The 57,030-nt window shown below is 52.2% G+C and carries 58 protein-coding genes (2 of these 58 running past the window's edge); 42 read left to right on the top strand and 16 right to left on the bottom strand.

All coding sequences use genetic code 11. The features are described from left to right. Both ACT53G_RS13730 and miaB read right to left on the bottom strand, forming a co-directional pair. Positions 1-358, bottom strand: the 5' end (the start) of a protein-coding gene (locus tag ACT53G_RS13730; protein WP_476169678.1) for a PhoH family protein. Its footprint begins 593 nt before the window's first position; the window shows 358 of its 951 coding nt (coding positions 1-358); the start codon lies at positions 356-358; its stop codon lies off the left edge, out of view. A gap of 2 nt (positions 359-360) precedes the next feature. Continuing rightward, positions 361-1,698 carry a tRNA (N6-isopentenyl adenosine(37)-C2)-methylthiotransferase MiaB gene (gene miaB / locus ACT53G_RS13735; protein WP_275356745.1) on the bottom strand — a complete coding sequence of 446 codons (1,338 nt, stop codon included), beginning with the start codon at positions 1,696-1,698 and terminating at the stop codon, positions 361-363. Positions 1,699-1,809: 111 nt separating this feature from the next. Between miaB and cysG the strand changes: the two genes are divergently transcribed. Beyond that, positions 1,810-3,201, top strand: coding sequence for a siroheme synthase CysG (cysG, locus tag ACT53G_RS13740; RefSeq protein ID WP_476169679.1), 1,392 nt, complete (start codon positions 1,810-1,812; stop codon positions 3,199-3,201). Between the two features lie 53 nt (positions 3,202-3,254). Here cysG and ACT53G_RS13745 read toward each other — a convergent pair whose 3' ends face one another. Both ACT53G_RS13745 and ompR read right to left on the bottom strand, forming a co-directional pair. After that, the gene (locus tag ACT53G_RS13745; protein WP_313987167.1) at positions 3,255-4,568 is read right to left on the bottom strand and encodes a sensor histidine kinase; all 1,314 of its coding nucleotides are present in this window, start codon (positions 4,566-4,568) and stop codon (positions 3,255-3,257) included. Between the two features lie 21 nt (positions 4,569-4,589). Then, positions 4,590-5,315, bottom strand: coding sequence for an osmolarity response regulator transcription factor OmpR (gene ompR, locus ACT53G_RS13750; RefSeq protein WP_313987169.1), 726 nt, complete (start codon positions 5,313-5,315; stop codon positions 4,590-4,592). 429 nt (positions 5,316-5,744) lie between these two features. Here ompR and ACT53G_RS13755 point away from each other — a divergent pair, with 429 nt between their 5' ends. Continuing rightward, on the top strand, positions 5,745-6,353 hold the full coding sequence (locus ACT53G_RS13755; protein WP_228518928.1) for an EF-hand domain-containing protein: 609 nt from the start codon (positions 5,745-5,747) through the stop codon (positions 6,351-6,353). Between the two features lie 114 nt (positions 6,354-6,467). Further along, complete coding sequence (locus tag ACT53G_RS13760; protein WP_476169680.1) at positions 6,468-7,661, top strand: GNAT family N-acetyltransferase; 1,194 nt, start codon at positions 6,468-6,470, stop codon at positions 7,659-7,661. A 5-nt stretch (positions 7,662-7,666) separates the two neighbouring features. Here the strand turns inward: ACT53G_RS13760 and ACT53G_RS13765 are convergent, their stop codons facing one another. After that, a complete protein-coding gene (locus ACT53G_RS13765) occupies positions 7,667-8,359 on the bottom strand; it encodes an SDR family oxidoreductase (protein ID WP_379073693.1) in 693 nt (230 codons plus the stop codon). Positions 8,360-8,466: 107 nt separating this feature from the next. Between ACT53G_RS13765 and ACT53G_RS13770 the strand changes: the two genes are divergently transcribed. From ACT53G_RS13770 to ACT53G_RS13790, 5 genes are all read left to right on the top strand, one after another. Next, a complete protein-coding gene (locus tag ACT53G_RS13770) occupies positions 8,467-9,558 on the top strand; it encodes a TIGR03790 family protein (protein ID WP_476169681.1) in 1,092 nt (363 codons plus the stop codon). A gap of 98 nt (positions 9,559-9,656) precedes the next feature. After that, positions 9,657-10,955 carry a phosphate regulon sensor histidine kinase PhoR gene (gene phoR, locus ACT53G_RS13775; protein WP_194749463.1) on the top strand — a complete coding sequence of 433 codons (1,299 nt, stop codon included), beginning with the start codon at positions 9,657-9,659 and terminating at the stop codon, positions 10,953-10,955. After that, complete coding sequence (locus ACT53G_RS13780; RefSeq protein ID WP_228518929.1) at positions 10,952-11,695, top strand: hypothetical protein; 744 nt, start codon at positions 10,952-10,954, stop codon at positions 11,693-11,695. The genes phoR and ACT53G_RS13780 overlap by 4 nt, the downstream gene beginning before the upstream one ends. A gap of 11 nt (positions 11,696-11,706) precedes the next feature. Then, positions 11,707-12,861 (top strand): cupin domain-containing protein, encoded by a 1,155-nt coding sequence (locus ACT53G_RS13785; protein ID WP_476169682.1) that lies wholly within the window; start codon positions 11,707-11,709, stop codon positions 12,859-12,861. Between the two features lie 270 nt (positions 12,862-13,131). After that, a complete protein-coding gene (locus tag ACT53G_RS13790) occupies positions 13,132-13,422 on the top strand; it encodes a hypothetical protein (protein ID WP_476169683.1) in 291 nt (96 codons plus the stop codon). Here the strand turns inward: ACT53G_RS13790 and tpiA (ACT53G_RS13795) are convergent. Next, positions 13,411-14,193 (bottom strand): triose-phosphate isomerase, encoded by a 783-nt coding sequence (gene tpiA, locus ACT53G_RS13795; protein WP_476169684.1) that lies wholly within the window; start codon positions 14,191-14,193, stop codon positions 13,411-13,413. The genes ACT53G_RS13790 and tpiA (ACT53G_RS13795) overlap by 12 nt on opposite strands. 64 nt (positions 14,194-14,257) lie before the next feature. Here tpiA (ACT53G_RS13795) and ybeY point away from each other — a divergent pair, with 64 nt between their 5' ends. From ybeY to ACT53G_RS13815, 4 genes are read left to right on the top strand one after another with little or no spacing between them, the layout of a single operon-like run. Next, positions 14,258-14,692 carry an rRNA maturation RNase YbeY gene (ybeY, locus tag ACT53G_RS13800; protein WP_476169685.1) on the top strand — a complete coding sequence of 145 codons (435 nt, stop codon included), beginning with the start codon at positions 14,258-14,260 and terminating at the stop codon, positions 14,690-14,692. 37 nt (positions 14,693-14,729) lie between these two features. Continuing rightward, positions 14,730-15,527, top strand: coding sequence for a segregation and condensation protein A (locus tag ACT53G_RS13805; protein WP_476169686.1), 798 nt, complete (start codon positions 14,730-14,732; stop codon positions 15,525-15,527). Positions 15,528-15,555: 28 nt separating this feature from the next. Continuing rightward, on the top strand, positions 15,556-16,077 hold the full coding sequence (gene scpB, locus ACT53G_RS13810; RefSeq protein ID WP_228518940.1) for an SMC-Scp complex subunit ScpB: 522 nt from the start codon (positions 15,556-15,558) through the stop codon (positions 16,075-16,077). A gap of 7 nt (positions 16,078-16,084) precedes the next feature. Continuing rightward, positions 16,085-16,432 carry a winged helix-turn-helix domain-containing protein gene (locus tag ACT53G_RS13815; protein WP_476169687.1) on the top strand — a complete coding sequence of 116 codons (348 nt, stop codon included), beginning with the start codon at positions 16,085-16,087 and terminating at the stop codon, positions 16,430-16,432. Positions 16,433-16,959: 527 nt separating this feature from the next. On the opposite strand, the gene ACT53G_RS13820 is transcribed toward ACT53G_RS13815, so the two are convergent. Genes ACT53G_RS13820 through nadB form a run of 3 tightly spaced genes read right to left on the bottom strand, consistent with a single transcriptional unit; the run spans position 16,960 to position 19,611 of the window. Further along, the gene (locus ACT53G_RS13820) at positions 16,960-17,439 is read right to left on the bottom strand and encodes an FKBP-type peptidyl-prolyl cis-trans isomerase (RefSeq protein WP_194749471.1); all 480 of its coding nucleotides are present in this window, start codon (positions 17,437-17,439) and stop codon (positions 16,960-16,962) included. A 60-nt stretch (positions 17,440-17,499) separates the two neighbouring features. Continuing rightward, positions 17,500-17,997, bottom strand: coding sequence for a thermonuclease family protein (locus tag ACT53G_RS13825; protein WP_476169688.1), 498 nt, complete (start codon positions 17,995-17,997; stop codon positions 17,500-17,502). Positions 17,998-18,000: 3 nt separating this feature from the next. Further along, positions 18,001-19,611 (bottom strand): L-aspartate oxidase, encoded by a 1,611-nt coding sequence (gene nadB, locus ACT53G_RS13830; RefSeq protein WP_476169689.1) that lies wholly within the window; start codon positions 19,609-19,611, stop codon positions 18,001-18,003. 209 nt (positions 19,612-19,820) lie between these two features. Between nadB and rpoE the strand changes: the two genes are divergently transcribed. From rpoE to ACT53G_RS13850, 4 genes are all read left to right on the top strand, one after another. Further along, positions 19,821-20,450, top strand: a complete 630-nt coding sequence (gene rpoE, locus ACT53G_RS13835; RefSeq protein ID WP_194749473.1) for an RNA polymerase sigma factor RpoE — start codon at positions 19,821-19,823, stop codon at positions 20,448-20,450. Between the two features lie 99 nt (positions 20,451-20,549). After that, positions 20,550-21,014 carry a sigma-E factor negative regulatory protein gene (locus tag ACT53G_RS13840; protein WP_476169690.1) on the top strand — a complete coding sequence of 155 codons (465 nt, stop codon included), beginning with the start codon at positions 20,550-20,552 and terminating at the stop codon, positions 21,012-21,014. Between the two features lie 37 nt (positions 21,015-21,051). Further along, a complete protein-coding gene (locus ACT53G_RS13845; RefSeq protein ID WP_476169691.1) occupies positions 21,052-22,005 on the top strand; it encodes a MucB/RseB C-terminal domain-containing protein in 954 nt (317 codons plus the stop codon). A 239-nt stretch (positions 22,006-22,244) separates the two neighbouring features. Next, complete coding sequence (locus ACT53G_RS13850; protein ID WP_476169692.1) at positions 22,245-23,666, top strand: DegQ family serine endoprotease; 1,422 nt, start codon at positions 22,245-22,247, stop codon at positions 23,664-23,666. 70 nt (positions 23,667-23,736) lie between these two features. Here ACT53G_RS13850 and ACT53G_RS13855 read toward each other — a convergent pair whose 3' ends face one another. Next, positions 23,737-24,294 (bottom strand): hypothetical protein, encoded by a 558-nt coding sequence (locus tag ACT53G_RS13855; RefSeq protein WP_476169693.1) that lies wholly within the window; start codon positions 24,292-24,294, stop codon positions 23,737-23,739. 279 nt (positions 24,295-24,573) lie between these two features. On the opposite strand from ACT53G_RS13855, the gene lepA reads away from it, so the two are divergent. The 6 genes from lepA to recO are packed head-to-tail and all read left to right on the top strand — an operon-like array spanning position 24,574 to position 30,015. After that, entirely contained in the window at positions 24,574-26,373 is a 1,800-nt protein-coding gene (gene lepA / locus ACT53G_RS13860) for a translation elongation factor 4 (protein WP_194749477.1), read from the top strand. A 49-nt stretch (positions 26,374-26,422) separates the two neighbouring features. After that, on the top strand, positions 26,423-27,238 hold the full coding sequence (lepB, locus tag ACT53G_RS13865) for a signal peptidase I (RefSeq protein ID WP_194749478.1): 816 nt from the start codon (positions 26,423-26,425) through the stop codon (positions 27,236-27,238). A 47-nt stretch (positions 27,239-27,285) separates the two neighbouring features. Then, positions 27,286-27,639, top strand: coding sequence for a DUF4845 domain-containing protein (locus ACT53G_RS13870; protein WP_194749479.1), 354 nt, complete (start codon positions 27,286-27,288; stop codon positions 27,637-27,639). Positions 27,640-27,661: 22 nt separating this feature from the next. Continuing rightward, positions 27,662-28,333 carry a ribonuclease III gene (gene rnc / locus ACT53G_RS13875; protein ID WP_275356765.1) on the top strand — a complete coding sequence of 224 codons (672 nt, stop codon included), beginning with the start codon at positions 27,662-27,664 and terminating at the stop codon, positions 28,331-28,333. Continuing rightward, entirely contained in the window at positions 28,330-29,232 is a 903-nt protein-coding gene (gene era / locus ACT53G_RS13880) for a GTPase Era (protein ID WP_379073718.1), read from the top strand. Before rnc ends, era begins: the two co-directional genes overlap by 4 nt. A gap of 30 nt (positions 29,233-29,262) precedes the next feature. Further along, positions 29,263-30,015 carry a DNA repair protein RecO gene (gene recO, locus ACT53G_RS13885; RefSeq protein WP_379073720.1) on the top strand — a complete coding sequence of 251 codons (753 nt, stop codon included), beginning with the start codon at positions 29,263-29,265 and terminating at the stop codon, positions 30,013-30,015. Positions 30,016-30,178: 163 nt separating this feature from the next. Here the strand turns inward: recO and ACT53G_RS13890 are convergent, their stop codons facing one another. After that, entirely contained in the window at positions 30,179-30,667 is a 489-nt protein-coding gene (locus ACT53G_RS13890) for a PEP-CTERM sorting domain-containing protein (protein ID WP_476169694.1), read from the bottom strand. Positions 30,668-30,748: 81 nt separating this feature from the next. Beyond that, the gene (locus ACT53G_RS13895) at positions 30,749-32,398 is read right to left on the bottom strand and encodes a CehA/McbA family metallohydrolase domain-containing protein (protein ID WP_228518932.1); all 1,650 of its coding nucleotides are present in this window, start codon (positions 32,396-32,398) and stop codon (positions 30,749-30,751) included. Positions 32,399-32,668: 270 nt separating this feature from the next. Here ACT53G_RS13895 and pdxJ point away from each other — a divergent pair, with 270 nt between their 5' ends. The 10 genes from pdxJ to ACT53G_RS13945 all read left to right on the top strand — a co-directional run bounded on the left by pdxJ (position 32,669) and on the right by ACT53G_RS13945 (position 42,137). After that, on the top strand, positions 32,669-33,397 hold the full coding sequence (pdxJ, locus tag ACT53G_RS13900; RefSeq protein WP_275356766.1) for a pyridoxine 5'-phosphate synthase: 729 nt from the start codon (positions 32,669-32,671) through the stop codon (positions 33,395-33,397). A gap of 30 nt (positions 33,398-33,427) precedes the next feature. Next, positions 33,428-33,808: a holo-ACP synthase gene (acpS, locus tag ACT53G_RS13905; RefSeq protein ID WP_275356767.1), complete on the top strand. Its 381-nt coding sequence runs from the start codon at positions 33,428-33,430 to the stop codon at positions 33,806-33,808. A gap of 5 nt (positions 33,809-33,813) precedes the next feature. Next, positions 33,814-34,626 (top strand): tRNA threonylcarbamoyladenosine dehydratase, encoded by an 813-nt coding sequence (locus tag ACT53G_RS13910; RefSeq protein WP_476169695.1) that lies wholly within the window; start codon positions 33,814-33,816, stop codon positions 34,624-34,626. Positions 34,627-34,844: 218 nt separating this feature from the next. Beyond that, positions 34,845-35,840, top strand: coding sequence for a class 1 fructose-bisphosphatase (locus ACT53G_RS13915; protein ID WP_476169696.1), 996 nt, complete (start codon positions 34,845-34,847; stop codon positions 35,838-35,840). 14 nt (positions 35,841-35,854) lie between these two features. Next, on the top strand, positions 35,855-36,889 hold the full coding sequence (gene fba, locus ACT53G_RS13920) for a class II fructose-bisphosphate aldolase (protein WP_194749496.1): 1,035 nt from the start codon (positions 35,855-35,857) through the stop codon (positions 36,887-36,889). Positions 36,890-37,013: 124 nt separating this feature from the next. Beyond that, a complete protein-coding gene (gene tpiA, locus ACT53G_RS13925) occupies positions 37,014-37,844 on the top strand; it encodes a triose-phosphate isomerase (RefSeq protein WP_194749497.1) in 831 nt (276 codons plus the stop codon). Then, a complete protein-coding gene (locus ACT53G_RS13930; protein WP_194749498.1) occupies positions 37,841-38,002 on the top strand; it encodes a DUF2256 domain-containing protein in 162 nt (53 codons plus the stop codon). The genes tpiA (ACT53G_RS13925) and ACT53G_RS13930 overlap by 4 nt, the downstream gene beginning before the upstream one ends. Further along, positions 37,999-39,543 carry a cryptochrome/photolyase family protein gene (locus tag ACT53G_RS13935; RefSeq protein WP_476169697.1) on the top strand — a complete coding sequence of 515 codons (1,545 nt, stop codon included), beginning with the start codon at positions 37,999-38,001 and terminating at the stop codon, positions 39,541-39,543. Before ACT53G_RS13930 ends, ACT53G_RS13935 begins: the two co-directional genes overlap by 4 nt. A gap of 80 nt (positions 39,544-39,623) precedes the next feature. Then, the gene (gene ppk1, locus ACT53G_RS13940) at positions 39,624-41,663 is read left to right on the top strand and encodes a polyphosphate kinase 1 (RefSeq protein ID WP_379073736.1); all 2,040 of its coding nucleotides are present in this window, start codon (positions 39,624-39,626) and stop codon (positions 41,661-41,663) included. A gap of 9 nt (positions 41,664-41,672) precedes the next feature. Further along, entirely contained in the window at positions 41,673-42,137 is a 465-nt protein-coding gene (locus ACT53G_RS13945) for a SixA phosphatase family protein (protein WP_194749501.1), read from the top strand. A 46-nt stretch (positions 42,138-42,183) separates the two neighbouring features. Here ACT53G_RS13945 and ACT53G_RS13950 read toward each other — a convergent pair whose 3' ends face one another. Then, positions 42,184-42,669 (bottom strand): hypothetical protein, encoded by a 486-nt coding sequence (locus tag ACT53G_RS13950; RefSeq protein WP_275356775.1) that lies wholly within the window; start codon positions 42,667-42,669, stop codon positions 42,184-42,186. Positions 42,670-42,812: 143 nt separating this feature from the next. Here ACT53G_RS13950 and ACT53G_RS13955 point away from each other — a divergent pair, with 143 nt between their 5' ends. Beyond that, positions 42,813-43,433, top strand: a complete 621-nt coding sequence (locus tag ACT53G_RS13955; RefSeq protein WP_194749503.1) for a ParA family protein — start codon at positions 42,813-42,815, stop codon at positions 43,431-43,433. Positions 43,434-43,481: 48 nt separating this feature from the next. Then, positions 43,482-43,727, top strand: coding sequence for a hypothetical protein (locus ACT53G_RS13960; RefSeq protein ID WP_194749504.1), 246 nt, complete (start codon positions 43,482-43,484; stop codon positions 43,725-43,727). A 37-nt stretch (positions 43,728-43,764) separates the two neighbouring features. Here ACT53G_RS13960 and ppx read toward each other — a convergent pair whose 3' ends face one another. The 3 genes from ppx to ACT53G_RS13975 all read right to left on the bottom strand — a co-directional run bounded on the left by ppx (position 43,765) and on the right by ACT53G_RS13975 (position 46,536). Then, positions 43,765-45,243: an exopolyphosphatase gene (gene ppx / locus ACT53G_RS13965; RefSeq protein WP_194749505.1), complete on the bottom strand. Its 1,479-nt coding sequence runs from the start codon at positions 45,241-45,243 to the stop codon at positions 43,765-43,767. Positions 45,244-45,261: 18 nt separating this feature from the next. Then, positions 45,262-45,537, bottom strand: a complete 276-nt coding sequence (locus ACT53G_RS13970) for a hypothetical protein (RefSeq protein WP_228518934.1) — start codon at positions 45,535-45,537, stop codon at positions 45,262-45,264. A gap of 366 nt (positions 45,538-45,903) precedes the next feature. Further along, positions 45,904-46,536 carry a diguanylate cyclase gene (locus ACT53G_RS13975; protein WP_194749506.1) on the bottom strand — a complete coding sequence of 211 codons (633 nt, stop codon included), beginning with the start codon at positions 46,534-46,536 and terminating at the stop codon, positions 45,904-45,906. 268 nt (positions 46,537-46,804) lie between these two features. Here ACT53G_RS13975 and htpG point away from each other — a divergent pair, with 268 nt between their 5' ends. The 8 genes from htpG to ACT53G_RS14015 all read left to right on the top strand — a co-directional run. Then, positions 46,805-48,700 carry a molecular chaperone HtpG gene (htpG, locus tag ACT53G_RS13980; RefSeq protein WP_476169698.1) on the top strand — a complete coding sequence of 632 codons (1,896 nt, stop codon included), beginning with the start codon at positions 46,805-46,807 and terminating at the stop codon, positions 48,698-48,700. Between the two features lie 283 nt (positions 48,701-48,983). Further along, a complete protein-coding gene (locus tag ACT53G_RS13985) occupies positions 48,984-49,607 on the top strand; it encodes a hypothetical protein (RefSeq protein ID WP_476169699.1) in 624 nt (207 codons plus the stop codon). Positions 49,608-49,710: 103 nt separating this feature from the next. Further along, the gene (locus ACT53G_RS13990; RefSeq protein ID WP_476169700.1) at positions 49,711-50,715 is read left to right on the top strand and encodes a competence protein CoiA; all 1,005 of its coding nucleotides are present in this window, start codon (positions 49,711-49,713) and stop codon (positions 50,713-50,715) included. A gap of 234 nt (positions 50,716-50,949) precedes the next feature. Further along, positions 50,950-52,197: an OmpP1/FadL family transporter gene (locus ACT53G_RS13995; protein ID WP_476169701.1), complete on the top strand. Its 1,248-nt coding sequence runs from the start codon at positions 50,950-50,952 to the stop codon at positions 52,195-52,197. A gap of 157 nt (positions 52,198-52,354) precedes the next feature. Continuing rightward, on the top strand, positions 52,355-54,856 hold the full coding sequence (locus ACT53G_RS14000; RefSeq protein ID WP_476169702.1) for a glycogen/starch/alpha-glucan phosphorylase: 2,502 nt from the start codon (positions 52,355-52,357) through the stop codon (positions 54,854-54,856). 99 nt (positions 54,857-54,955) lie between these two features. Beyond that, on the top strand, positions 54,956-55,726 hold the full coding sequence (locus ACT53G_RS14005; RefSeq protein ID WP_476169703.1) for a DUF4197 domain-containing protein: 771 nt from the start codon (positions 54,956-54,958) through the stop codon (positions 55,724-55,726). 116 nt (positions 55,727-55,842) lie between these two features. Continuing rightward, entirely contained in the window at positions 55,843-56,808 is a 966-nt protein-coding gene (locus tag ACT53G_RS14010) for a mitochondrial fission ELM1 family protein (protein ID WP_313987284.1), read from the top strand. Between the two features lie 16 nt (positions 56,809-56,824). Beyond that, positions 56,825-57,030 carry the 5' end (the start) of a glycosyltransferase family 4 protein gene (locus tag ACT53G_RS14015; protein WP_338656758.1) on the top strand. 922 nt of this gene lie beyond the right edge of the window, so 206 of the gene's 1,128 nt are visible here — the first part of the coding sequence; it begins with the start codon at positions 56,825-56,827; the stop codon falls past the right edge of the window.

Raw genomic sequence — 57,030 nt, forward strand, 5'->3', positions numbered from 1 at the left:
CTTGTATCTGTTGCAAGTAGCTGACCTGACGCGGGGTGCGACCATGCAGGTCGCCGCGTCGCGTCATCAGTACAGGCATGGCACTGCTGGCGACTTCTTCGGGTTTGAGTTTGTCGATTTCTACCAGGCCGAGTTGAATATCTTCGAGCTCAATTGGCTTTTTTGAGCGGGCATAGAAGTTTTCCAGCATTTGCGCGCCCAGTCGCATATTGGTTTGGTTGCCGCTCAAGTAAAACGTGCTGCCGCGGCGGTTGATGTCGATATCGAGGCCATTGGCCAGTTGGCGGATGTTTTCATCGAGCGGGCCGCACAGGTTGGCCAGCATCAGGTTGTCTTCGGGGCTGAGGGTAATTTCCATGCTTAATTCACAATTTCGCCAACCAGGCGTTTTGGGTTGTAGACGTCGGTGATTTTGACTTGCACCATCTGGTGGATATAGCGGGCATCGGCAGCGATATCCACCACGCGGCCGTTATCGGTTTTGCCTGCCAACAAATTGGGGTCTTTCCACGATGGGCCGTCAATGAGCACGCGTTGCACGGTGCCCAGCATGGCGCGGCTGATGGCGTCGCCATTGGTTTCGTTCTCGGTTTGCAGTTGCTTGAGCCAGGCCGCTTTGTCGGCTTGTGGGGTTTCGTCGGGCAGGTAGCTGGCCGGTGTGCCGGGGCGGGGACTGTATAAAAAGCTGAAACTGTAATCAAACCCCACATCACGCATGAGTTTGAGCGTGGCCTGAAAATCTTTTTCGGTTTCACCGGGGAAGCCGACGATGATGTCGCTGGTGATGGTCAGCGCCGGATTGGCAGCTTTCAGTTTGCGGATCAGGCCTTTGTATTGCAGCGCGGTGTAGTTGCGCTTCATCGCCATCAAAATGCGGTCACTGCCTGCCTGCACTGGCAGGTGCAATTGGTTGGCCAGCTTGGGCACCGTCGCATGGCACGCAATCAGGCGCTCGCTCATTTCGTTGGGGTGGCTGGTGGTGTAACGGATACGCTCGATTTGCGGGATTTCTGCGATGGTTTCAATCAACAGTGGCAAATCGGCCTCGATGCCTTGATAAGGCACGCGGTAGGCGTTCACGTTCTGGCCGAGCAGCGTGATCTCTTTGACGCCTTGCTCAGCCAACTGGATCGCCTCGGTGATGATATCTTCAAACGGACGAGAAAACTCTTCGCCGCGGGTGTAGGGAACCACGCAAAAGCTGCAATATTTGCTGCAGCCTTCCATAATACTCAAGAAGGCAGTGGCCCCTTCGACGCGGGGCGGCGGCAAATGGTCAAACTTTTCAATCTCGGGGAAGGCAATGTCTACCTGTGGCTTGTCTGCCGCTTGTTTGGCTTTGATCAGCTCGGGCAGACGGTGCAGGGTTTGCGGACCAAAGACGACATCGACATAGGGCGCGCGCTGAATGATGGCCTCGCCTTCCTGGCTGGCCACGCAACCGCCGACACCAATCACCAGGTTGGGATTTTTTTCTTTGAGCGGAATCATGCGGCCTAGGTGGCTGAATACTTTTTCTTCGGCTTTTTCACGCACCGAACAGGTGTTGAGCAAGATCACATCTGCTTCTTCCATGTTCTCGGTTTGCGTCATGCCTTCATGCTCGCGCATGAGGTCTATCATGCGTGATGCATCGTATTCGTTCATTTGGCAACCAAACGATTTAATGAATATCTTTTTTCCGCTTTCGTGCTTCATCGAACGCTAAATTTCTCACAAAAACAGTATTTTAGCGTATTTGCAGGGGAAACCCCAGCTAACACTGGGGACTGCGGTAAAATACGCTTTTCTTGTTGAAGTCCCCTCTGCATGCAAGCTTTACCGATTTTTTTCAATATTGCACAACGCCCTTGTATCGTCATCGGCGGTGGCGATGTCGCGACGCGCAAGGTGATCATGCTACGCAAGGCGCAAGGGCAGGTCACCGTGATCTCGCCCGGGTTGTGCGACGAGTTGCGCGAGATGCATGCGCAGGGCGAGATTGACTATGTGGCTGCCGAGTTTCAGGCCGAACAATTGACCAGTGCTTGCCTGGTGATTGCAGCCACCGATGATGAAGCGGTGAATGAAGCGGTGTCGGTGGCGGCAAAGCGGCTGAATATTCCGGTGAACGTCGTCGATGCACCTGCGCTTTGCACGTTTACCATGGGCTCGGTGATTGATCGCAGCCCTGTGGTGATTGCGATTTCTAGTGAAGGCAATGCGCCGGTGTTGGCAAGGCATATCCGCAGCAAAATCGAAACCATGTTGCCTGCGGCTTATGGCCGGATTGCGACCATCGCAGGTGAATTCCGCGACCAGGTGAAAGCCAAGTTCTCTAATCTGCCTGCACGTCGTCGCTTTTGGGAGGATGTGTTGAACGGGCCGCTGGTGGAGCGCGTGTTGTCGGGGCAGGAGCAGGCAGCGCGGACTTTGCTGGCCGAGTTGCTCAATCAGCGTGAAGATGCGCCTACGCGTGGCGAGGTTTATCTGGTGGGCGGTGGGCCGGGTGACCCGGATCTACTGACATTCAGGGCATTGCGACTGATGCAGCAATGCGATGTCTGTGTCTATGACAAGCTGGTGAGCAAAGAGGTGATGGAGTTGGTGCGTCGCGATGCCGAGCTGATTTACGTGGGTAAATCACGTGACCAGCACACCTTGCCGCAAGAAGAAATCAATGCCTTGCTGGCCAGGCTGGCGCTGGAAGGCAAGCGCGTATTGCGGCTTAAAGGCGGCGACCCGTTTATCTTTGGACGTGGCGGCGAAGAGATCGAAACCCTGATGCAGCATGGGGTGCCATTTCAAGTGGTGCCCGGCATTACCGCGGCCAACGGTGTCTCTAGCTATGCCGGGATTCCGCTCACGCACAGGGATTACGCCCAGGCCTGTTTATTTATTACCGGCCACCTCAAAGATGGCACCATTGATCTGGACTGGCAGGCCATGGCCAGACCCAAGCAGACGGTGGTGATTTATATGGGCCTGGTAGGGCTGGAGCAGATTTGCAGCAAGCTGATGGCACAAGGCGTGTCGCCGGACATGCCGGCGGCAGTGATCCAGCAGGGCACGACGCAGAAGCAACGCGTGGTGGAATCCACCTTGCAGCATCTGGCAGCAGAGGTGGCGGCCGCGGGCTTGAAGCCGCCCAGTTTGACGATTATTGGCGAAGTGGTGAAATTGCGCGAGCGACTGAACTGGTTTACGCCGTCGGCGGATTAATCGCTGCGCTCAACCAGCTTAAGTGTTGGGCCAGATATAAGTGTTAGGCCAGATTAAGTGTTAGGTAGGATCGGTAGTGAAAGCCTGGCTTCCAGCCCGCCTTCCGGGCGGTTGAGCAAGGCCAGTTGACCGCTATGTAATGCGGCAATGCGGTTGCAAATCGCCAGGCCCAGGCCGCTGCCACCTTCGTATTTGTTGCGCGCGCTGTCCATGCGCTCAAAAGGCCGCAGCAAACGGTCTGCATGTTCAGGCGGGATGCCAGGGCCGTTATCCAGCACGCTGATGACGATCTTGTCGGCCATGACCTGGCTGCGCACCTCGACCTTGCCTTTGCCATAGTTGTAAGCATTGCCGACCAGGTTGTCGAGCAGGCGTTGCATGGCTAGCGGACGGATGGGAATAAAGTATTTGGGGCCTAGCGAAATTTTGAGCTCGCGGCCCGCGCGACGCTGACGTTCTGCCAGTGCATTGAGCAAATCGTTAATATCCATCATGCGCGTGGGCTCGCCCTCTACGCCGCGCACAAAGTCCAGAAACTGGTGAATGATATTGTCCATATCGGAGATGTCTTCAATCATGCCCTGTTTCATATAATCGGCTTCTTGCGGCAGCATTTCTACCGCTAGCCGCAACCGCGCCAGCGGCGTGCGGATGTCATGTGAGACCCCGGCCAGCAGCAGCGTGCGTTCAGCATCAAGGCGGGCCAGGGATTCCGCCATCTCGTTAAAGGTCTGTGTCACTTCGCGTAACTCTTCCACGCTATCCACCGGCAGTTTAGGCGCGGGCTCGCCATTACGCAGCCGTTCTGCGGCATGCACCAGCATGGTCAGCGGCCGGTTGATGCGGGCCGTCAGTAAATAGCCACCCACCAGTGAAAGCAAGCCGACCACGGCCGCCCAGCCTAGCCAGTGCCAGGGGAAAGGGCGGTCTACCTGAATTTTGGGGATCACCACCCAGAAGTCATCCTGGCCGACATTAAAGCTGATCCACAAGCCAGGGATATCATAATGATTGACCGTGATAATGGTTTCTTCGCCCAGCCGTTCGCGGATTTTGAGTGCGACCAGATTAATGAAGGGGTCTGCAGGTAAGGGCTCGATGTCTTCAAGAAAGTCCGCCGCATAGACGCGCACGCCTTCGCGGCCCGATAACTCGGACAACAAGGCCAGGCGGCGGTTTTCGTGCGAGGCGATCAGTGAGGCGCGGGTGTAATTGACGATGGTGACGGCTTGCAGGGCGGCGGCAGTTGCGCGTGGTTCGCGGTCAAAATAATCAAAGATTTTGAGCGATGCATAGATGCTGACCGCCAGTAAGATGGCGATCAGCAACATGATGCGGGACAGCAGTCGGCGGGGCAGTAAGCGCACGGGGATTAAAGCTTGGCCGTATTATTGTGGTGCTTCACCATCTGGAATAAAGACATAGCCAAAGCCCCACATGGTTTGCAGGTAGCGAGGATGTGCCGGATCAGGCTCGATAATGCGGCGCAGGCGAGAGACCTGCACGTCTATGCTGCGATCAAATACATCCAGCTCGCGGCCACGCGCCAGTTGCATGAGTCGGTCACGTGACAGCGGCTGGCGTGGGTGTTCAGTGAAGACTTTCAGCAAGGTGAATTCACCACTGGTAATCGTAATGGGCACGCCGTTTTTACTTAGGCTGCGGGTACTGGTGTCGAACACAAACTCGCCAAATTGGAACGCAGCGGATTTTTCTTCAACTGCCTGTTTTGGCGAAATCTCGTGACGGCGAAGGACGGCATTGATTCTGGCCAGCAGTTCACGCGGGTTAAAGGGTTTGGGCAAGTAGTCATCTGCCCCCATTTCCAGGCCGACAATGCGGTCCACTTCATCGCCGCGCGCAGTCAGCATAATGATGGGAGTCATGTGGTTGGCTCCACGCAGTCGGCGGCAAATGGCGAGGCCATCTTCGCCCGGCAGCATCAGGTCCAGAATCAACAGATCAAAATGTTCATTGGCCAGCGTTTTGTCCATCTCCTTGCCATCTGATACGGACTTGATATTAAAACCTTGTTCAGTCAGGTAGCGCTGTAACAGCTCGCGCATACGTAAATCATCATCGACCATCAAGATTTTTTTTAACTGTTCTGACATACGGACCTTTGTTATTTGAAGCAAGTGTTTGCTTAACGCATTTTATTGCGATCAGGATGACCGCAGGAAGATAAATACGGCAAGGCCAAAAACTTATCCTTGATAATTATACTCCAAGCATTGGAGCGCATGAAGTGTGCCAGTTACAACTTCGTTACAAATGGCGTTGGGGATGAAATATTGCAGTTACAATCCTGATGCATGATTGCCTTCTGCTATTGGCAGGGGCATCCGAAAACGCTATTTTTTGTTAAATTTGTTGCCGCTAAAGTTGCAATTGCGTTAATGTGATCGACCTGATTTTAAAATCGGTCCCTCGTTTGCCATGAGATTCATGCTTGAGAGCACCCAATAATAGCTTAAACACAAGTGCTTTCGATGGAACAGGAATAAAGGTATTGCGTTTGGATGTGTAGAGCGATTAAACATTTGAAACGAATTGTATTGCTGACAACCTCCATGTTGCTGGCATTCCCTGCTTTGGCTGATCTTAAATTGCCAGTCCGATTGACAGAGATCCGTCTGGCTGACAATGATGATGCCGGCCTTTCCAAAACGCTGGAGCACAATTTTAGCCCTGAAGACCGTGCACGTTTGCGCAAGGCCCTTTCTGATTACGCCCGTAACACCGATCCCGACCACCAGTTGATGTTGCAAAAGCGCAAGGCCATGCATGACAGCATCGCGCAACGGTTCAATGAGTGTAACCGCGACAATGACGACTCGCTAGACCGCGAAGAGGCGACGCTGTGTTTGCCACAGGTAGCCCGCCATTTTTCCTACGTTGATCTTGATGGCAATGGCGTGATCACGCTAGACGAACTTGAAACCGCCTATGCCAAAATGGTGGAGCGTCAACGTGAAGCCGAAGCCAGAACCGAGGCAAAAATCGAAAATCAGCAAAATATCGTCAGCGACTCCGAGCCTGATGCCAAGTCTAGAAACAAATCCAAAGCAAGCTCGGCAGTGATTCCTGCCAATAGCCCTGTCAATTCAAGCGGTAAAGACGTTTCGGTCATACGCAAACGTCCCAGCTAATTTCCTTTGTCTCAACATGCACATGCCATTCAGCGTTTCGGCGTGTCAAACAAGCAGATTGCCTTCATTGTTTTTGCTGTTTAGTGGCTTTGTCGCTGACTCTGGACCCGCTTGATGCTGCCCTCGCAATTATCCTTTGTCTGGTCCCGTGGCTTGCAGGAGATAGACCCTGCCGACTGGCAGCGCCTGGCGGGCATGCATCCCATGCTCGACTACCAGTTTTTGCTGGCGTTTGAGGCCGCCGCTTGTGTCGGTGCGCAGACGGGCTGGATGCCCTATCATTTAACTGCGTTTGACCAGGGGCAGTTGGTGGCAGCCATGCCTTGTTATCTCAAAACGCACTCTTACGGCGAGTATGTCTTTGATTGGTCATGGGCCGAGGCCTATGAGCAAGCGGGTGGGCAGTATTATCCCAAGCTGATCTCCGCCATTCCTTTCTCACCCGTCACTGGCCCACGCCTGCTGATAGACCCGGCCTGTGACGCGCCTGCGTTGATTGCCGAGACCATGCTCAAGCAGCTGCAGGCTTTTTGTCAGGAACATGTCCTGTCCGGCGCGCATCTGTTGTTTCCCGATGCCATGTCGGCTGACTTTTGTGAACAGCAGGGGTGGCTAAGGCGTGAGGGCGTGCAGTTCCGCTGGGAAAATGCGGGATATGCCGACTGGGACGCTTTTATGGCGGTATTGAGCCGGGACAAGCGCAAAAAAATCCGGCAAGAACGGCAAAAAGTTGCGCAACAGGGCGTGACCTGCCGCGTGGTGAGTGGTCATGACATGACTGCGCAAGATTTGGCCTTGTTTTATCAATGCTATTGCCAGACGTATCTCCGCCACCATAGTTCACCTTATCTGACCCTGGCATTTTTCGAGCATTTGCAGCGCTACCTGCCCGGGCATTTGCAGTTATTTATTGCTTCGCAGCATGGCGAGGATGTGGCGGCCAGTCTGTGTGTGCTGAGTGAAGCGACGCTATATGGCCGTTACTGGGGGAGTTTGCGCGATATTTCTTGTCTGCATTTCGAGTTGTGCTATTACCAGCCGCAGCAATTCTGTATCCGCGAGCAGATCCGCTATTTTGAAGGCGGTGCACAAGGCGAGCATAAGCTTGCCCGTGGCTTTGTCGCTTACCCCACCTGTTCTTACCACTGGCTCAGCCATCCCGATTTTCACCAGAGTGTGGCGCGCTTTCTGCGCCGGGAGGCCGAGGGCATGCAGCAATATGTCAATGAGCTAGAGGAGCGCAGTCCATACAAAAATATACCGGATATCAATGACACTGGCCTGCCGCATATCCCTTTATCGACGTGATTGCGTTACCAGGGAATCGGTTTGCCATCATAGGCGATAAACTGGCCCGATTGTGCAGGGGTTAAACTGGCAATCACCTGGCGCAGGCCTTGCACGCTGGTTTCGGTATCAATCAGGCCGTTTGGACCGCCCATGTCTGTGCGCACCCAGCCCGGATGCAGTGCAGCAACGACAATGTTAAAGCCGCGCAAATCGATAGACAGGCTTTTGACGACCATATTCAGTGCAGTTTTGCTGCTGCGATAGATATATTCACCGCCACTGCCATTGTCTTCTAGGCTGCCCATTTTGCTGGTCATGGCGATCAGCTTTGCCTGCGGAGCACGTCGCAGCTGCGGCAAGAAAGCCTCTGCAAGATAGTAAGTGCTCAGCGTGTTGACCTGAAAAGCCTGTAACCAGGCTTGCACGTCGGTCTGGCCAAAACTGCTCTCAGGATAGGTGCCCGCATTGCTGATCAGAATGTCCAGCGTCAGTGCTGACAGCTGGCTTGCCAGCGCCCGGATTGAATCGACATCGGCCACATCCAGCGCAAGCAGCTGCAGGTTGCTATGTTGACTGGCCAGTTGTTGTAACGCGGGAGCCTGGGCGGGATCGCGTACCGTGACGTAGACCTGCTGGCCGCTTTCGGCATATTGCCTGGCATACTCGAGGCCGAGGCCGCGATTGCCGCCAGTGATTAAGATGGTTTGTGTATTCATGCTGTGAACCTCGCCTTCATGCAGTGGTTTAATTTAAGTTATGATGTCATTCTACGCGGGTTGAAATGACAGGCGTAGTATCTTTGCAATCGCAATGGAGTGTTGAGTTGAAGGCAGTAAAGCAGTGGCTGATCAGTCAGTGGGGGGCAGTGGGTATCTGCCTGCTTTTTATGGTGAGCAGTGTTGCTGGCGCGTTAGACCTCAGCAAGCAAATCCCGTTGCGGCCCTCATTATTAAAGCCGGAAGATGTGGCAGTGGTGTATAACCTCAATGACGCGCAAAGCGAAGAGGTCGCCCGTTACTACCTGCAAGCTAGGCAAGTCCCTGCGGAAAATCTGATCGGGGTGGAATTGCCCCGCCATTTTAAAGATGCGCTGACGGTTCCCGAGTTTGAGTCACTCAAAGCCCAGTTGGACGCCAAGTTGACCACGCAGCAAGTGGTCTTGCTGGTCTGGCGCACCCCGTTTGCCGTGCAATGTAACAGCCTTACCAGTGCGCTGACGCTCGGGCTGGATCTCAATCAATGCCGCAAGACCTGTGACCCTGGCCGCGACAGCCCTTACTTTAACAGCCCCTCATTGCGGCCATGGACGGATCACCATTTGCGTTTGTCCATGTTGTTGCCCATCACCAGTGTCGCTGCGGCCAAGGCACTCATAGACCGTGGCGTCATGAGTGAATTCAGTTTAAATGACGCGAATGGGTTTTTTCTAAAAACCCAGGATGCGGCACGCTCCAAGCCACGTGAACCTTTTTTCCCGCAAGAGGGCATGACGGTCAAATCCAAAAAACTGACCTTGCATACCTTGAGTCAGGAGACGATAGAAAAACAGCCCTCAGTCATGTTTTATTTCACCGGGCAAAAATCGGTCGATTATCTGCTTACCAACAGTTATTTGCCCGGCGCCATTGCCGATCATTTGACCTCGACCGGAGGCATTTTGTCTAATTACAATCCGCAAATGCCCGCCTCGCGCTGGCTGGATGCGGGGGTTACCGGCAGTTATGGCACTGTGTCTGAGCCTTGTAATTATTGGCAAAAATTCCCCAACCCGCAGGTGTTAATTGGCCATTATCTGGCCGGTGAAACCCTGATTGAGGCCTACTGGAAAAGCGTGAAATGGCCGATGCAGGGCGTGTTTATTGGCGAGCCGCTGGCCAAACCCTACGCCAAAAGCGTCCAGGTGGTGGATGAGTGAGCGATGGTCATTGCACCTGCGCTTACGTCATTTTCCTGTCATTGTGCCTGCATCGTTGTGTCGTATAATCGCTGCCATCTATCCGGTGAGATTGGCTTGTGCAAGATATTCGTTTAAAAGCGTTTTGGACTTTGTTTCTGTGGGCATTTGGTTGCCTGCTCCTTGGCTGGTTCACAAATGCGCATCTGGCGTGGTTGACTTATTTATGTGGTGTGCTGGCCTATCTGGCCGGACATTTATACTGGATACACCGTCTGTACCAGTGGGCCCTTAAGCCCAGCCTGAATTTTATCCCCAACGGCAAAGGTATCTGGGAAGACATTTTTGCCAATCTCTATCATGAAATGCGCCGCCATTCGCGTAGCCAAAGCCAGTTAAGCAGTACCTTGGAGCGCTTGCGTCATGCCACCAGTGCTTTGCCGGATGGCGTGGTCGTACTCAATAATCGTAATGAAATCGAATGGTTTAATGAGCCTGCCGTGCAACGCCTGGGTCTCAAGCGCCATCATGACGAAAGTCAGCCGATTTATTATTTATTACGCCAGGCCGAGTTCGTGGAATACCTGCAAGCCGAAGAGTACAGCGAACCACTCAAGCTTAAATCCTGGCGCAGTCCCGATATCACGCTGGAGTTGCAGATTATTCCGTTTGCCAGCAAGCAGCGACTGCTGATTTGCCGCGATGTATCCGCCATTGAAAAAACCGAAGTCATGCGCCGCGATTTCATCGCCAACGTGTCACATGAGTTGCGTACACCGCTCACCGTGATTGGTGGCTTTCTGGAAACCATCAGTGACATGCAGGGGGAGATTTCTCCCGATATCCAGCCTTATTTTGACATGATGCAGGCGCAAACGACGCGCATGCGCCGCATTATCGAGGACTTGCTGACCTTGTCACGCCTGGAGAATAATGTCACGCTCAAGGATGAAACCGAGATTGACATGAAGGCCATGCTGCAGCAATTGCATCGCGATGCCCAGGCATTGAGCCAGGGGCAGCATCAGGTCACCTTGCATATGGAGGCGAACGTTAACCTGACGGGCAGTTATAATGAGCTCATGAGTGCCATGAGCAACCTGACCACCAATGCCGTGCGCTATACCCCGCCACAGGGCAAAATTGATATTTATTGGCAAATGCGGGGGGAGGACGTGGTGTTCAGCGTCCAAGATAATGGCATCGGTATTGAAGCGCACCATTTACCCAGACTGACCGAGCGTTTTTATCGTGTGGACAGCGGCCGGAGCCGCGACACAGGCGGCACAGGTTTGGGCTTGTCTATCGTCAAACATATTCTGCATCATCATCAGGCCAGCTTGCAGGTGGAGAGTGAGCCTGGGCTGGGGAGCTGTTTCCGTATCGTGTTTCCTGCGCAAAGGATCTTGCCTGCATGAGTTGCATCGGCTGCAGTGGCCTGATGTTGCTATTGCTGCTGGTCGCCTGTACGACCTCCCCTCATTCAGGTTATGTCGATTCGCCGAATGGACGTCCGGTGCCAGTGCGGCAAGACCGGAATGCCTTGCATCAACTGGTGAAAACCGATCTGGATCGCCTGGCGGATATTGAATATGCCGAAAACGTCAGCACCTTGCGCTTGCTGATGCTCAAACTGTATAAACGCAACCCGGCTGAAGCGCAGAAATCTGGCTTGGGCGGGCCCGAACAGATCGCCACCTATGTGTTTGAGCAGGCTCACGTGCATGGCTGGCAACTGGAGGCGCTTGGGCATGCGCAAGACACCGCTGCGATCAAGCTGGCATTAAACCCGCAATTTGGCGGAGATCGGGTACTGGCACTTGTGGTGGGTATCCAGTCCATGCTTTACCGCGCGCATGGCAGCAAGGCGTCTTTTTTCTTGCTGGATAGCATAGATCCGCAAAACCTATACAATGCCGCCAGAAATATTGAAATCGCCATGTGGAAACTGGCGAATGCCAAAAATGCCCAGGGCGAACTGTTGTTGCTGACCAATAGCCTGACAGGTGAAGTACAGAATCTGAGCTTTGAGCGCGAGTTTAGCAAGCTGGTTGCCCGCACAGATTTGCTGGCCTTGACCTTGGCCGAGAAGTCGCAGCGCTTGATCTCGCGGCTGACACAAAGCATCACGACCGCCCCTTTTCTTCCTTTTAGATAATCTTCATCATCATGCATCAAGCCCTGACCCTACTGAACGGATTAAGCCCTGCGCAATTCATGGCAGACTACTGGCAAAAGAAACCATTATTAATCCGGGGTGCTATCCCTGGTTTTGAGGGATTACTGACGCCAAGCGAGCTGGCGGGGCTGGCCTGTGAGGCTGAGGTGCCGGCCAGATTGATACAGTTTGATTCTGAGCGCATGAATCAGGGAGATGGCTGGCAGGTCAGGCAAGGCCCGTTTGATGACGAAGACTTTACCAGTTTGCCTGCGCGCGACTGGACCCTGCTGGTGCAGGGGGTGAATCATGTGCTGCCAGAGGCGCAAGCCTTGCTGTCGCAGTTTAGCTTTGTCCCCAACGCCAGACTCGATGATGTCATGGTCAGTTATGCGCCGACTGGTGGTGGCGTCGGGCCACATATCGACAGCTATGATGTCTTCTTGCTGCAGGGCGCGGGGCACCGCCGCTGGCGTATCAGCCAGCAAACGGATTTAAGATTGATTGCCGATGCACCCTTGCGCATTTTGTCGCACTTTGAATGCGAGCAGGAGTGGGTGCTGGCGCCGGGCGACATGCTCTATCTGCCGCCCAATGTCGCGCATTGGGGCATTGCAGAAGATGATGATTGCATGACCTACTCCATCGGCTTCCGGGCGCCCGCCGCGCGTGAACTGGCCATTGAGTTTCTTGAGGCCTGCCGCCAGGAGATGCTGCCTGACGAACTGTATCGCGACCCTGAGTTGCAACCCGCTCAAGATGCCGCAGCGATTGACCCGCAGATGGTCAGTCACGTCGCTGGCATGTTGCGCCGCTTGCCTTGGGAGGCCGAGCAACTGGGACCGTTTCTGGCAAAGTATTTTTCAGAGCCCAAAGCGTATGTTGTGTTTTCGCCCAACTGCAAACTGAGTGCAGAGAAGTTTTTGCAACGCGTCCAGCAATCTGGACTGGTGATGGACTTGCAGACACAGATGTTGCATTGGCAAGGCCAATACTTTATCAATGGCGAGCGCGTGAGTGTGTCAGCGGAGGCGGGGCCTTTGCTCAATACATTCGCTAACCAGCGGCTGTTGACGGCCGCAGACTGCCAAACAGCAGCCATTCATCCCTTGTTGCCCTGGTTACGAGGGATTTACCTGTCTGGATACGTGCATTTTTCTGATTGAGCCGGTTAATTTTGCATTGATTGCAAAGGATTTGGTGGATTTTTTGTGAAAAAAACACAGAGTTGTTGTTCTGACACAAAAAAATCCTTTCTTTTTCACTGGTTTTTCGTTCTTTTTTTAATCAATTGCTGATACAATTTTTTCACTCGGTTGATTCTGCACCCGCAGCGTTACCCGTACATAATTTTTTGCTCATACATACTAAGGAAATAAAGATGACACGTTCTGCATTGTTGGCTGCATTGTTGGCTTTGGCTTTGACTGCTTGTGGTGAAAAACCAGCTGAAGAAGCACCTGCTGCTGAAGCGCCTGCTGCTGAAGCCCCAGCTGCTGAAGCTCCTGCTGCTGAAGCTCCTGCTGAAGCTGCACCAGCCGAAGCTGCTCCTGCTGAAGCTGCACCTGCTGAAGCTGCTCCTGCTGAAGAAGCTAAGTAATCCAGACATCCGTAATCTGGTTTTACTTGGATGTAGAAAAGCCGACGAAAGTCGGCTTTTTTATTGGCTGCGCGCTGAGCACCTCAACCACTCAGGGGCGGGACGCTACGTGTTTTCAGGCGGCTGACTTGAGGGAGGATAACTCGTTGGCAATCTGGCAGATTTGAATAAAGTCTTCGACGATCAGCGATGCACCGCCGATCAGCCCACCATCGACATCTGGCATGCTCATCAATTGCGCAGCATTGCCGGGATTGACGCTGCCGCCATAGAGCAAGGTTATCTGCTCTGCAACCTGTTCGTCCAGTAGCCCAATATGGCCGCGGATGAAAGACAAAATTGCTTGGGCATGTTGCGGACTGGCGGCTTTACCCGTGCCGATGGCCCAGATCGGTTCATAGGCGATGACGCCTTTGGACAGCGCTTGGATGCCTACATGTGAAATGACAGGGTTCAACTGCCTCACTACCACGAGATCGGTTTCGCCTAATTCGTATTCTTCCAGGGTTTCGCCTATACACAGGATGGGCGTCAGCCCAGCCTTGAGGGCTGCTTCAAAACGCTCTCCGCAGCTTTCATCACTTTCGTGCCCACGTAAGCGGCGTTCAGAGTGGCCGATAATGACGTAGGTGCAGCCAAACTCCTTGAGCATGAGCGGCGAGACGGAACCTGTGTAGGCACCACGCTCAAAGCGGCTCATGTTTTGTCCGCCCCAGGCCACATGGCTGTGTTGCAGTAATTGTTGCGCCTGCTGCAAATAGGGATGTGGCGGGCACACCGCATAGCGCGCCCGGTGATGGCGCGTCTCTTGCAACACACTTTGCATAAAGCGGGCATTGTCTGGCAGGTTGCCGTTCATTTTGCGGTTGGCAACCACCAGCTTGGGGCGATTTGTCATCACACCATTTCCTTTGAGGGTTTTCTTTCTATAATGTCGGATATTGTACATAAAACTTGATGCTATGCCTCAACTCGATTTTTCATTACAAGTGGCGACACCTGCGGCAGATGTGCCCAGCGTGTCGCAATTCAAGCGCTGGATCCGCGCCAGCTTGCGCGTAGATACCAGCCTGACGATCCGTATTGTGGATGCTGAAGAAGGCCAGCAACTGAATGCGAGTTACCGCGGCAAGGATTACGCGACCAATGTGCTCACCTTCCCGTTGGCTGAGGAGCCCTGCCTGATAGGCGACATTGTCATCTGCGCGCCGGTGATTAGCAGAGAGGCCGCTGAGCAGGGCAAGTCCGTGCTGGCGCATTATGCGCACATGACGGTGCATGGCGTCCTGCACATGCATGGCTACGACCATGAGGTTGAGGCGCAGGCGGCGCTGATGGAGGCGCTGGAGATCGGCATCCTGCAAAAGCTGGGCTTCCCCAACCCTTATGCAGAATAAACTTTAAGCGCCGGCGACAAATCGCTACAATCCCTGCATGGAGCTTTCCGTCAACAGCACCCAGATCAGAATCAATGGCGAGCCGCTCTCGGCTTTGCCGCAAGATTTGTATATTCCGCCGGATGCGCTGGAAGTGTATCTGGAGACCTTTGAAGGGCCACTGGATTTGCTGCTGTACCTGATCCGCAAGCACAATCTGGATATTCTCGACATCCCCATGGCTGAGCTGACCACGCAGTACATGGGCTATGTGGAAAAAATGAAAGCGGTGAATCTGGAGTTGGCTGCCGACTATTTGCTCATGTCAGCCATGCTGATTGAGATTAAGTCACGCATGCTGTTGCCCAAGCCGCAAGAGCTGGAGGAGGAAGACGACCCGCGCGCTGAGTTGGTCAAACGGCTGATGGAGTATGAGGCGATCAAGCAGGCTGCACAGCGGCTGGATGCCTTGCCCAAAGTCGGCGTAGACATTGAGGTGGCTGCGGCGTATTACGAGCGGCTGTCACTGGTCAAGCCGCCTGAAGTCAGTCTGGATGATCTGGTAGAGGCGTGGCGCAATGTGCTCAAGCGTGCCAGGCTCAATCAGCACCATAAACTGGGGCGGGCGGAACTCTCTGTACGCGAGCATATGAGTCTGTTGTTGCGGCGCTTGTCGGCAACGCCGGTATTGCGGTTTGACGAGCTGTTCGATGTGGGGATTGAGGGCGTGCCCAAGCTGGTGGTGAATTTCCTGGCCATGCTGGAGCTGGCCAAAGAAGGCTTGATTCTGATCACGCAGCAGGAGGCTTTTGGTACCATTTACCTGCAAGCCAATACCACTGGCCGGGAGACTTGACGTGCATACTCCGGAAAACATTACCGAGATGAAACAAGTGCTGGAGGCTGCCTTGCTCACCTCGCCGCAGCCGCTGTCTCTGGACGATTTGCTCAAATTGTTTGCCGGACGCATGGAGCGTGCGACATTGCGCATGTTGCTCGATGAACTCAAGGCCGACTGGTCGGATAAAACGCTGGATTTAGTACAAGTGGCCAGCGGCTACCGCTTTCAGGCCAAAGCTCAATACAGCGAATACCTGGCGCGTCTGAATCCTGAGCGGCAGCCAAAATACTCACGCGCAGTGATGGAAACACTGGCGATTATTGCCTATCGTCAACCGGTGACGCGGGGCGATATCGAGCAGATCCGCGGCGTGGCGGTGAATCCGAATGTGATTCGGCAATTGCAGGAGCGTGACTGGATAGATGTGGTCGGCCAGCGTGAAGTCCCCGGACGCCCGTCACTGTATGCCACGACCAAACATTTTCTCGATGATTTGAACTTGCGTTCGCTGGCCGAGTTGCCGCCTTTTGAAACCTTTGTGCAAACAGATATTCAGTCAGAGTAGTTTACCTATGTCCGCCTCACTGCTTAAAATCAGGATCAGCCATCAAGGCCACATCGCGCTCGGTCCAGGCAAAATCGAGTTGTTGCAGCACATTGTGCAATACGGTTCCATTTCAGCCGCTGCCAAGCAAATGCGCATGTCTTATCGCCGGGCATGGGAGCTTGTTGATTTGATGAATCATTGTTTTGACGAGCCGGTCGTCATCAGTGCCGCTGGAGGCGCGCACGGCGGCGGCGCACAGGTCACGGCGTTCGGCTTGGCACTCATCCAGGCCTATGAGCACATCCTGCAAAAGTCTGCGCAAGCGGCGGCGGATGAGTTGGGCTTTATCACCCAGCACCTGCAAAAAAACTGATTTTTTCAAAAAAACCGTATTTTTAAGTTCCATAACATTCATTTGAATATAACGATGACAGCATCACAGCCTTGCTTTATCGCCTGCCATCAATCAGGCGCGCATGATTAAATCTGGGATGCGGCACACTCTACAGGAATAAAGTGCTATGGCTGGTCGCCGGTCTCATCCGCTTGATGACACATGTATTGCTCAGCAGGGCTGAAGAAAAAAACGCATGATATTCGCGGCAGCCAGCCTGACGGATGCATGAACCAGTTTTTAGACAATATAGCCAGTAAATAGGTATGCGAGTTATGACGATATAGAGGGGGCGGGACTTTGGTCAAACAGCTGGAACTCGCGCGATATCCTGCCCGTTCCGGTTGGAATTTATGTCAAACAGTCGCTGACCGGCTTGGGCTGGTGGGATAAGCTTAAAAATCGCCTGGGCTGAATTAGCAGAGATTGCCGATGAAGTGATGGTGCTGGCGCAGGGTCAGTTGCGCCAGCCAGAAGCGATAGGCCAGCTTGCGCTGGCGGGTTGATTAGTGGTGATGACCTCCGGCACCATGCACATGCTGGTGCTCGATTTCTTCTTGATTGGCTGAGCGTACGCTGGCAATCGTTGCCGTGAACAGCAGACGCTGGCCGGCCCAGGGATGGTTGCCATCGACCACGACTTTACCATCTGCAATATCGGTGATGGTGTAAAGGATCACGTCGCCGGTTTCGTCTTCGCCTTCAAACTGCATGCCGACTTTAAGGTCTTTGCTCGGAAAGGCGCTGGCCGGTTCAATTTGCACCAGATTGTCGTCGTACTCACCAAAGGCATCTTCAGGGTCCAGACTTACTTCTACCTTGTCGCCGACATTTTTGCCATGCATAGCTTCTTCTACTTTGGGGAAAATGTTGTCATAGCCGCCGTGCAGGTAGGCCACCGGCTCCTGGCTTTCTTCCAGAATGTCGCCATCGCTATTTTGCAGTTTATAGGTCATGGAGACCACGGTGTTCATTGCTACTTGCATGTGTTGAATCCTAAAGTTCGCTGTTAAAACAATATTCTAAAGGATATTGTGGCGACAGTGTCAGTCTTGGTGACGATAATGTTGACCGTATAATTTTCGCCATTGCCAGGGTGGCATCGCCTCGCTTGATTGCCACAAACCCAAGCCTTGTTGTTGTGCCTGCTGTTGCAAGGCCTGCAAGGAGGTGCGTGTTGAGTAGCGCGCATTAAACCAAGCCATCCCTTGCGCCACCTGAAACTGGCTGGCCTCTGTGCCATCGCAGTAGAGGTGGCCCAGTTGCCTGCCATATTGATCTTGGCCTTGGGTGTTGACCGTAATCTTTGCACCGGCACACAGTTGGCTCAAGCTGCGGCGGGATTGCTTGCCAAATGCTTGGTGCAGCTCAGGCGCATCGATATCCAGCAAACGCAAGCGATAATGGCTGCCTTGCGCCTGTATCAATACCGTGTCGCCATCAATGATTTTTTCGAGCAACGTGGCGGCAATACTCGTATTGCAGAGCATGAGCCACAGGCAGGGGGCCAGCCATCTGCACAACGCACGAACGCGAGTGGTCATGTCCTAATCAAGCAAGCTGGTATAGTTGTCCGGGGTGAGGACGGTAGGAATGGCTTCGGGCAGCAGGTCTGGGTAGTCTTTGCTGTAATGCAAGCCACGGCTTTCATGGCGTTCGATGGCGCTGCGGACAATCAATTCCGCCACCTGTAACAGGTTACGCAGTTCGATGAGGTCGTGACTGACTTTAAAATTACTGTAAAACTCATGTACTTCATCGCGCAGCATATGGATGCGATGCAGTGCGCGGCTCAGGCGTTTGGTGGTCCGCACAATCCCTACGTAGTTCCACATGAACCGGCGCAACTCGTCCCAGGTGTGGGTGATCAGCACTTCTTCATCGGCATCGGTAACGCGGCTTTCGTCCCAGTCCGGCAAGGAAATGGTCGGTTGCTGACCCTGTGCCCGGATATCTTCGGCGCAGCTGCGACTGAAGGCCAGGCACTCCAGCAAGGAGTTGCTGGCCAGGCGGTTGGCGCCGTGCAGGCCGGTGCAGGCGGTCTCGCCAATGGCATACAGGCAGTCAATATCGGTGCGGCCATGGATGTCGGTCATGACGCCGCCACAGGTGTAATGTGCTGCAGGCACCACGGGAATTGGTTGTTTGCTGATATCAATGCCCAATTGCAGGCAGCGCTGGTAAATATTCGGGAAGTGGGACTGGATGAAATCCAGTGGTTTATGGCTGATGTCCAGGTAAACGCAATCCAGGCCGCGCTTTTTCATCTCGAAGTCGATGGCGCGCGCAACTACATCGCGCGGGGCCAGTTCCGCACGCTCGTCATGCCAAGGCATAAAGCGGGTGCCATCAGGCAATAATAGCAAGCCGCCTTCGCCACGCAGCACTTCTGAAATCAAAAATGATTTGGCGTGCGGGTGATAGAGGCAAGTAGGGTGAAACTGCACAAACTCCAGGTTAGCCACGCGGCAACCCGCACGCCAGGCCATGGCAATACCGTCGCCGGTGCTGATGTCAGGGTTGGTGGTATACAAATAGACTTTACCCGCGCCCCCTGTGGCCGTCACTGTGTATTGGGCAGACAGTGTGATTACTTTGCCGGTCTGGTTGTTCAGCACATAGGCCCCCAGGCAACGGTTGGGGCCATCATTCTCGGTTTGCTTGAACAGTTTGTGTGTGGTGATCAGGTCCACCGCAATATGGTGTTCCAGAATGGTAATGTTGGGGTGGGCACGTACGCGATCGGTCAGCGTAGTTTGCACCGCCTGGCCCGTGGCATCGGCCACGTGGACGACGCGCCGGTGGCTGTGCCCCCCCTCGCGGGTGAGATGCAGGCGGTCATCTTGAGCTTCACGCGTAAAATTCACGCCTTGCTGCAATAACCAGTCTATGCTGTCGCGGCCACTGGTCACCACCATGCGGGTGACTTCGCTGTCGCACAGGCCCGCGCCAGCGTCCAGCGTGTCTTTGATATGCGCCTCTACCGAATCTTCGCTATTGAGTACCGCCGCTATGCCGCCCTGTGCCCAGTTGCTGGCACTCATGGTCAGTTCGCGTTTGCTCAAGATACATACCCGGTATTGATCGGCCAGTCGTAAGGCCAGCGATTGGCCAGCCAGGCCACTACCAATAATCAAGACATCAAACACTTTATTCATAAACGGGCGTGGTCAACGGAACTTTTGAAGAGGGCGGTCAGTCGTACTAGTGTTCGCATTGCGTGTTGCAACTGCAAACAATACTAAGGGATGAGACGATGTTACACACAGCAAATTTAGAGGCGTTAACGCGCACTGGGTTCGTCGAAAATAACACAAAAGCGTATACTACTCCCAATCATAAAATTACCCAAGGGAGTCATCGCGATATGACTGTTCAGGCGGCGAGCGCCAAACAGCAAGAGAATAAAGAGTTTGACCAGATGCTGGTTGAACGCGCTCAACAAGGCGATAAACGCGCCTTTGGATTGCTGGTGGAAAAATACCATCGCAAGTTGGGCCGCTTGCTGTCGCGTATGATCCGCGATCAGGCAGAAGTGGAAGATGTGGTGCAGGAGTCTTTTATCAAGGCTTATCGTGCGCTGCACAGCTTCCGTGGGGACAGTGCGTTTTATACCTGGCTGTACCGGATTGGCATTAACACGGCCAAGAATTATCTGGTGTCCATGGGGCGCAAGCCGCAGGTGATGCAGGATGTCGAAATTGAGGATGTCGAGAATTTCGATGAAGGTGAGGACATGCGTACGATGGAGACGCCTGAAACATCCCTGATGACCAAGGAAATTGCGCAGACCGTGAATGATGCGATTGCTGCGTTGCCAGATGAGCTGCGCACTGCGATCACCTTGCGTGAGCTAGAGGGTTTGAGTTACGAGGACATTGCCAGTGTCATGCAGTGCCCGATTGGCACGGTGCGATCCCGTATTTTCCGTGCCCGTGAGACCATTGCCGCGAAATTGAGGCCGTTGTTGGATACGCCACACAATAAACGCTGGTAGTGGCATGATTTGTTATAAAAATTTGATTGGGTGTGTAGGTGTTATGACAAATTTTTTGTTAAATGCTAACATAAAATCATTGATTGATTTGGGGTTATTATGAAGCAGCAATTATCTGCCTTGGTCGACGGTGAGGTCGATGTTGAACGCTGTGAACATATATTCTTGGCGGCCAAATCTTCTGGCGAGGTCGCACAAGCCTGGCGCGAGTATCATGTGATCCGTGACGTCATGCGCGATGAGCTGTGGATGCAGTCAGACATGACCAGCCGCATTATGACCGCACTTGAAGATGAACCGACACTACTGGCGCCGCAAGCCATCGCCAATGCCGACAAGGTGACGCGTATCCGCCCGCGTTTTGACAAGTACACCTGGTCTATTGCCGCGTCTGTGGCTGCTGCCTTTTTTGTTGGCATGTTTGTGCTTAATCAACCTGAGGCGCCTGCCCCTGCGCAGATTGCCGACAATGATACCGAGCAATATGTATTGGCTCATCATAATTATGCGCCGAGTAGTGTGACTTATTACACGCATAATGTTGCCTATACGGCTGGCGAATAAAATTTCTTTGAATCATCATTTGGTTGTTGCTACTGCTATGTTTTGGCGGATTGTTGCTTCGATTTCATGCCTGTTCATGGTGCAGCAGGGAGCCTTTGCTGAAGAAGATTTATGGTCAACCATGCAGAAAACCGCCTCTGCCGCCAGAGAGCTCAATTATCAGGGGCTGTTTGTCTATCACAATGGCTCCATGATCCGTTCGGTGCAAATCACCCACATTTATGAAGGCGGCCGCGAATTCACACGCAATGTGGTGCTGGATGGCCGCCCGCGTGAAGTATTCAGTGAAGGCGATGATATTGTCATTTTTAATGCTAAAAATGACAAGGTCGTGATCGAGAAGCGCCGAGGCCAAAACCTGTTTCCGGCCATGCTGCCCACACAGCTGTATCCCCTCAAGCAAAATTACAAGCTCAAGTTTGTCGGACAGGAACGCATCGCCGGGCGTCTGGCACAGGTCATCGACATGGTGCCTAATGACAATCTGCGTTACCAGTACCGCATCTGGTCTGATACTGAATATGGCTTGTTGCTCAAAATGAGCATGATGGATATGCAAGGGCATACCTTGGAGCAAATTGGGTTTAACCAGGTGTCTATGCTGCATACCAAAGATCTGGATTGGTTTCAGCCCAAGATTGATGCGACCAAGCCTTATGTGATGGATGACACCACCGAGCTTACGCATGTAGAAGACAATCTGGTGGTGCCGAATTTGCCGACGGGCTATAAAAAGGTTGACCAGATCAGTTTAAAAGTGCCCGGCAGGACTGCCCCTGTGCAGCAATGGATTTTTTCTGATGGATTGGCTTCGGTGTCACTGTTTGTCGAGCCGATGGTCAAAGGCATGCAGCCCCGAGTCGGTAAGAAAAATATGGGCTCTACCAATGTGTACGCCCATGTCCTCAATGGCTACCAGCTGGTGGTGGTGGGGGAGGTTCCGGCGCAAACCGTGGAACAGATTGCGCAGCAAGTGACCTTCAAAAAGTAATGGCTGCCTGTCTGTTTGTGCTTGCCTTGGTCCCGCCTCCTTGAAATCATGCCGCAATATTTCATTGCTATCCTCTTCAATTCGCTGTTATGGTGTGTTTTGGCGCGTCTCAGTTGGCGCTTGTATTTCTCAGCAATGGCACCATTTACATGCAATAGCAAACGCATGCTGGTCAGGAATGGTCGGCATGTACAATCAACAACTTAATTTTTAATAATCATTAAATGATAGGAATAATCATGATGAGACGATGGATGTCTGGCCTCATGTTCGCGTGTGCCATCACATTGACCCAACCAATCTTGCATGCCCAGGCAAAGGACTTGCCTGATTTTACTGAACTGGCGGAAAAACAAGGTCCGGCAGTCGTGAATATCAGCATTACTTCGGTGGTGCATGGCGGCGGTACCATCGGTTTTCCAGGCATGCCCAACGATGAGAACTTGCAAGAATTTTTGCGCCGCTTCGGCATTCCAGGCATGCCCGGGATGCCAGGTCAGGAAGGTGGGCAGGATTATAAAACCCAGTCACTGGGCTCGGGCTTCATCCTGAGTAGCGATGGCTATATTTTAACCAACGCGCATGTGGTGAACGAGGCCGATGAAGTGCTGGTGAAGCTGTATGACAAGCGTGAATTCAAAGCCAAGATTATTGGTGCTGACAAGCGCACCGATGTGGCCTTGATTAAGATCGAGGCGACCGGCTTGCCCAAGGTGACTGTAGGGGACCCGAATGCGTTGAAAGTCGGGGAATGGGTGGCAGCGATTGGTTCGCCATTTGGTCTCGAAAACACGATGACGGCTGGTATTGTCAGTGCCAAGGGTCGCGCCTTACCGCAAGAAAACTATGTCCCGTTTATTCAAACCGATGTCGCCATTAACCCGGGTAACTCGGGGGGGCCATTATTTAACTTGCGCGGTGAAGTGGTCGGCATCAACTCGCAAATCTATAGCAAGAATGGCGGCTCCATGGGCTTGTCGTTCAGTATTCCGATTGATGTTGCCATTGATATTTCCAACCAGCTCAAGGCCAATGGCCGCATTTCACGCGGTTGGCTCGGGATTGGCATTCAGGAAGTGACCAAAGACCTGGCTGAGTCCTTTGGCCTCAAGCAAACCAGCGGTGCCTTGATTGCCGGCGTCGAGAAAAACAGCCCGGCCGACAAAGGTGGGCTGGAAGCCGGTGACATTATTCTCAAGTTTGACGGCAAGCCGATTACGACATCGAGTGATTTGCCTCGTGTGGTGGCAGCCACCAAACCGGGTAAAGTCGTGCCGGTAGAAATCCTGCGTAAAGGCGCCAGCAAAACCTTGCAACTGGGCGTTGGTGAAATGCCGAGCGAGCAACCTGAAGCTGCCGCAACCAGCAAAGAACCCGCAAAGGCCGAGTCCAACAAGATAGGCTTGACCCTGCGTGAATTGACGCCACAGCAAAAGAAAAAGCTCAACGGCAAGAATGGCCTGCTTGTGATTGAAAGTGTGGGTGCGGCTGCACAGGCCGGGATCCGTCGCGGTGATGTCATTCTCGGTCTGAATAACAATGAAAGCCAGAGCGTGGATGCCTTTAACAAGCAGATCAATGCGGTTGCCAGTGGCAAAACGATTGCTGTGCTGGTGCAGCGCGGAGATAGCACGCTGTATGTGCCGATTAAAATAAAATAAGGCACGGCTGCTTGCAGTTAACAAAAAAAGACAGGGCGACCTGTCTTTTTTTGTTTTTGAGGTGGGGGATTTAGTAGGCGATCATGGAAATATTGTCACTGCTGAGTTTTAATTGATTCAGCGCTTCAATCACACTGCGAATATTTTCATGGATGGCACCCTCGTTAGCAATTTTGATGCGAATAAAGCCAATCGCTGAGTCACTAAACGTTGCAGTGTAGGGCGTAGAAATGATTTTTGAGTAAAGTACTTTTTGGGTTGCGCGTTCTGTCAGGGTGTACTCCACGGCAGCTGTCACTGTCATGTCCAGTCCGGCAACCGGTTGATCCAGGCTTAATAGTTTGGCGTCCAATGTGTATTTGCTGCTTTGTCCTGAGTTGCTCAGTAACATTGCATTACGCAAAGACTCCTCAAGTGCCTGCTTGAATCCATCATTGCCCACCTTGGAAACCCACAGGGGATTGGTCGATTTTCCGCCAGAGACTGATTGAATGGTGACGTTTTCTTTAAGTTGCGCATTAGGCAAAGAGCTGTGAGTGGCCGGTTTGACTGTCATTTTGTCAATGGCGGCGGGTGAGGCACAACCAGCCAAGAGTGCTGAAGTGAGTACAAGCACGACTTTGTACATAAGATTTACTCCCTGAAATATGTTTTTAGTGAATGCAGCGTCCCCATAAGCGTGGACGTTTGCAAACTTTAATGCAGAACGGTCAGGCGAGCATGCTGTTCGCATTAAAATGCGATTAATCGGGAAATTTTCCTGGGTTTGGCTGTGCGCTTTATAGGGCCGCCCGCACTTGCCGCAAACAAAATAAATCACTGATATTCATGCATTTGCTGTAAAATACGCACGATTTGAAAGGCGCTTCAAGCGCCTTTCTTGCTTGTAAATAACGCATAACAGAACATGAAAAATATTCGTAATTTTTCGATCATTGCCCACATTGATCATGGCAAATCGACACTGGCTGACCGCATTATCCAGTTGTGCGGTGGCCTGGAAGCACGCGAGATGGAAGCGCAAGTGCTCGATAGCATGGATATCGAGCGTGAACGCGGCATTACGATCAAGGCACAAACAGCGGCGTTGCAATACAAAGCCAATAATGGCGAAACCTATTTCCTCAACCTGATTGATACCCCTGGGCACGTTGACTTTAGCTATGAAGTCAGCCGCTCCTTATCGGCCTGTGAAGGTGCATTGCTGGTGGTGGATGCTTCGCAAGGCGTCGAAGCGCAAAGTGTGGCTAACTGCTATACCGCGATTGATCTCGGCGTGGAAGTGACGCCCGTTCTGAACAAGATCGACTTGCCATCGGCAGACCCTGCGCGCGTGTCACAGGAAATTGAAGATGTGATTGGGGTGGATGCCACTGATGCGGTGCGTTGCTCAGCCAAAACCGGCGAAGGTGTGCGAGACGTGCTGGAAGAAGTGGTCGCCAAAGTGCCACCCCCTAGAGGCGATGTTTCTGCACCCTTGAAAGCGCTGGTGATCGACGCCTGGTTTGATAACTATGTGGGCGTGGTCATGCTGGTGCGCGTGGTGGATGGTGTGTTGCGTGCCAAGGAAAAAATCCGCCTGATGGCCACCGGTGCCGAATACCTGTGTGAGCAGGTGGGGGTGTTTACGCCCAAGTCTCTGCAGCGCCAGCAACTGAGTGCGGGTGAGGTCGGCTTTATCATTGCCGGTATTAAAGAGCTGGCGGCGGCCAAGGTCGGCGATACGGTGACGCTTGCCGGGGCCGGGAAATCTGCCACTGAGCCACTGCCAGGCTTTAAAGAAGTCAAGCCGCAAGTGTTTGCAGGGCTGTATCCGGTCGAATCCAACCAGTTTGAATCGTTGCGTACTGCGCTGGAAAAATTGAGCCTGAATGACTCCAGCTTGCAGTTTGAGCCAGAAAATTCCACAGCACTGGGGTTTGGTTTCCGCTGCGGATTCCTCGGTTTGTTGCATATGGAAATCGTACAAGAGCGCCTGGAGCGTGAGTACGATATGGATCTGATTACGACCGCGCCCACCGTGATTTATGAGCTATTGCTCAAAAGTGGCGAAGTCATACAAATCGAAAACCCGTCACGTCTGCCTGAGCCTTCACGCATTGAAGAAATTCGTGAGCCCATGATTGTAGTCAATCTGCTCATGCCGCAAGACTATGTCGGGCCGGTGATGACCTTGTGTAATAACAAGCGCGGTGTCCAGCGTAATATGCAGTATATGGGCCGCCAGGTGATGTTGAGTTATGAAATGCCGCTGAATGAGGTGGTGCTCGACTTCTTTGATAAACTGAAGTCGGTTTCGCGTGGCTATGCCTCGATGGATTACGAGTTTCTCGAGTTCCGTGCGGCCGATCTGGTCAAGCTGGATATCATGGTGAACGGTGAGCGTGTGGATGCATTGAGCCTGATTGTGCACCGCGCCAACAGCATTTATCGTGGTCGCGAACTGGTTTCTAAAATGCGCGAGCTGATTCCACGGCAAATGTTTGATATTGCCATCCAGGCCTCTATCGGCGCCAATATTATTGCGCGTGAAACTGTGAAGGCCATGCGTAAAAACGTGCTGGCTAAATGTTACGGCGGCGATATTACGCGTAAGCGCAAGTTGCTGGAAAAACAAAAAGAAGGTAAAAAGCGTATGAAGCAGGTGGGCAATGTGGAAATTCCACAAGAAGCCTTCCTGGCGATCTTGCGTGTAGAAGATAAATAATCACGATTCATCATCACCGCGCGTGATGGTGCTTACTCAGGAAACAAGCATGTATTTTGCAATTTTTATGTTGGTGATTTTGCTGGTGTCAGGGGTGATCTGGCTGCTGGATATCCTGGTGCTGCGCAAGCAGCGCCAAGCCGGTGCGCTCGGAGAGGTGCCTGATCCATGGTATGTGGAATACAGTAAAAGCTTTTTCCCGGTCATTCTGCTGGTATTTACCGTCCGCTCATTTATCGTCGAGCCATTCAAGATTCCTTCCGGCTCGATGATGCCGACGCTGTTGGCGGGTGACTATATTCTGGTCAATAAATTCACCTATGGCCTGCGTGTACCCATCCTCAATAATGTGTTTTACCCCATGGGTAAGCCGCAGCGTGGTGACGTATTTGTGTTTCATTATCCGCCAGACCCATCAATCGACTATATCAAGCGTGTGGTTGGTCTGCCCGGCGACAAGATTCAGTACCGTGACAAACAGCTGACTATTAACGGCAAGGTGATTAGCCTGGATTTTATCGCGCCTTACCAATATGCCTTGAGCGTTAACGACGAAAGCGGCAACGCCCGTGCGGTGGATGTCACCGCCTCACGCCTGAGCGAGCAACTGGGCGACGTCAAGCATGATGTACTGATTCATGACATCATGAACCAATATGGCCCAGGTAGTCTGGGTGACCGCTTCATGCAGGGCGAAACCATTACCGTGCCTGAAGGCGAATACTTTGCCATGGGCGATAACCGTGACAATAGTTCTGACAGCCGTGTCTGGGGCTTTGTCGCCGAAAAACATCTGGTGGGTAAAGCCTTCTTTATCTGGTTCAATTTTGACCAGTGGCGCCGTATCGGGCAACGTATCGGCTAATGCTGCGGTCAGCCGTGGCGAGACGTCTCTTTTTGAGGAAAGCATCTATGAAATACTCAAAGATTTCTGATCAACACGGGATCGGCTTTATCGGTTTTTTACTGGTACTGACGGCATTTGGCATTTTGGGCCTAGTCGCCTTGAAAGCCTTGCCTGCCTATATGGAGTATTTCTCGATTCAATCCACCATTAACCGGATTGCGCATGACCCGCTGTTGCAAAGCGAGCAGGACATGCGTACGGCGTTTGATCGTCAGATGCAGGTCGATAGTATTAAAGACGTTTCCAGCCGTGAGCTCGAAATCAGTGCAGGGGCGGTGGCCATGCGCTACCAGAAAAAGATCCCGCTCACTGAGACCATGTCTCTGTTGATTGATTTTGATGCTGCCAGCAAACCCTAGTGGCAAAAGGGATCGTCATTCAATGAGCGTACTGCCTGTCTTACAAACCAGAATTGGTTACCAATTTTCGCAACCTGACTTGTTGCAGCAGGCGCTGACGCACCGCAGCTTTTCGGCCACCAATAATGAGCGGCTGGAGTTTTTAGGCGATAGCGTTTTAAACTTTATTATTGCGCACCAGCTGTTCAATTTGTTTCCTGATATCCCAGAAGGCGATTTAAGCCGATTGCGGGCCAAGCTGGTCAAAGAATCCAGCCTGGCCGAGATTGCCATCAGCCTGCATTTGGGCGATGCGCTCAAGTTGGGCGAGGGCGAGTTGAAAAGTGCTGGTTGGCGTCGCCCTTCTATTCTGGCCGATGCGCTGGAGGCGATTGTCGGTGCTGTCTATCTGGATGGCGGGTTTGACGCTGCGCAGCAAGTGGTGGCGTTGTTGTATCGCGACAAGCTGCAGACCATAGATCCAACATCGATCGACAAGGATGCCAAATCGCAGTTGCAAGAATATCTGCAAAGCAAAAAAATGGATTTGCCTGAATATCAGGTGGTCTCTATCGAAGGCGAAGCACATGCACAAACGTTTACCGTGCAATGTGAAATTAAAAAACTCAAGTTGACGACCACAGGTGTGGGCACCAGCCGCCGCGTGGCTGAGCAACAAGCGGCCAAATTGGCCATGGACAAGATACAATCATGACAGAACAGACAACAGCCTCAGACCATTTCCGTTGCGGCACCATTGCCATCGTGGGCAGACCCAATGTGGGCAAATCGACCTTGCTCAACCATATTCTGGGCCTGAAGCTGGCGATTACTTCGCGCAAGGCGCAGACCACCCGTCACCGTCTGCTCGGGATTCATACCACTGAAGACACGCAGTTTCTGTTTGTCGATACCCCGGGTTTTCAGCAAAAGCATATTAACGCGCTCAATAAGTCGCTTAACAAGACCGTCACCCAGGTATTGACCGAAGTCGATGTAGTGCTGTTTGTGATCGAGCCGATGAAACTGGGCGAGGCCGATGAGCTGGTGCTTAAACTGCTGCCTAAGAACAAACCGGTATTGCTGGTGGTGAATAAAGCCGACCTCATGGGCGACAAAGGCAACTTGCTGCCCCTGATTCAGGACTTTGACTTGCTGTTTGACTTTGCGGGCATTATCCCGGTTAGTGCCAAAAAGAATCTTTATCTGGATGAGCTGTTAGCCGCGATTCGCGAGCATCTGCCCGAGCAAGCTGCCATGTATGCCGAAGATGAACTGACAGATAAAAACGAGCGCTTTCTGGCCGCCGAACTGGTCCGCGAAAAGGTGTTCCGCCTGTTGGGTGATGAAGTGCCTTACTCGGTGACGGTAGAAATTGAAAAATTTGAAACGGTGAAAAACCTGCGCCGCATTTTTGCCGCGATCATTGTCGATAAAGAAAGCCAGAAGCCCATGATCATTGGCAAGGGTGGCGAGAAATTAAAACAGATTTCAACCGAAGCGCGCCAGGACATGGAAAAGCTGTTTGGCTCCAAAGTCTATCTTGAAACCTGGGTCAAGGTAAAAGGTGGTTGGGCAGACGATGCGCGCGCGCTAAAAAGCCTGGGTTTCTAGCCTGGCAGGTTCTTATCTACTGGCATCCACATGGCAGTAAAACCTTCTGATTCAGGCAGCCACAAACAAAGCCTGCAACCGGTTTTCATTCTTCATACCTATCCCTTTAAAGAAACCAGCCTGGTCGTCGAAATGTTCAGTCGCGACCTGGGCCGCATTGCCGCCGTGGCTAAAGGCGCGCGCCGCCCGCTTTCAGCCATGCGCGGCATGCTGCAGTCTTTTCAGCAACTGGCTGGCACCTGGTCGGGTAAAAATGAACTCAAAACCCTGCATGACCTGGAGTGGATGACCGGCCTCACCTTGCTCAGGGGCGATGCGCTGATGTGCGGCTTTTACATGAACGAGCTGTTGCTGCGGCTGCTGCCGCGCGACGATGCCCATGTGCAGCTATTTGAATATTACGCACAAACCGTACAGATACTGTCGGCCTTGCCAATGCCGGTAGATGGCACGCAACTGGCCATGGTGATGCGCAAGTTTGAACTCAAAATGTTGCAAGAACTCGGCTACGCCGTTCCGCTCACCCATGATGAACATGGTGAAATCATCCATGCCGATAGCACCTACCGTTTTGAGGCAGATTATGGCGCCTGTGATCCGTCTGCCACTAAAAACGGCCTGCTGATTCTGGGTAATACGCTCTTACAAATGGCGCGTGGCGACTACAGCGATAGCACCACTCAAGCGCAAAGCAAGCAGTTGATGCGTTATTTATTACAGCATTATCTGGGTGAAAAGCCCTTGCATACCCGGCAATTGCTGGTGGACTTACAAGGCTTCTGAAGGTGGCCGTTGCTACGGTCTCACGTCCTGATAGCGAGGATATCTGGGGTTGCAAGGTGAGTGGCAGATCAGCACTCACCTTGCCTGAGCGACCAGTCATGAGTTGACTGCTCGCGCTTGATTCGGACGTGGCCTTGAAGTATCTCACAAGGCCACGCTGAAACTAACCGGCTTTTTGTTGGCGACGGGCCACTAAAACAAACACAGCCAGGCCAGCTAACAGCAGGGCGTTGGTGGCTGGCTCTGGAACCGCTGCCGTTTGCTGAACAAAACTGAAATAGCCCGAATTGCTGACCGTGGATAGTCCCTGTGCGGTGAACTCAGAGAAATAGCTATTATCAGGATACAACGTCAGGATAAACGTCGACGCGCCGTTATTGGCTGCAAACGTAAACCCCTGTTTGTCTATGCTAATGCTGGAATCGCTAGAGCGATAGCTGACGTTGTCCAAGGGGTCATTCAGGACAAAGTCCAGCACGCTGAAATGATAGTTTAATGAAAATGGCGCGCTGGTGGTCATGCTGCCAGAGAAGGTTGGGTCGCCATTCACATCATCGACCGCCACAATGTTGTAACGATAATCGGCCAGTGCTACACCGCTACCAGCAAAGGTGAGCGCCAGAAACACTACTAAATATTTAATCAATTGCATCACAAATCCTAAAAAAGTTAAATCAATCAAACGCCCGTCATGTGTCGATGAAGAGGCGCGTCTTGCGCCTCCTCTTTCATCTTAACGAACGGAAACGAACACCGGGTTGGAGTAAAACCAGAGGCTGCTGTAGTTGCGGTCGTTAATCGCGTTGACACGACCATTGTTATCCACGCCGCCCTGATTGTTCAGTACCCAGGTTTTCTGGTCTGCCAGCGGTTCGCCGTTGTAGCTGAATCCAGGCGCATCCACCGCCAGATTGGTGCCGCGCAATCTGAAGTACTGGTTTTTGTTGGCGACCAGCTGCACAGTCACCGAGGCAAACCCATCTTTGCCTACTTTCCAGTCAGCTGCGGTGAATCGCTTCAGCACGCGTGTAGACGGGTTGGTGGCAACGTTGTAAGCCGCAGAGTCCGGGCTGGCTTTGGGCGTGACATCACCGACAATTAAGTCCACATGGTTGACCACAGGCTTCATGTTGGCGAGGGTGTTACCATCAACCGGCTTCAGGTAATTGTTGAGATCCGGGCTCTTGAAGCGGATGGTCAATTTGATTTTTTCACCCGCACCAACCTTGATTTCCTGGCCCATAAATGCGGTGCCAGACGAACCGACGACGCGGAAGTCCAGGGCATTGATCAAGTCACCAAACACGCCAAACATGCGGCCTTCACGCAGACTGGCGATCAAGCCGGTGGCTGTACCTTTGCCGCTTTCTGGCATCCACACGTAGTTCTTGGCATATTCGCCTGGATAGTAGCCGCTGCTATTGCTGGCCGCATCAATCTTGAAGTGTGAATCGGAGTCTGCGATGTTCCAAACGTGGCGACCTTCGCCTAAAAGCGCATCCCATACGCCGCCCACTTTGGCAACAACGGCGTCCACGCCGCCATAGGTGCGGTTAGGCAGGTTCGCGTCAATATAGGCAGAGGTATAGCCGCCACGGTCAGGCTCCATCTGGTTACCGACCATGCCTTCAATCATAAACACGATATCCGGGGCCAAGTCATTCATTTGACGAAAGTCCTTGATCGTATACTTGTTTGGATTGCGAGACGGGTGGTTGATGGTGGCAAAGCTGGTGGTCGGATAATGGGCTTTTAACCAGGCGATTGCTGATAATGCGTCTGCCCCGGTTTGGTTCGGGCGCACCGAACCGTTCCTGTTTTTCCAGGCCGCGACATCCTGCGGGTTAAACAACGATTCAGACAGGGTGGTAAACAGGTACTGGAATTCTTTGGCGCCATCGGTGGACGTCTCCAGCGTCGACTCATTCTGGAACATGACCACGTTGGCATGGTCATGGGTAGGCATATCCCATTCTGCAGCCGAGAGTATCATCTTGTCTGCGTAAGTGCCGCCTGCCTGCATGTCTTTCACGTGCGGAATCTCAATCGACTCCATCGCATAGGCAAATGGCACGGGTTTGGCCAGCAAATTGCCGTTCTGATCATATTTGGAAGAGCGCAAATGATTGCTCAGAATCATCCAGTCCAGTTTGTAAGTGCCTAGCGCCTTGTCCAGCAAAAAGTCCAGCGTCTGCGTCGTACGAGAGTCATCAGACTCCACGGTATGGGTATGCAGGTCACCAGCCATCCAGGAACCTTTACCTTCGGTAGGGGCAGGCATGGGCTTGACTTCCAGGCCAGAGACTAACGACACGGCACCGAATGACAGGCCCGCGACAGCGGCCACCATGGCCGTTGATTTAAATACTTTTGATTTATTCACAATTATCCCGCTTGATTAACATCCCCAGGCTGGGGCATGGTAGTGTTGAAAGTGTTTACTACGCGGGCATGATGACGGACGCGGATTAATCTTTGATGACGGCCGAGATATATTCGCGTGACAGCGGCCTAGGCATGCACTGTGGTTCCATTTGCTGGTGATCTACACAGACTGCTCTGCAGATTGATGGTTGATGGCAACGCTTAATGGTATGGTTTTACACTGTCAGCAGGTAAAATAGGGCTTTGTCCGTTCTCTTATCAGTCAACTATGTTAAAACTAGGCGTCAATATCGATCACGTGGCCACCATCCGTCAGGCGCGTGGCACCAAATACCCCAGCGTAGTGCAGGCTGCATTGCGTGCAGAACAATCCGGCGCTGACAGCATCACGCTACATTTGCGCGAGGATAGGCGCCACATGCAGGATGCGGATATTTTTGCCTTGCGGCCGTTACTGCAAACCAAAATGAACCTGGAATGTGCGGTGACCAGCGAGATGATTGATATCGCCATTCAGGTTAAACCACAGGATGTCTGCCTGGTGCCAGAGCGGCGTGAAGAACGCACGACGGAAGGCGGGCTGGATGTATTGACCCACTATGCCAAAGTCGAACACGCCGTTAAAAAACTGTCTGAGCAAGGTATCCGTGTCTCCTTGTTTATTGCACCCGATCTGGCGCAAATTGATGCCGCCGCCAAGATGGGCGCACCTGTGATTGAGCTGCATACTGGCACCTTTGCCGATGCGGAAACTGAAAAAGCGCAACTGGCCGAACTGGATAAAATTACCACCGCGCTTAACCATGCCAAAGCCGCCGGCTTGGTGGTCAATGCCGGTCATGGCCTGCATTATCACAATGTGCATCATATTGCGCGTTTGCCAGGCTTTGAAGAGCTGAATATCGGCCACGCGATTGTGGCGCATGCCTTGTTTGTGGGCTGGGACCATGCCGTGCGCGAAATGAAAGCACTGATGAAAGAGTTTTCCAGCAGATAAACACGCATCCATGGCAGAGAAGGAGTGGCGATGATTTATGGCATAGGCGCGGATATTGTTGAAGTTGAGCGCATTCAGGCGTCACTGGAGCAGTTTGGCGAGGCCTTTGCCAAGCGCATTCTGGCCGATGCCGAATGGGCTGACTACCAGGCTAGCCAGCTCAAAGCCCGCTTTCTGGCCAAACGGTTTGCGGCGAAAGAAGCCTTTGCCAAAGCCATCGGTACCGGCATTCGCGGTGAAGTCAGCTTCCATAACATCGCGGTGACGCATGATGCCTTGGGGCGTCCCTTGCTACAATTATCTACCGCCTTGCAGGCTTTTCTCAAACAGCATCATATCCACCAGTCTCATATCAGCATCAGTGATGAGAAAAATCTTGCCCTGGCGTATGTGGTGCTGGAAACGAGCTAGGGGTAATGGATTTGGACTTGTCTGTCGATGTCGACATGGAACGTCGCTTTTCCGGCGTGCGCCGCTTGTATGGTGAGCCGGGCCTGGCGCGTTTGCAGCAATCGCATGTCATGGTGATCGGCATCGGTGGTGTTGGCTCCTGGGCCGCTGAGGCACTGGCGCGCAATGCGGTGGGCAAGCTCACGCTGGTAGACCTGGATAATATTGCCGAATCGAACATGAATCGCCAGATTCATGCACTGTCAGGCAATCTGGGCAAGGCCAAGGTCACGGCCATGCAGGAGCGGATCGCTGAAATTAATCCCGTATGTGTGGTGAACGAGATTGAGGATTTTGTGACGCAGGACAATCTCACGCAAATGCTGGCCGGGCAACCAGACCTGATTGTGGACTGCATGGATGACACCAAAGCCAAAATTGCGCTGGCGGCTTATTGCAAACAACACAGCTTACCGCTGGTGATGGTGGGCAGCGCCGGGGGCAAGCTTGATGCGACGCGGTTGCGCCTGGCGGACCTCGCGCATGTGCAGGGTGACCGCATGCTGTCAAAAGTGCGTAATCAATTGCGCCGTGACCATGGCTTTCCCAAAGCCTCGGATCACAAAAAATCAAGCAAGTTTGGCCTCATGGCCGTGTATTCAGATGAGCCCGTGGAGCGCCCGCAAGAGGCTTGCGAGACGCCTCAAGCCGGCCTGACTGGCCTGAATTGTGCGGGCTATGGTTCCAGTATCTGCGTGACGGCGAGTGCGGGCTTTATTGCCGCGCAGCAGGCGATTCAACAGCTACTTTCTGCAGCAGCTTCCAATCTGCCACCTTAACTATTCCCCGCTGCGACAGCATGGCTGTCATCAATTGGGTTGAACATTGTCAGTGTGAGGGCGTCTACCAGATAGCAGGCATAAACATTGCATGCAATTCTTTATAGCCTGTGCGGGATAACTGCACTGGATTTCAGTGCGTCATCGCTCTTTTAATGACGGCTATCAATGTTACAGTGTGACATGGCCTAACAATATTCAACCTGAAGGTGATTGCCATGCAATTAGAGGTGTTCTTAGAAAAAGTCTCTGTAAATCACAGTCTGAATGTGCTGGTCTCTCATTTGGCCCAGGCGGGCATTGAGATTGCGGCGCTGATCCGCCAAGGGGCGCTGCAGGGTGTGACCGAAAAAATGACCAGCACCAATGTGCAGGGCGAAACCCAGATGAAGCTGGATATCCGCAGCCATGAACTGGCGGTGGCGCAACTGCGCGCTTCTGCGGTGGTGGCTGGCGTGCTGTCTGAAGAAGAGGATCATCCGGTGCTGTTTGAGACGCTGGATGCACCATTTTTGGTCAGTATGGATCCGCTGGATGGCTCTTCTAACCTGGCGATTAACGGCGTGGTCGGCAGTATTTTTTCGGTGCTGCCGAATATTGGGGTCTCTACCCTCGGTGAGCAGGCCTTTTTACAACCTGGCCAGGACCAGCGTGCCGCAGCCTATCTCATGTATGGGCCGGCAACGTTGATGGTGCTGACGCTGGGGCAAGGCACCCATGTGTTTACGCTGGATCATGACAGCAATACCTTTATGTTGACCCAGCAAACGGTACAAATCGCCGAGGAGACCTCGGAATTTGCCATCAATGCCAGTAACCAGCGCTACTGGGCGCCTGCCATGCAGCGTTATATCAATGAATGCCTGCAAGGCGCCGATGGTCTGCGTGGTCGCGACTTCAATATGCGCTGGTGCGCCAGCATGGTCATGGATGTGCACCGGATTTTAACCCGGGGTGGCGTGTTTCTTTATCCGCACGACCGTAAGCAACCTGTCAGGGCCGGGCGGTTAAGATTACTTTATGAAGCAAACCCGATGAGCTTGCTGGTAAGTCAGGCCGGGGGCGAGAGCATAGACGGCAAGCAGCCGATTCTGGCTATCCAGCCGGATAGTTGTCATCAACGCGTGCCGGTACTGTTAGGCGCCAAACAGGAAATACAGCGCTTGCGCGAGTATCATTGGCAAGACAGTGATCATCCGCAAGCCACTGATTAAAAGGAGTGTGACATATGGCATTAATTTCGCTCAGACAATTATTGGACCACGCGGCCGAACACAGTTATGGACTGCCCGCCTTCAATATCAACAATATGGAACAGATTCTCTCCATCATGAAGGCGGCAGATGAAGTGGATAGCCCGGTGATTTTACAGGCCTCTGCCGGTGCGCGCGGTTATGCGGGCGAGTCTTTTCTGCGCAAAATGGTGGAAGCAGCGATTGAGCAGTATCCGCATATTCCGGTTTGTATGCACCAGGATCACGGCGCTTCGCCCAAGGTCTGCCAGATGGCGATCCGTAGTGGTTTTTCCAGCGTGATGATGGATGGTTCGCTCAAAGAGGACGGCAAAACGCCAGCCAGTTATGAATACAATGTCGAGATGACCCGCCGAGTGGTTGAGTTTGCGCATGCGGTGGGTGTCTCGGTGGAAGGCGAGCTCGGGGTGTTGGGTTCGCTTGAAACCGGCATGGCAGGCGAGGAAGATGGCGTCGGCGCCGAAGGCAAACTGGACGAGTCGCAGCTGCTGACGGACCCTGATGAAGCGGCTGCCTTTGTTGCGGCCACCAAGGTCGATGCGCTGGCCATTGCCATTGGGACCAGCCATGGCGCCTATAAATTTACACGGCCGCCTTCAGCCGAAACCTTGTCGATTAAACGCATTCGCGAGATTCACGCCAAAATCCCCAATACGCATCTGGTGATGCATGGTTCCTCCAGCGTGCCACAGTCTTTACTGGAGCAGATCCGGCAATATGGTGGCAATATCAAGGAAACCTATGGCGTGCCAGTGTCTCAAATTGTCGAGGGCATTAAAAACGGGGTGCGCAAGGTCAATATTGATACCGATATCCGTCTGGCAATGACTGCGGCGATCCGCGCACATATGGCCGAGCATCCTGAAGAGTTCGATCCGCGCAAATACTTCAAGGAAGCGATTACCGCGGCGCAGCATTTGTGCAAAGAGCGGTTTGAGGCTTTTGGCAGTGCCGGTCAGGCCAGCAAAATCAAGGTGATTTCACTGGAGAAAATGGCGGCTATTTATTAACCGCCGGTGACACCGGGTTGAACGCATCATCAACGCAAGCAACAAGGTCAGTAAAAAGACAAGTAAAAACATAAGTTGAGCACATCAACAATCCGCACGAGGGGGCATGAATAAAGGAAACATCATGCGACAAAAATTAGTGGTTGGTAACTGGAAGCTACACGGTGGGTTGCTCGAAAACCAGGGCTTGCTCAACCGACTCAAGCAAGAACTGCACGATCTGCAGGGCATGGATGCGGCGGTCTGCCTGCCCTATGTCTACCTGTTTCAGGCGCAAGCCCTGTTGCAGGATTCGGCCATTGCCTGGGGCGCGCAAAATGTCAGCCAGTATACAGAGGGCGCATTTACCTCCTGTATTTCGGCCAAAATGGTCGCCGAATTTGGGTGCAGCTACACCATTATCGGGCATTCCGAGCGCCGTGCGCTCAAGCTGGAAAGCAATCAGGTTGCCACCAAGCGTATGCTCAATGCCCTGCATGCCGGGCTGACGCCGATTTTTTGTGTCGGTGAAACCCTGGATGAGCGCGATGGCGATATGGCCGAGTTGATTGTGCGTAACCAGATGCTGAATGTGGTGTATGGCCTGGATGACGAAGCATTTGCGCTGGCCAAAAAATTCAACATGGTGATCGCCTATGAACCGGTGTGGGCGATAGGCACCGGCGAGCACGCCAGCCCGGATCAGGCGCAGCGGATGCATGCGTTTATCCGCATGATGATTGCCGAGCGGGATCGCGAATTTGCCGACCAAATCCGCATTGTGTATGGCGGCAGCATGACCCCGCAAAATGCCCACAGTCTGTTGAGCATGCCAGATATTGATGGCGGATTGCTTGGACGTGCGGCGCTGGTGGCGGAAGACTTTATCGAAATCTGCAAGATTGCCAGCCGCTGCTATCAGCAAAAAAAGGTATTTAAGGAACCATCGGACGCCATTCCAGTCTTTGAGGCATGATTTCAGACTTCAAAGGCAACAAGACACAGCTACCAAGCAAGCTTTGCCAGCAATGTGGCAAGCCCATGACCTGGCGTAAGGCCTGGGCTAAAAATTGGGAACAGGTCAAATATTGTTCTGAACGTTGTCGCCGCCAGCCTCGCACAACACCGTCATGAGGCATCTGGTGATTATTTTGGGTGACCAGCTCACGCTGGATAACCCGGCCCTGCTGGATTTTGATCCTGCACAAGACCATATTGTAATGGCCGAGGTCAGGCAAGAATCTACCCATGTCTGGTCCCACCGTCAGCGCATCACCCTGTTTCTTTCTGCCATGCGGCATTTTGCCGAGTGCTTGCGTGCACAATCCTTTCCGCTGACCTATTTTGCGCTGGATGATCACACTTATCCCGATTTGCCAGCCGTTTGGCAAGCGATGGTGCAACAGCATCGGCCACTCGCCATCAAGGTATGCGAGCCCGGTGACTGGCGCATCTGGCAGCAATTACAGGCCGTGGCTGAGCAATCTGCCACGCCACTGCAGGTGCTGCAAGACACCCACTTTATGTGCAGCATCGACCAGTTCAAGCGCTGGGCGGATCACTACGGTGAAAAAAATACTTCTTTGCGCATGGAGTTTTTTTACCGCAGCATGCGTAAAAAATACCAGATTCTGATGGCGGGGGATGCGCCCGAGGGCGGCGACTGGAACTATGACCAGGACAATCGTCAGTCTTTGGGCAAGCAGGGGCCACAAGACCTGCGGCCGCCACCCACTTTTGCACCCGATGCTGTGACCCAGGCCGTGATGACCCTGGTCAATAAGACCTTTCATGATCATCCGGGAGCCTTGGATGACTTTCAATGGCCGGTCACCCGTGAGCAAGCACTCACCTTGCTGGCGCATTTTGTTGCAGAAAAGCTGGCGCGGTTTGGCCCATATCAAGATGCGATGTGGCAAGCAGAGCCATACTTGTGGCATTCACTGCTGGCCTCGGCCTTAAACCTCAAATTGCTCAATCCGCGCGAAGTGATTGCCGCCGCTGAGCAGGCGTATCGGCAGGGGCAAGCGCCATTGGCCAGTGTGGAGGGATTTATCCGGCAGATTTTGGGCTGGCGCGAGTTTATCCGTGGCGTATATTGGTTGGAAATGCCCGCGCTGGAAAAGGCCAATTATTTTAACCATCAAGGGGCGCTGCCCGCCTGGTTCTGGACGGGGCAAACTGGCATGCAGTGTTTATCGCAGTGCATCGGGCAAACCTTGCAGCATGGTTATGCGCATCATATTCAGCGTCTGATGGTGCTCGGCTTGTTTGCCACGCTGGCAGAATTGTCCCCGCAACAGGTTTCGGACTGGTTTTTGGCGGTGTATGTTGATGCAGTGGCGTGGGTGGAGTTACCCAATGTCGCGGGTATGGCCCTGTTTGCCAACGGCGGCCGCTTTACCAGCAAGCCGTATGTGGCCAGTGGTGCATACATCCAGCGCATGAGCAATTATTGCCAGCACTGCAAATATTACCCTAAACAAAAAACGGGGGCGCAGGCTTGCCCGTTCACCACCTTGTATTGGGCATTTTTAATCAAGCATGAGGCATTGTTTGCACGCAATCCGCGGACCAGTTTGATGGTGAAACATGTGGCAAAACTTTCCGCGGCAGAAAAGAGCGAGATCACCACGGCTGCCCGGTTGCGATTGCAACACGTCGCGCAGCTATAAGCGGCTGGTGTGAATTAAGAAAGATGTAATTTCATAAAACTGTCACAATTGAAAGCATTGCAGCCGATACAATATCCGCCATGAAAAATAACACGCCCGCCCTGCTAGACAGAGACCAAAGTATCCTCAGTTTTAATGCCAGAGTGTTGTCTCTGGCTCAGCGAGAGGACTATCCCTTGCTGGAGCGTTTACGCTTTTTGTGTATCGTCACCAATAACCTTGACGAGTTTTTCGAAGTCCGCATGCCTTTGCAGATGGAGGCATATCAGCAAGGCGTGACCAGTGGCCCGGTGACTGCGTCGACCTGCGAGCAAGTAGCGACCATGGCGCATGCGCTGGTGGCCCAGCAATACCAGCTGTTTAACGATGCGCTGATGCCGGCGCTGGCAAAAGAGCACGTACATCTGGTCTCGGGTGGGGTCAGGACCCCAGAGCAAACCACCTGGGTGTCTAATTACTTCAAGCGTGAAGTGTTGCCGTTCTTGATGCCAGTGTCGCTGGACCCTTCGCATCCTTTTCCGCAAGTGGCTAATAAATCGCTCAACTTTATTGTGCGCATTGCCGTCGATGGTGAAGAGAAAATCGCCATTGTGCGTGCGCCGCGTGTGGTTCCGCGCCTGGTGCAATTGCCACCGTCTATCAGCAAGGGTGAACAGTGCTTTGTCTCACTGACCAGCATCATCCGCGCCAATCTGGAAGTTTTATTCCAAGGCGCCAGCATCCTGCATTTTTCCCAGTTCCGCGTCACCCGTAACAGTGACCTTGAGGTGGATGAAGATGATGTGATCAACTTGCGCACAGCGTTACGTGAAGAGCTAGCGCATCGGCAGTATGGTGAAGCGGTGCGGCTTGAGGTGACACAAGAATGCGACGACACGCTGGCTGAGTTTTTACTCAAGCAATTTAACCTGCCGCCACTGGCGTTATACCGCGTGAATGGTCCGGTGAATCTGGGCCGCCTGATTCAGCTGCCAGACATGGCCAAAGGGGATCATCTCAAGTTTGTGCCATTCCAGCCACACTGGCCGCAGCACATCAAAAAGAATGTTTCGCTGCTGACGCAAATGCGCGAAAAAGATTTGCTGATTCACCAGCCTTACGAGAGTTTCGAAGTGGTGATCCAGCTACTGGAAGAAGCGGTCAAGGATGAGCATGTACTCGCCATTCGCATGACCATTTACCGGACTGGGGCGGATCCACGCATGTTGCGCTTGCTGCAAGAGGCGGTGCGCCGTGGCAAGGAAGTGCTGGTGGTGGTTGAACTCAAGGCGCGTTTTGACGAAGAAGCCAACATCAACTGGGCAGAAGCATTGGAGTCGGTGGGCGCGCAGGTGGTGTATGGCGTGGTCGGCCTCAAAACACACGCCAAGATGCTGTTGATTATGCGCCGTGAGGGCAAGGTAATACACCGCTACGGGCATCTTTCCACTGGTAACTACAACCCGAAAACCACGCGTTTGTATACCGACTGGAGTATGCTGACCGCGGATGCCAATCTGACCAAGGAAATGGAAGCCGTCTTCCGTCACTTGACCAGTGAGTTACCGATCCCGACCATGCGTCATCTGCTGGTGGCGCCGTTTACCCTGCAAAACAGCATGATCCGGCAGCTGGAAAAGGCGCAGCGCCTGGCCAGACTGGGCAAGCCCGCCAAGGTGATTGCCAAAATGAATGCGCTGACCGATGTCCCGCTGGTCAATGCACTCATGAAGGCCGCCAGTGCCGGCGTTGAGATTGATTTGATTGTGCGTGGGGCCTGCATCTTGCCGGTCGATGCGCCGTCGGTCAAAGGCCGCATCCGGGTCAGATCCATTGTCGGTCGCCTGCTCGAGCATTCACGTGTGTTTTACTTTGAGCTGGATGGTCAGGTGCAGATGTGGCTGTCGAGCGCAGACTGGATGAGCCGCAACATGATCCGCCGCGTAGAATTGGCCTGGCCAATCAAAGACCCCGCCATGCAGCAACGCATTTACCGCGAAAGTCTGCAGCTTTACCTGCAAGATAATCTGGATGCCTGGCAACTGAGTGACAATGGGCAATATCAACAGGCCGCGCGGACTGAAGCTGCCGAGCCCCTGTCTTGCCAGCACCTGTTACTGCGCCAGTATCATTCTTTATAAAAGTGTGTGATGCCTGTTAAAAACCTGATTTTATGGCGACATGCAGAAGCAGAGGTGCTCATGCATGGGGCCTCTGACCTTGAGCGGCCGCTGACCGCCAAGGGACACAAACAAGCCAAGCAAATGTCCGCCTGGCTCAAAAAATACTTGCCCAAACAAACGTATGTGCTGGTGAGTCCTGCCGTGCGTACCCGTGAAACCGTGGATTACTGGGGAGAGGACTGGCAGGAAGATACGCGTCTGGCGCCGGAAAGGCCGCTAGAGCCGCTACTGCAAATCCTGGCGCAAAGCCCGTTTGAATCAATGATGCTGGTTGGTCATCAGCCCTGGATAGGTGAACTGGTTGCGCATGCCTTGGGTTTGCCAGAAGGGCAGGTCAGTATCAAGAAGGGCGCGGTCTGGTGGCTGCGCTTGCCAAAATCGGGGCCGCCCTACAAATTATATAGTGTGCAAAGCCCCGAGCTGATCAAGTAAGCGCGTAATGGCCTGTTGCCACTGCAGGCGCCGCGTGTGAACTGACTTATTTCTTTGGTCTGCCGGTTTTAATCACTGGAATGCTGGCCAGTGTCGCTTTCAACGCTGCATCATCCATGGCAGACAGCAGTTTCAGGCCAGCGCGTAACAATTCGCTTTTCTTGACAGGTTTATCCAGCGCTTCAAGGCGTTTTTTCAAAGTCGCGATTTGTGCGTACTCTTCTTTGGGCATGGTAAAGCTGTCACGTTCCATTTTGACCTTGTTGGTTTTTGGTTTGTCCTTGTCGGCCTTGTCTTTTTCAGGTGCCGTGGCGACTTTGTTCACGACCTTGATCGCTGGTGTGCCGCTCGCTTTTTTAGGCGCTGCAGCCGTTTTTAATACCGGTTTGGCGGCTGGCTTGGCTGCTACGGGTGCCACTGGCTTTGCAGCCGTTTTATTGGCAACAGGCGCTTTGGCGGTGGCAGCCGGTTTCGCTGGCGTCGTGGCCGGTTTGTTCTGGATCAAGGGTTTGTTATTTGGTTTGCTGGCCATGAGATTCTCCTGGTTGGGTTCAGTGAAAACAGTTTATACTGTTTTTATTCAAAATCAATTGTCATAAAAATTTCATATTGATATGGTGTGATATCAGCTGGTTTTCATGACAGAATTCAACACCTTGAAACGGGGAGCGAAGCATGCGCAGGGTATTGGTGGCAAATACCAAAGGCGGCAGCGGTAAAACCACTTTAGCCACGAATCTTGCGGGCTATCTGGCGCAGCTGGGCCATAAGATTGTGCTCGAAGACATAGACCGGCAGCAATCAACCACAGATTGGCTTGCGCGTCGGCCCGCACATGTCGCCACTGTTTACAATGCCGATGATCTTGGCAAGTCCGCCCTGCAAAAGGCCGACTGGGTAATTACCGATTCCCCTGGTGGTTTGCGGGACAAAAAAATTTCTGATGCAGTGACTGAAGCCGACCTGGTACTGGTACCCGTGGCGCCTTCTGCATTTGATATCGGCGCGACGCAAGACTTTTTGCAATTGCTGGCAGAAGAAAAAGCCGTCCGTAAACATAAAACATTTGTGGGTCTGGTCGGCATGCGGGTGATGCCGCGTACGCGCTCCGCAGAGCGTCTGTTGACCTTTATGGATGAGTCAGGCTTTTCTGTGCTGTCCATGCTGCGTTCTTCGCAGATTTATGTCACTGCCGCCGAAGAAGGCCTCAGTATTTTTGAATTGTCGAATACCTTGAAAGAGGTCGACATTGCACAGTGGAATCCGGTCACCGACTGGATTCTGCAAAACAGCTAAATCCGGTCTGTTTAAACAGCCGGATAGTAGACAATCAAAGGGAGTCCTATGAAAGACAAGGTCAATCCAGTGTATCTGGATAAAGTCAAACAATTACCTGCCGATGAGGCTGAGCGTATTCTGTCCCGCATGGGAGGTAAATTACCCAAACGCTTCATCAAGGAAAAACTGAGCCAGGAAGAAGCCCTGGCCTTGCAGCTTGAAATTGAAGACGAGCAATTGCAAGAGTGGCGCGAAAAAATGGCCAAGCTCAAGGAAGAAGACGAGAAAAAAGAGAAAAAGAAAAAAGATTAAGTTTTGATCAAAAAAAACGGGCCTGGCGCCCGTTTTTTTACGTGTGTCGAATCTCTAATTGCCAGCCCAGTTTTTGCCACAGCAGGCACTCTTCCTCCAGCAGGTAATGCGTCTGCGGATGCTGGTTTGCCCATTGCGTGGACAGCGCCAGAATAAACTGCTGTTTATGGCGTTCCAGCTGCAGGTGCTTGAGCGAGGGCATGCGGCGGGAATGGCAAAAGATTACGGCCAGACGCAATGCCATGAGCTGGCAAACCAAATCCTGATTATCAAAGTCTGCATCCAGTTTGCGTAACTTGCCTTGATGGCCGAGCACCAGCAGGCTGATGGTATGCAGTTCACTTTGCGCAAAGCCCATCAATTCGGTGTTATCCAGAATATAGGCACCATGTTTGTTGCAATCGGTATGTGAAATCGCCCAGCCAATTTCATGGCAAAGCGCCGCCCAATGTAGCAGCGGCTTCTGCGTATCACAGGCCAGCATGGCGTCGTAAAAATACAGCGCCATTTTGCTGACGTTGTTGGCATGCTCCATTTCAACACCAAATTGCTTGCACAATCTGGCAATCGACGCGGTGCGTAAATCTTCGGTGACATCTTCCGGGTTTAGCATGTCATAAAGCACGCCATGCCTTAACGCGCCGTTAGCCACCATCAGCGTGTCAATTTTCAAGGTATCAAATACTGCGGTCAGTACGGCCAGGCCGCCGCCAATCACTGCACGCCGGTCATCCTTGAGGCCTTCCATGTTCAGCCGGTCTGGCGATTTGGCTTTGATCAGCGTCTGCTTTAGCCACTCCAGCTGCGCGCGTTCAATGCGGTCAGCCGCGAAGCCTGCGCCTGCCAACACATCGGCGACCGCGCCCACCGTGCCCGAGGCACCATAGGCTACCTCTGCTTTTCCAACATAGCGGTTGGCAATCATGTCGATAATCGACTCGGCAGCAATTTCGGCGCGTTCAAAATTACGTTCGCTAAACTGGCCATCGGCAAAATATTTTTGTGACCAGCCCACCGAGCCCAGGCGCAAGGATTCCGTGACCGTGGCACGGAAGTGTTGACCCAAAATAAACTCGGTAGAGCGTCCGCCGATATCCACCACCAGCCGCTTTTCGTCCGATTGCGGCAACATGCGGCTGACGCCCTGATAAATCAGCCTGGCCTCTTCGACGCCAGAAATAATCTCAATGGGATAGCCCAGGACTTTTTGTGCCTGGCGGATAAAATCTTCGCTATTGGTTGCTTCACGCAGGGTTTGCGTCGCGACAGCGCGCACATGTTCTACCGGGAAATCTTTCAGACGCTCGCCAAAGCGGGCCAGGCATTTCAGGCCGCGCTCAAACGCCTGCGGTTTCAGATTTCGGTCTTCGTCCAGGTCACCGCCCTGGCGGACCGCCTCTTTCAAATAATCCACGCGCAGAATCTGGCCATCGACCACGCGCCCGATCTCGAGACGAAAACTGTTGGAGCCCAAATCTACAGCGGCGAGCTGGGTGTCATGATTAATATTTAGCATGCGTTAATACGGAGGTGATTACTTAAGATAGCGTTGTATGGCCTGTGGGTACTCTGGGAAATAGCGCTCAATCACGCTTAAATCAAAGCTTCTCAAAATGCTGGTGTTCGATTCCCGATCAAGTAAAAACTGAAACGAGGCACTGACCAGTTCTGCCACCGTTTGGCTGGCATCGAGCAATGGTTGGGCATAATCTGGCTTGACATTCACTTGATGTGAGGTGGTTTGTGTCCCATGCACCGTGACAGAAAATGAATTGGGACTGGTCTCAGTCACCTCAATTGTTGCCATCATTGCCTCCCCAGACACATCGTTCAAACAGTATAAATTGTTATGTTGGCAGAGGCCAGTGAAAGTAATATGAAAAAATCAGCGATGACCAGCGCGCTGGCGTGCGCCTTTCGTAAAGGCGAGCAAATACAAGGCTCTGCCCGGTCATGACGGTGGTTCGCATTCTAAAAAGAATAAAAATTTAATCGCGATCCTGGATGTTTTGGTATTTTTTCTGCCGGACGTCATTACGTCCATGCCATAGCACTTAGCAATAAACGCAGTGGGCGGCACTGATTAAGGCCGACCAGCGGCAATGCATACTCACCGCCTGCCATGCTTGGGAGCACTTTAATCTTGCAGGCAAGTGCCGAAGGCGCTCGCCTTTGCTTATTTCAACAAAATGATACGGTTGATCTGCCCCAATCGATACGCGGTCTTGCTCAATTTGCCCCCTTTCAGTGCAAGGGGCCGAATCGGGCAGGGCGGGATACGCCGTCCATCTTCGAGCAAGGTGTCGTCCTCAGCCGTAGATTGCCAGACACCGCCATTGACGGGCCGGAATTGCCAGCGGATATACCCAACTTTGGCACCGAGATGCAACATTTCGTCACGGTCTGGGGCATCGCTGACCAGCAGTTCGTCTTCCAGCACTTCATCATATTTACCAAACGCCTGTTTGCAGGCAAGCGCTTCTTGCTCGCTGGCGCCGACCCAGGTGCAAGCGCGGTGCTCTTCGCGTTGCACGTCCCAGGCGCCCAGTTGCCAGGCCGCGTCCAGCACGGCTTCATCGACTACTTCCGGTTGCCGCCAGCGGTCATTGATTTGCAAGGCCGAGCCAGGCACTGGCTGCAGCGTCGGTTTAAGCATGGGGAGGGCGGGCGTCGGCTGTTTGCGGAAGCCATGCCAATGCAACATGAGCAACACCGGGGTATCTGCCCGCGGAACTGCGGTCAAGGTGACTGCATATAGCGGCAGTTTCATGACCTGCATTTGCTCGATTAACGTGTGAAAGAGATTCATACACTACGCTCCTTACCTGACATCAGAACAAAGAATGCTGCGTTACAAAATAACTAGCAAAAACTATGCAAATAAATCGGTTTTAATTGGCTGAATAACGCCTTGTTTATTGGCCTCAACGCCGGAATCCGGTTGCCAGTCATGGTTTTAAATGATGGTTTGTCATAGATCCCCGCCTGTTTCACAATCTCCCCTCTTGAAAAACGGTTTTTGCTTCCCCATCTAGGGTTAAATTTTGTGTTTAACCCTGTTTTTTGGAGGATCTGTCATGACAACTGCGACAGCAGAATCGCAATCCAAGCAGACCATGGGCTTTCAGGCCGAGGTCAAACAATTACTGCAATTGATGATTCATTCGCTCTACAGCAATAAAGAAATTGTGTTGCGCGAATTGATTTCCAACGCTTCTGACGCGGCCGACAAGTTGCGTTTTGAAGCCATCTCAAATGCTGCTTTGTATGAAAATGACAGCGAGTTAAATATTCGAGTTTCATTTGATAAAGCTGCCCGCACACTGACCATTTCTGATAATGGTATCGGCATGCGCCGTGAAGAAGTGATCAACAACATTGGTACCATTGCCAAATCCGGCACCAAAGAATTCTTCCAGAACCTGACCGGCGACCAGGCCAAAGATGCCAACCTGATTGGCCAGTTTGGTGTGGGTTTTTACTCCAGCTTTATCATTGCTGATAAAGTCACCCTGATTACCCGCCGCGCAGGCGAGACTGAAGCCGTGAAGTGGGAGTCGCACGGTGAAGGCGATTTCACCATTGAAGCGACTGAAAAAGCAGGCCGCGGCACCGATGTGATTTTGCATCTGCGCGAAGGCGAAGACGAGTTCTTGAACGACTGGAAACTGAAAACCATCGTCCGCAAATACTCTGACCACATCACCCTGCCGATTGTGATGAAAAAATCAGAATGGAAAGACGGCGAACAAGTCCCCACCGATGAGGACGAAACCGTTAACAAAGCTTCTGCCTTGTGGGCACGCAGCAAAAACGACATTAGTGAAGAAGAGTACAACGAGTTTTATAAACACGTTTCGCACGACTTTGAAAATCCGCTCGCCTATACCCACAGCCGCGTAGAAGGCAAGCAAGAATACATCTCTCTGCTCTACGTGCCAGCCAAAGCACCGTTTGATTTATACGACCGCGATCGCCGCCAGGGCATCAAGCTCTATGTGAAGCGCGTGTTTATCATGGAAGACGCCGAAAAACTCATGCCGCAATACCTGCGTTTTGTGCGTGGCGTGATTGACTCAGCTGACCTGCCACTGAATGTGTCACGCGAGATTCTGCAAGACAGCCGCGATGTTGAGGCAATTAAAAACGGCTCCGTGAAAAAAGTGCTGGGCCTGCTGGAAGACCTGGCTGAAAACAAACCCGAAGACTACGCCAAGTTCTGGGAACAGTTTGGCCGCGTGCTCAAAGAAGGCCCTGGCGAAGACTTTGCCAACAAAGACAAGATCGCCAGCCTGTTGCGCTTTGCCTCTACGCACACCGACAGCGAAACCCAAAACGTATCGCTCAAGGCCTACATCGAACGCATGAAACCCGAGCAAGAGGCCATTTACTACATCACTGCCGATACGTTTGCCGCTGCGAAGAACTCGCCACACCTGGAAATCTTCCGCAAAAAAGGCATTGAAGTATTGCTGATGTCAGACAAGGTTGATGAATGGTTGCTGGGTAGCCTGACCGAGTTTGAAGGCAAAAAACTGCAGTCGATTGCCAAGGGTGATTTGGACTTAGGTAAGCTAGAAGACGAAGCCGACAAAGAAGCCCAAAAACAGGTTGAAGAACAAGCTAAAGATCTGGTCGAGCGCATTAAAACCGCGCTGGGCGAGAGCGTGAAAGAAGTCAAAGTCACACACCGCCTGACTGATTCCCCCGCTTGTTTAGTCGCAGGTGAGCATGACTTGTCCGGCAACCTTGCGCGTATCCTCAAAGCGGCTGGTCAAAAAGCGCCTGACAGCAAACCGATTTTAGAGATTAACCCGACCCACCGTCTGGTTGAAAAGCTGAAAGCTGAAAGCGACGATGCCAAGTTTTCCGATTATGCGCATGTGTTGTTTGATCAGGCGTTGCTGGCCGAAGGCGGGCAGTTGGAAGACCCTGCTAGCTTTGTGAAGCGGATGAATAGCTTGATTTTGTAATTTCGTTAATTTTTAGGATCAGAAAAGCCACCCAGGAAGGTGGCTTTTCTGTTTTATACAGAAAATAAATCTATCAGAAAAAACGAATTTTTGTAGATTGCTAACGCTTGTGGCATTATCTTTACAGTTTTACAGTAATTAATCAAAAATTTGTGATTGGCAATTAGCCGCTATATTACGCGCTCTATTTTTTACTCAAGTAATTGTGTTTTATATGAAAATTATAAATTCAATGCTCCGTTCCATGCTGCCATTCGGGCGGTTACTTAATCCGTAAAGCGCTATGGATTTTTTCGTTGAACAAGTCCGAGAATTTGAAGCGAAACTTGGCATTCGTCCTGGTTTTTTTAATGAGTTGGTCCAGGAAACAGACTGGGGTTTTGTAATTAAGCTCCACTCATTTATCGAAGCAGTGTTGACTGAAGCCATCTGCTCACATATTGGGCATCCCGAATTACTACCCATATTGTCTCGCTTGGACACATCTAACAATCAATTCGGAAAAATTGCATTTGCAAAAGCTTTAGGCATCCTTGAAAAGCCTCACCGACGATTTATTTCGGAACTATGTGTACTCCGCAATATCTTAGCGCACGACGTCAAGCAATCCGATTTTTCGTTCTCTGATTACATGGGTTGTCTGACTGAACAAGAGAGATACAACTTTTGTGTTTCTCTTTCGCTGTATGAGCTTTTAAGCAGTGACTACGTTGATGGTGAGTTACAAATCATTTCGTTTGTGAACGAAGTTCCAAAATTTGGCATTTGCATGGCTGCCTCTATTCTGATTTCGGATTTATACGCCAGCTTTGCGGAAGGTGAGTTGCAACGGCAATATAAGATCCTTGGTCAACGGCTCGTTGCCCAAACCATGCGCGCACATGAAGGTCGCAATTTCGAGATCTAAACAACAAGTTCATATCAAGACTGTCTTTTAAACGGAATCTACCAGACTATGATTTTCGCCGTCCGGTTGCGAGCATCGTTAGGCCTAAAATAAGGAGCTTGGTTTGCCATTGCGAGCATTGCTAAACGGAGTAACAATACATGCCTTCGATTACCAAATCGATACATGGGATGCACTCAAGAAGAAATACAAAACAGAAAGTTTATCGATGCCTTGCTGTGGCGGCCATGCAGTTCCAAAAACTAGTAAGCATGGTATATTTTTCTTTGCACATAAGAGTGAAGCCGAATGCAGTGGCGACCCGGAAAGTCCTGAACACCTCTACTTAAAATACGTTCTTGCAAAAGCAGCATTAGCTCAAGGTTGGAGCATAACAACCGAATACAGAGGCTGTACACCAGATGGACAGGAGTGGATCGCTGATGTTCTTTGCGCAAAAGATGGAGTAACAGTTGCACTCGAAGCTCAGTTATCAAGCATTCCTTATCAAGAAATTATCTTAAGAACTGAGCGCTACTCACGCTCAAAGGTTAGAGCAGCATGGTTCGTCTACGTTCGGAAATTTCGGGAATGGAAAAGATATTCAAACAAGAAAACACCTATTTTTGGTATCAACAATATTAAACCAGGCGAAATTCCATTCCTTGAGCAATTTAACCTCCCTTTACTTAATTTCGCCTCAGCGCTATTAAATAAAAAGGTCACTTGGCAAGAAGAGCCATGGGAATATTCCATTCTTTACATAAATGATAATTGCTGGAAATGTAAAAGACCAGTTAAGCAGGTCTACGGAAGCAATATTGATGTTTATGGTGAGTCAGCCAAAACAGTACCTAATGCGTCAACAGTTCTCAGCAGTCTAAAGCAGATCATATCCAACGAAGAGCTGCGAGAGTTGGGGCTTAACACAATAGGGCGACATGAAAATCTTAAAGGAAACGCTCCTGGATTTCCATATTGCAACGAATGCTTTTACTGCGGGGCTCCACAAAATAATCACTACTTGCTCCACCATATTCAGATTGGTGACAGAACGGCAGGTGAAACTTTATTCAAATCGCCAAGGGAAAGCAGTGGAGAGTGGAAAATGAGCAACCATGAAATTTGATTTCCAGTCTACGCCAACTCATGAGCTACAACACCAAAATGCCTTCCACCTAACATTACGTTGAACTTGGGGCTCAATATCGAGTTGCCAAACCTACATATTTATCCATCATTCATAAAAGCCCGCACCGCGGGCTTTTATGTTTTTAAGTTATAAATATATTGTTATATATTATTTATTTGAATTTAAACCGCTTGATATATTGCAATCCAACAAGGTTATTGAAGGATTGAGATGTATAAGTGGTCAAAAGTTATTCCAGTAGCAATCGCTTTTTCGTTTGGTAATGCGTGGGCGACCGATGGTTATTTTTCGCATGGCTATAGTGTTCGCTCTCAAGGCGTGGGTGGCGTGGGCATCGCTTTGCCACAAGATGCGCTGGCGGCGGCAGCCAACCCGGCGGGCATGGGGAAAGTCGGGAGTCGTGTGGATGCGGGCGTGACTTGGTTTAGGCCTGTGCGTGAATCGGAGATTGAAGGCAGTGGTGCGCCAGGAGCCAATGGGACTTATAAAGGCAATGATAGCCAGAATTTCTTTATTCCAGAGCTAGGCTACAACACGCAGTATTCTGAGGATGTCACGCTGGGTGTGAGTGTTTACGGTAATGGCGGCATGAATACTGACTACAAAAACGGTATTCCGCTGTTTAACAGTAATGGTCGCCGCACGGGCGTGGATTTGGCGCAGGTGTTTGTGGCGCCTACCGCCACTTGGAAGGTGCAAGAGCATCACACCCTAGGGGTTTCCCTGAATCTGGCTTATCAGCGGTTTGAAGCCAAGGGGCTGCAAAACTTTAGCAATGCCAGTAGTTCGTCAGCCAATCTGACCAACAACGGTCATGATGATTCTTATGGTGTGGGCGTGCATATTGGCTGGCTGGGTGAGATCACGGATGCCGTGACGCTGGGGGCCACTTATCAGAGCCGTACTTACATGAGCCGGTTTGACAAGTACAAGGGCTTGTTTGCCGAGCAGGGTGATTTCGATATCCCCTCCACCTATGGCGTGGGTGTGGCGGTCAAGGTAACGCCGGCGTTGACGCTGGCCGCGGATTTTCAACGCATCAATTACAGTGAGGTAGATGCGGTGGGTAACGCCTCTTTATCTAACTTGAGCAATGGCTTGGGTAACGATAATGGCGCCGGGTTTAACTGGCAGGATGCCAAGGTGTATAAAATCGGTGCGTTGTATCAATATAGCCCGGCGTTGATTTTACGTGCAGGCTATAACCATGTCGATCAGCCGATTAGAGCGGGCGATACGCTGTTTAATATCCTGGCGCCGGGCGTGGTGAAAGATCATGTGTCGATTGGCGCGACTTGGGTGCTGAGTCCGCAATCCGAAGTCTCGTTTGCTTACACGCATGCCTTTGAAAATACGGTGCGTGGTCAAAACTCGATTCCTGCTGGATTTGGTGGAGGGGACGCCAATGTGCGCATGTATCAGGATGCACTAGGCGTTGCTTATACCTGGAAACTTTAGGTTTCGTGCTTCTCTCTGCCGGGGTCGGCAGTATAATTCAAAGCCACAATGAGAATTTTGTGGCTTTTTTTATGTCTGACACATTCTTGCTGTAGGCTTGCTTTTTGCTTTTGCTAACTGAAAGCAATTCAATGAATCAAACTCAAGGGGAAGATGCATGACTGCCAATGTGAAAAAAACACCTAAATCCAAGACACCCGTAGAAGCTGCGCAACCGGTTGAAGAGTTTTTGCTGGAGCAATTGCCTATCCCCCAGGCGTTACGTAACCACCTGACTTTTTCTATTGGTAAATCAAACTCTTGGGCCACGGCGCGTGACTGGTATCAAACCGCCGCTTTTACCGTGCGCGACCACTTGATGAGCCGCTGGGTGAATACACGTGATGCTTATCGAGACGCCAATACCAAGCGCGTTTATTATTTATCTCTGGAGTTTTTGATTGGCCGCATGCTGTCAAACGCCGCACTGAATTTGGGCATTGCACCCGATCTAAGCGGAGGCTTGCAGGAGATTGGCCAAAAGCTGGAAGGCGTGGCAGAGATGGAGCCTGATGCGGCGTTGGGTAATGGCGGCCTGGGCCGCTTGGCTGCCTGTTTTGTCGACTCGATGGCGACCATGGATATTCCGGCTACCGGCTATGGCATCCGTTACGACTACGGCATGTTTAGGCAAACCATCGAGAAAGGCCAGCAAAAAGAAAATCCTGATAACTGGTTACGGTATCAGAATATCTGGGAGATTCAGCGCCCCGAGCATACTTGCGAGGTGAAGTTTTATGGCCGCGTGTTGCATGTACACACCGAGCGTGGCGTGGAGCATCACTGGGTTGATCATGAAACGGTGGTCGCCATGCCTTATGATGTGCCTGTGCCTGGCTATGGCACGCAGACTGTGAATAATCTGCGCTTATGGTCTGCCAAGGCTACCAATGAGTTTGACTTGAAATCGTTTAACGAAGGTAACTACGAAAAATCGGTAGAAGGCCGTCACGGTGCCGAAACCATCTCGCAAGTGCTCTATCCAAATGACACCTCCGAGTCGGGCAAGGTGTTGCGCCTCAAGCAGCAATACTTCTTTGTTTCGGCCTCTACACAGGATATTTTGCATCGCTTTACCAATTACAACTCGGATTGGAACACCTTGCCTGACAAGGTCTCCATTCAGTTGAATGATACCCACCCAGCGATTGCCGTGGCCGAAATGATGCATCAATTGGTCGATCATTATCACTTGCCTTGGGACCGTGCGTGGACGCTGGTCACCAAAATGTTTGCCTACACCAACCACACCTTGATGCCAGAAGCCCTGGAAACCTGGTCGGTGGACATGTTTGGACAATTGTTGCCTCGTCATCTCGAGATTATTTATGAGATCAATCACCAGTTTTTGCAAATGGTGAATCAGCACTTCCCGGGTGATACCGGCTTGTTGCAGCGTGTGTCCATCATCGACGAAACCCACGGCCGCCGTGTGCGCATGGCGCATCTGGCGATTGTCGGTAGCCATACCGTGAACGGCGTGGCCGAGCTGCACAGCGAGTTGTTGAAAACCACGCTGTTTGCTGACTTCAACAAAATTTATCCTGGCAAGTTCACCAATGTGACCAATGGCATCACGCCCCGCCGCTGGTTGAACCAGGCCAACCCTTTGCTGACAGAATTGCTGACCAAGCAAATCGGCACCGGCTTTCAGAAGGACCTGAGCCTGATCAAGCAGATTGAGCCGTTTGCAGAGAATGCGGCGTTCAGAAAAGCGTTCCGCGAAGTGAAAAAGGCCAATAAGCAGCGCCTGGCCGACAAGATTTTGCAGAAGACGGGTATTGCGGTCAGCGCGGATGCCTTGTTTGACGTGCAAATCAAGCGTATTCATGAGTACAAGCGCCAGTTGCTCAATGTGCTGCATGTGATCACGCTGTATAACCGGATTCGTAGCGGTCATGCCAGCCATCATACGCCGCGTGTGATCATTTTTGCGGGCAAGGCGGCACCGGGCTACTGGTTGGCCAAGCAGATCATCCGCCTGATCAACGATGTAGCGGTGATGATCAATAACGACCCGGCGGTCAAAGACCAGTTAAAAGTGGTGTTTTATCCTAACTACGAGGTCAGTGCGGCAGAAATCCTGTTCCCGGGCGCCGACTTATCCGAGCAAATTTCGACCGCAGGTACCGAGGCCAGTGGCACCGGTAATATGAAAATGGCGCTCAATGGGGCCTTGACCATAGGTACGCTGGATGGCGCCAATGTGGAGATCATGGAAGAGGTCGGCAGTGAAAATATCTTTATTTTTGGCCTGACCACACCAGAAGTGGCGCAGCTGAAAGCCAGCGGCTACAACCCGTGGGATTATTACCACGGCAATGCTGAGCTCAAGCAGGTGATCGATATGATTGCCAATGGCTATTTCTCGGTGGAGGAGCCATCACGCTACCAGGCCATTATTGATACCCTGTTGCACAAAGGCGATCAATACTTGTTACTGGCCGATTATGCCGCGTATGTTACCGCGCAGGAGAAAGTGGCTGCCCTGTATCAAGATCAGGAAGCCTGGTCCCGTATGGCGATTTTGAATGTGGCGCGGATGGCTAAATTCTCCAGTGACCGCACCATCGGTGAATATGCTGAACGTATCTGGAATGTGAAACCGTTCAAAGCGTAAGCGCCCGGCTTTTGCGCAAGCCCACACAAAGCAAGTCCGCTGGACTTGCTTTGTGTTTTCTGGGTACACTGCGCTCAACTTGATGAGAGAACGAACAGCATGAAAATGAAAGCCAAGGTGATATTGACTGCACTGCTCCTGAGCAATGCAATCGGGATGCAGGCGCAGGCATTGGACCTGAAGGCGCTGGGCGACATGGTAGAAAAAGAGGTAAACAGTGCTGCCAGTGGCCGTAGCGAGAGCGGGGCGGTGAGCCAGCTCAGCGAAAAAGAAACCAGTGATGGCTTGAAACTGGCGCTGAGTCAGGGCGCCAGCAAAGCGGTGAGCATGCTGGGGGCGACGGATGGCTTTATGGGTAACCAGGAAGTTAAAATTCCGCTGCCGGATTCGTTAAAGAAAATCGAAAAAGGCATGCGCATGATAGGCATGGGCAGTCAGGCCGATGATTTGGTGCTGAAAATGAATCGTGCCGCAGAACAAGCCGTGCCCGAGGCAAAGGCCTTGTTGCTAAATTCGGTCAAGCAAATGTCGCTGACTGATGCCAAGGGAATTTTGACGGGTCCGCAAGATGCTGCCACGCAATACTTCAAGAAAACCACCGCAACTGACATGGCGGCCAAGTTTTTGCCCATCGTGCAAAAAGCCACGGCTAACGTGAAGCTGGCAGATACTTATAACAAGTATGCTGAAATGGGCAGCCAGTTTGGCCTGATCAAAAAAGAAGATGCCAATATCAATCAGTATGTGACACAAAAGGCACTAGACGGCGTCTACCTGATGATTGCCAAAGAAGAGGCTGCGATCCGTCAGGATCCGGTGGGTCAAGCCAGCAATCTGCTGAAAAAGGTCTTTGGCGCGGTCGCGCAATAACTCTGTTTGGTCCGGCCTAGCGGTTACGGGGCCGGGCTGACACAATTTGTTCATCTTGGCTTAATCAAGTCGTCATGATCTGCATCTATCCTGCGTATTAGTCGCAGGTGATGCATATGATCAGAGAAACTCATTCAACTCAAACATTCGTGGTTTGGCGTTTGCTGGATGGCAAACCAGGACATCAGCATCAGTCGCAAGGACTGGTTCAGGCCTTGCAGGCCAGATTAGCGCTACAGGTCTTTGATCTCCAGATCAAGGACGCGGGTCACGGCTGGTTGTCGTGGTTGCTGGGGCAATGGCCGGCAGGCGAGGGCTTGCCTGCACCGGATCTGATTATCGGCGCCGGTCATGCGACCCATGCCCATATGCTGGCTGCCAAACGTGCGTATGGCGGCAAAACTGTTTGCATGATGCAGCCTAGCCTGCCAGCCGAATTGTTTGATGTGTGTCTGATCCCCGAGCACGACCAATATCGCGGATTTGCCAGCTTTATTGAGACCCGTGGGGTGATCAATCACATCCAGCCTGCCAGCAAAGTGCAGCAAACCGAGCAGGTCCTGATCATGGTCGGCGGGCCCAGCAAACATTTTGAATGGGATGAGCTGGGTGTGGTGGCGCAAGTCTACGACCTGGTACGCAAGCATCCTGATCAGCATTACGTATTGACCACCTCCAGACGTACGCCGACCAGTTTTATTTCGGCCATGCAGCGTGTCCGCCTTGCCAATCTCGAAATTGTGGCGATCACAGACACCGGGCCCGGCTGGTTGCCAGCCAAGTTGGCAACGGTTTCTGCGGCCTGGGTGACCGAGGATTCTGTTTCCATGGTGTATGAGGCGCTGACAGCACAGGTTGCCGTCGGCATCATTAATCTGACCGCCAAACGTGCCAGCCGGGTGAGCCGCGGCATTGAAAAACTCATAGACCGCCAACTGGTCACGCGTTATGACCCTTATGGCTTGTATCGCCAATTTATGCGTCCGGTGCTGGGGTTTAACGAAGCCAGCCGTTGCTGCGATTTGTTACTGGCCCATTTCAACCGTCCTGCATCCAGCCGTCTGGTCTCACGATTAATCTAGTTGTTGAAGTCTGCTTTTGCGAAAACTCACGGTTTTACAAGTGCTGCCTGCCTTGCAATCTGGCGGTGTGGAGCGCGGCACCCTGGAGGTGGCTGCAGCACTGGTGGCACAAGGGCACCGCTCGCTGGTGATGTCCGCGGGCGGGCGCATGGTGGCCGAGCTTGAGGCGGCTGGCAGTACGCACTTGACCTGTCCGGTCGGACGTAAGTCATTACTGACCTT

Source organism: Methylophilus sp. DMC18 (assembly GCF_056314005.1).

Coding starts and splice junctions, on each gene's coding strand:
- ACT53G_RS13820 (WP_194749471.1), bottom strand. CDS start 17,439: ATGCAAGTAGCAATGAACACCGTGGTCTCCATGACCTATAAACTGCAA.
- ACT53G_RS13815 (WP_476169687.1), top strand. CDS start 16,085: ATGTCCGCCTCACTGCTTAAAATCAGGATCAGCCATCAAGGCCACATC.
- ppk1 (WP_379073736.1), top strand. CDS start 39,624: ATGAAAAATAACACGCCCGCCCTGCTAGACAGAGACCAAAGTATCCTC.
- pdxJ (WP_275356766.1), top strand. CDS start 32,669: ATGTTAAAACTAGGCGTCAATATCGATCACGTGGCCACCATCCGTCAG.
- acpS (WP_275356767.1), top strand. CDS start 33,428: ATGATTTATGGCATAGGCGCGGATATTGTTGAAGTTGAGCGCATTCAG.
- miaB (WP_275356745.1), bottom strand. CDS start 1,698: ATGAAGCACGAAAGCGGAAAAAAGATATTCATTAAATCGTTTGGTTGC.
- ACT53G_RS13915 (WP_476169696.1), top strand. CDS start 34,845: ATGCAATTAGAGGTGTTCTTAGAAAAAGTCTCTGTAAATCACAGTCTG.
- ACT53G_RS13910 (WP_476169695.1), top strand. CDS start 33,814: ATGGATTTGGACTTGTCTGTCGATGTCGACATGGAACGTCGCTTTTCC.
- era (WP_379073718.1), top strand. CDS start 28,330: ATGACAGAACAGACAACAGCCTCAGACCATTTCCGTTGCGGCACCATT.
- tpiA (WP_194749497.1), top strand. CDS start 37,014: ATGCGACAAAAATTAGTGGTTGGTAACTGGAAGCTACACGGTGGGTTG.
- ACT53G_RS13870 (WP_194749479.1), top strand. CDS start 27,286: ATGAAATACTCAAAGATTTCTGATCAACACGGGATCGGCTTTATCGGT.
- ACT53G_RS13760 (WP_476169680.1), top strand. CDS start 6,468: ATGCTGCCCTCGCAATTATCCTTTGTCTGGTCCCGTGGCTTGCAGGAG.
- ACT53G_RS13780 (WP_228518929.1), top strand. CDS start 10,952: ATGAGTTGCATCGGCTGCAGTGGCCTGATGTTGCTATTGCTGCTGGTC.
- ACT53G_RS13785 (WP_476169682.1), top strand. CDS start 11,707: ATGCATCAAGCCCTGACCCTACTGAACGGATTAAGCCCTGCGCAATTC.
- ACT53G_RS13930 (WP_194749498.1), top strand. CDS start 37,841: ATGATTTCAGACTTCAAAGGCAACAAGACACAGCTACCAAGCAAGCTT.
- ACT53G_RS14000 (WP_476169702.1), top strand. CDS start 52,355: ATGACTGCCAATGTGAAAAAAACACCTAAATCCAAGACACCCGTAGAA.
- fba (WP_194749496.1), top strand. CDS start 35,855: ATGGCATTAATTTCGCTCAGACAATTATTGGACCACGCGGCCGAACAC.
- ACT53G_RS13970 (WP_228518934.1), bottom strand. CDS start 45,537: ATGATGGCAACAATTGAGGTGACTGAGACCAGTCCCAATTCATTTTCT.
- ybeY (WP_476169685.1), top strand. CDS start 14,258: ATGCCTCAACTCGATTTTTCATTACAAGTGGCGACACCTGCGGCAGAT.
- ACT53G_RS13985 (WP_476169699.1), top strand. CDS start 48,984: ATGGATTTTTTCGTTGAACAAGTCCGAGAATTTGAAGCGAAACTTGGC.
- htpG (WP_476169698.1), top strand. CDS start 46,805: ATGACAACTGCGACAGCAGAATCGCAATCCAAGCAGACCATGGGCTTT.
- ACT53G_RS13945 (WP_194749501.1), top strand. CDS start 41,673: ATGCCTGTTAAAAACCTGATTTTATGGCGACATGCAGAAGCAGAGGTG.
- ACT53G_RS13765 (WP_379073693.1), bottom strand. CDS start 8,359: ATGAATACACAAACCATCTTAATCACTGGCGGCAATCGCGGCCTCGGC.
- ACT53G_RS13950 (WP_275356775.1), bottom strand. CDS start 42,669: ATGGCCAGCAAACCAAATAACAAACCCTTGATCCAGAACAAACCGGCC.
- ACT53G_RS13805 (WP_476169686.1), top strand. CDS start 14,730: ATGGAGCTTTCCGTCAACAGCACCCAGATCAGAATCAATGGCGAGCCG.
- ACT53G_RS13890 (WP_476169694.1), bottom strand. CDS start 30,667: ATGCAATTGATTAAATATTTAGTAGTGTTTCTGGCGCTCACCTTTGCT.
- ppx (WP_194749505.1), bottom strand. CDS start 45,243: ATGCTAAATATTAATCATGACACCCAGCTCGCCGCTGTAGATTTGGGC.
- ACT53G_RS13845 (WP_476169691.1), top strand. CDS start 21,052: ATGTTTTGGCGGATTGTTGCTTCGATTTCATGCCTGTTCATGGTGCAG.
- ACT53G_RS14005 (WP_476169703.1), top strand. CDS start 54,956: ATGAAAATGAAAGCCAAGGTGATATTGACTGCACTGCTCCTGAGCAAT.
- rnc (WP_275356765.1), top strand. CDS start 27,662: ATGAGCGTACTGCCTGTCTTACAAACCAGAATTGGTTACCAATTTTCG.
- rpoE (WP_194749473.1), top strand. CDS start 19,821: ATGACTGTTCAGGCGGCGAGCGCCAAACAGCAAGAGAATAAAGAGTTT.
- ACT53G_RS13935 (WP_476169697.1), top strand. CDS start 37,999: ATGAGGCATCTGGTGATTATTTTGGGTGACCAGCTCACGCTGGATAAC.
- ACT53G_RS13975 (WP_194749506.1), bottom strand. CDS start 46,536: ATGAATCTCTTTCACACGTTAATCGAGCAAATGCAGGTCATGAAACTG.
- ACT53G_RS13955 (WP_194749503.1), top strand. CDS start 42,813: ATGCGCAGGGTATTGGTGGCAAATACCAAAGGCGGCAGCGGTAAAACC.
- tpiA (WP_476169684.1), bottom strand. CDS start 14,193: ATGACAAATCGCCCCAAGCTGGTGGTTGCCAACCGCAAAATGAACGGC.
- recO (WP_379073720.1), top strand. CDS start 29,263: ATGGCAGTAAAACCTTCTGATTCAGGCAGCCACAAACAAAGCCTGCAA.
- ACT53G_RS13855 (WP_476169693.1), bottom strand. CDS start 24,294: ATGTACAAAGTCGTGCTTGTACTCACTTCAGCACTCTTGGCTGGTTGT.
- ACT53G_RS13840 (WP_476169690.1), top strand. CDS start 20,550: ATGAAGCAGCAATTATCTGCCTTGGTCGACGGTGAGGTCGATGTTGAA.
- ompR (WP_313987169.1), bottom strand. CDS start 5,315: ATGTCAGAACAGTTAAAAAAAATCTTGATGGTCGATGATGATTTACGT.
- ACT53G_RS13825 (WP_476169688.1), bottom strand. CDS start 17,997: ATGACCACTCGCGTTCGTGCGTTGTGCAGATGGCTGGCCCCCTGCCTG.
- scpB (WP_228518940.1), top strand. CDS start 15,556: ATGAAACAAGTGCTGGAGGCTGCCTTGCTCACCTCGCCGCAGCCGCTG.
- cysG (WP_476169679.1), top strand. CDS start 1,810: ATGCAAGCTTTACCGATTTTTTTCAATATTGCACAACGCCCTTGTATC.
- ACT53G_RS13850 (WP_476169692.1), top strand. CDS start 22,245: ATGATGAGACGATGGATGTCTGGCCTCATGTTCGCGTGTGCCATCACA.
- ACT53G_RS13960 (WP_194749504.1), top strand. CDS start 43,482: ATGAAAGACAAGGTCAATCCAGTGTATCTGGATAAAGTCAAACAATTA.
- lepB (WP_194749478.1), top strand. CDS start 26,423: ATGTATTTTGCAATTTTTATGTTGGTGATTTTGCTGGTGTCAGGGGTG.
- ACT53G_RS13995 (WP_476169701.1), top strand. CDS start 50,950: ATGTATAAGTGGTCAAAAGTTATTCCAGTAGCAATCGCTTTTTCGTTT.
- ACT53G_RS14010 (WP_313987284.1), top strand. CDS start 55,843: ATGATCAGAGAAACTCATTCAACTCAAACATTCGTGGTTTGGCGTTTG.
- lepA (WP_194749477.1), top strand. CDS start 24,574: ATGAAAAATATTCGTAATTTTTCGATCATTGCCCACATTGATCATGGC.
- nadB (WP_476169689.1), bottom strand. CDS start 19,611: ATGAATAAAGTGTTTGATGTCTTGATTATTGGTAGTGGCCTGGCTGGC.